Raw genomic sequence first — 51418 nt, 5'->3', positions numbered from 1 at the left:
GTTCGAGCCCAGGTTTTCATGTGCGCCGCGCATCCCGCCATTGCTTTCGCACACAGGCGTGCCGGTGGCGCGTCCCCGCCGGGAACGGTTCCCGGGCGGGAGCGGGGGAGGAATCGGAGGGGCGGTGGCCGTGCGTCCGCGGCTCGTGTGGAGGCCCCCGAACCCGTCCCGTGGGAGGTCCGGGCGGATCGGTTCGCGCGGACTGCCGGCGCGGCCGGCCTCTGCTGCCCGGCGGCTCAGTCGCTCGCCGGGTGGCCCAGCAGCATCGCCGGTGCGCCCGCCATGCGGGTGAGGAAGACCGTCGCGGCGTTCGGGCCGCGGGGTTTGACGCGGCGGCGCAGCTCCTCCGGGGTGATCGGCGAGCCGCGCTTCTTGACGGTGAGGGTGCCGACCTCGCGTTCGCGCAGCAGGGCCTTGAGCCGTTTGAGGTGGAAGGGCAGCGCGTCGGTGATCTCGTAGGCGGTCGCGTACGGGGTGGAGGTGAGCGTGTCGGCGGTGACGTAGGCGATGGACGGGTCGATGAGGCGGCCGTCCACCGCCGCCGCGACCTCCGCGACCAGGTGGGCGCGGATCACCGCGCCGTCCGGCTCGTAGAGGTAGCGGCCCACCGGGCCGGCCGCCGGGTCGGGCAGGCCGCGGCCGGGGAGCGTGGCGCCGGAGGGGAGCAGCGTGGCGCGGCGGGCGCCGGGCTCCCCGGCGAACCACAGCACCGCCTCCTTCACCTCGCCGCCGTCGGAGATCCACTCCGCCTCGGCGTCCTCCGGCACGGCCTCGTGCGGGATGCCGGGCGCGACCTTCAGCGCCGCGTACGGGGCCCGGCGGGCGGCCTCCACCGCCCAGGACAGCGGGGGCGAGTACGCCTCGGGGTCGAAGATCCGGCCCCGCCCGCCGCGCCGCGCGGGGTCCACGAAGACCGCGTCGCACGGGCCGGTGTCCACCTCCGTCACCTCGGCGCAGCGCACCTCGATCCGGTCGGACAGGCCCAGCGCGTCGGCGTTGGCGCGGGCGACCGCGCAGGTCAGCGGGGAGCGGTCGACGGCGAGGACGGAGATCCCGGCGCGCGCCAGGGCGATGGCGTCCCCGCCGATGCCGCCGCACAGGTCCGCCACCCGCCGCACCCCGAGGGCGGTGAAGCGGCGCGCGCGGTGGGCGGCGACGGAGGCGCGGGTGGCCTGCTCGACCCCGGCCGGGGTGAAGAACATCCGGGCGGCGTCCCCGGCCCCGAACTTCGCCACCGCGCGCCGGCGCAGCGCCGCCTGGCCGAGCGCGGCGGAGACCAGTCCGGCGGGGTGGTCGCGGCGCAGCCGGGTGGCGGTGGCCAGGTCCCGCGCCGGATCGTGGTCACGGAGTTCACGGAGGAGCGCGCGGCCCTCGTCGGTCAGCAGGGCGGCGAAGGCGGCGAGATCGTCAGCGGGGCCGGGGCCCGAGGCCGGGCCGGAGCCGACGTCCGGTGCGGGGCCCGGGCCCGGTCCGGGGGTGGAGGGGTCGTGCACCAGGCCATTGTGAGCCATCCGGGGGGCGGGCACCGGCGAACGGGTGGCCGGGCTTGCGGCGCTCCCGGGTGCTGGCAGCATCCGATGGTATGGGCTTTGTGCGTAAATCATATAAATCATGGGGAAGTGACCCGTCTCCCAAGGTCCAGGTCCGGCGCGCCCGTCCGCGCACCCCCCGGGCGGCCGGTGCGGCGCACCGGCACCGGGAGGCGCGGCGCACCGGCCCGGCGCCCCCCGGGCCCCCGGGCCGCGAGGTGCGCGCGGCGCGCGCGGACGGCGCGGAGGGTACGGCCCCCGGGGAGCGCTCCGGCGCCCCGCCTGCCGCCCGCCCCGCCCGTTCCGGCCGGCCGGACGCCCGCTCCGCCGGCCCCCGTACCCCGGCCGGCCGCCGGCGCGCCCTCGTCCGCCGGGTGACCGGCCGGGCCGCCGCCGTCCTCGTGCTCACCGGGCTCCTCGCCACCGCCTGCGGCCGGCCGGGTGAGGAGCGGCGCGAGGCCCCGTCGGGATCGCGCGAGGGTTCCCGCCCCGACGCCCGTAACGCCCTCCCCGAGGTGCCCTCCGGGGAGCTGCTCTCGGCCCCCGCCCGCGCGCTCGCGGCCCGCGCGGCGCAGCTCGAACAGAACCGGCTGGTCCAGGCCGCCGCCGCCCGCAAGTGGGGGCTGCGCTCCGTCCCGCTCGCCCCGCCGCCGCCCCCGCGGGACGCGCCCGGCCTGGAGACCGAGCCGGGCCTCGGACGCGGACCGCAGAAGCCGGGGGACGGCCTGCCGCCGGTGATCAGCCGGGTCCCCACCGACGACCGCGTGATCTTCCTGACCATCGACGACGGCGGCGAGAAGGACCCCGCCCTGCTCCGGATGATCGAGGAGCTGTCCGTCCCCGTCAGCGCGTTCCTCACGCACACCTCCACCGGCGGCGAGTACGGCTACTTCCGCAGGATGCGGGAGCTCGGCGCCGGCGTGCAGAACCACACCCTCACCCACCCCTACCTCCCCGGCCGCTCCTACGCGGAGCAGCGCCGCGAGATCTGCGGGCAGCAGGACAACCTGGAGCGGGGGACCGGCACGCGGCCCACCATGTTCCGCCCCCCGTTCGGCGGCTACGACCGCACCACGCTGCGCGCCGCCGCCGACTGCGGGATCACGGTGGTGCCGCTGTGGAACGAGGAGGTCTTCCCCGACCGCCTGGAGTACCGCCGGGGAACCCTGGACGGGCGCTTCCACCCCGGGGACATCGTCCTGACCCACTTCCGGGGCCGCTCCGAGTGGCGCGGCGACATGCGGGACGTCCTGCGCCGCCTGCTCGACCAGGCCACGGAGGAGGGGTTCGCGGTCGCGCTGCTGGAGGATTACATCGGCGCTGACGGTGACGGTGATGGTGACGGTGGCGCGGGCGGCGGGGGCCCGGCCGGGTCCGGGGGCGGCACCGGAGCCGGTTCCGGAGCGCGCCTCTCCGCCTCCTCCGGGGCGCGGGCCGGGGCCGCCGCCGGCGTGGCCGGCAAGTGACGGCCGGCGCAGGACGGCAGGCACGACGGCACACGCGACGGCACGCACGACGGCACACAGGAGGTACCGCGGGCGCGGCTCACCGATGAGTTCGCGCGCCCCGCGTCGTCCATATCCCTGAAGGATCTCTGAGGGATCCGTGACAGCGCCGAATCCGTGGAGTGCCGCCGCGCGGCACCGATTCGGCGAGACCACCGAACGACTGTGCCCGCGCCGTACCCGGAGCGGGCGGACGAGAGGGGTCGGCCGTGGCCGCCAACCGCATGGTCTTCGTCAATCTGCCCGTGAAGGACGTCGGGCGCTCCCGCGCGTTCTTCGAAGCGCTCGGCTTCACCTTCGACGAGCGGTTCTCCGACGGGAAAGCCCTCTGCGTGGTGCTCGACGAGGGCAGGAGCTACGCCATGCTCCTCGACGAGCCCTTCTTCCAGGGGTTCACCAAGAAGGAGATCCCGGACACCGGCCGGACCTCCGAGGTGATCACCGCGCTCGGCGCCTGCGACCGCGCGGAGGTGGACCGGCTGGTGGACGCGGCGCTGGCCGCGGGCGGCTCGCCGACGGGCGACCCGATGGAGGAGACCGGGATGTACGCGCGCTCCTTCCACGACCTGGACGGGCACATCTGGGAGATCGTCCACATGGACATGTCCGCGGCGGGCTGACCGGCTCCCCGCCGTCCGGCCCCGGCCCCGGCTCCGCCACCCGGCGGCGCCGGGGCCGTTCCGTGTGCGCCCGGGGCCGGGCGCCGGGGCGGCGTCACCCGGGGCCGGCCTCCAGGGCCTTTCGGTCCGGTGCCGGAGGCGGTCCCCTTGCCGGGGGCGCGGGGCGGTCCCGGGGCGCGGACGGTTGTCCGCGCGCCCCCGCCGGACGCGCCTGCTCCACGGCTCGCCGTCGGCGCATTGGCACTCAGCTTGACCGAGTGCTAACCCCGTCATAGGCTCAGGTCTGGCACTCGGCACCGTCGAGTGCCAAACACAGCGACGGGCAGGTCCGGCACCCGCGACGACGGATTTACCCGGTCGCCACCTCAGACAGTAGACCCCGTGAGATCTCCGAAGGGGGAGGTCGGATCGTGACGACCGCCAGCTCCAAGGTTGCCATCAAGCCGCTCGAGGACCGCATTGTGGTCCAGCCGCTCGACGCCGAACAGACCACGGCTTCCGGCCTGGTCATCCCGGACACCGCCAAGGAGAAGCCCCAGGAGGGCGTCGTCCTGGCCGTGGGCCCGGGCCGCTTCGAGGACGGCAACCGTCTTCCGCTCGACGTTTCCGTCGGCGACGTCGTGCTCTACAGCAAGTACGGCGGCACCGAGGTGAAGTACAGCGGCGAGGAGTACCTCGTCCTCTCGGCTCGCGACGTGCTCGCGATCGTCGAGAAGTAATTCACCCAGAAGTCTGATCTGCGCCCCGGCAAACCCGTGTCGTCTCGCACCACCGGGAGCGTCGGGGCGCAGTTCGTTTGAGAGGACACAGGCAACCATGGCGAAGATCCTTAAGTTCGACGAGGACGCCCGGCGCGCCCTCGAGCGCGGCGTCAACAAGCTCGCCGACACGGTGAAGGTGACGATCGGCCCCAAGGGCCGCAACGTCGTCATCGACAAGAAGTTCGGCGCGCCGACCATCACCAACGACGGTGTGACCATCGCCCGCGAGGTCGAGGTCGAGGACCCCTACGAGAACCTGGGCGCCCAGCTCGTCAAGGAGGTCGCCACCAAGACCAACGACATCGCGGGTGACGGCACCACCACCGCCACGGTGCTGGCGCAGGCGCTGGTCCGCGAGGGTCTGCGCAACGTCGCCGCGGGCGCCTCCCCGGCCGCCCTGAAGAAGGGCATCGACGCCGCGGTCAAGGCGGTCTCCGAGGAGCTGCTGGCCACCGCCAGCCCGATCGACTCCAAGAGCGACATCGCCGCGGTCGCCGGTCTGTCCGCCCAGGACAAGCAGGTCGGCGAGCTCATCGCCGAGGCGATGGACAAGGTCGGCAAGGACGGTGTCATCACCGTCGAGGAGTCCAACACCTTCGGCCTGGAGCTGGACTTCACCGAGGGCATGGCCTTCGACAAGGGCTACCTGTCCCCGTACATGGTGACGGACCAGGAGCGGATGGAGGCCGTCCTCGACGACCCGTACATCCTCATCCACCAGGGCAAGATCAGCTCCATCCAGGACCTGCTGCCGCTGCTGGAGAAGATCATCCAGGCCGGCTCCTCCAAGCCGCTGCTGATCGTCGCCGAGGACGTCGAGGGCGAGGCGCTCTCCACCCTCGTCGTCAACAAGATCCGTGGCACCTTCAACGCCGTGGCCGTCAAGGCCCCCGGCTTCGGTGACCGCCGCAAGGCGATGCTCGGCGACATGGCGACCCTCACCGGCGCCACCGTCATCGCCGAGGAGGTCGGCCTCAAGATCGACCAGGCCGGTCTGGACGTGCTGGGCTCCGCCCGCCGCGTGACCGTCACCAAGGACGACACCACCATCGTCGACGGTGCCGGCAAGTCCGAGGACGTGCAGGGCCGGGTCGCGCAGATCAAGGCCGAGATCGAGACCACCGACTCCGACTGGGACCGCGAGAAGCTCCAGGAGCGCCTCGCCAAGCTGGCCGGCGGCGTGTGCGTGATCCGCGTCGGCGCCGCGACCGAGGTCGAGCTGAAGGAGCGCAAGCACCGTCTGGAGGACGCCATCTCCGCGACCCGCGCCGCGGTCGAGGAGGGCATCGTCTCCGGTGGCGGCTCCGCGCTGGTCCACGCCGCCAAGGTGCTGAACGACTCGCTCGGCAAGACGGACGACGAGGCCACCGGTGTGGCCGTGGTCCGCCGCGCCGCCGTCGAGCCGCTGCGCTGGATCGCGGAGAACGCCGGCCTGGAGGGCTACGTCATCACCTCCAAGGTCGCCGAGCTGGACAAGGGCCAGGGCTTCAACGCCGCTACCGGCGAGTACGGCGACCTGGTGAAGGCCGGCGTCATCGACCCGGTCAAGGTCACCCGCTCCGCCCTGGAGAACGCCGCCTCCATCGCCTCGCTGCTGCTCACGACCGAGTCCCTGGTCGTCGAGAAGCCCGCCGAGGAGGAGGAGCAGGCCGGCGGCCACGGCCACGGTCACTCCCACTGAGCGTTCACCCGCACGCCCGGAGCGGCAGCGGCCCCGGCACGGGCCCCGGCCCGGCCTGACCGACCGCTCCGGGCGGCGGACGGCCGGGCGGGACCCCTCCACGGGCGGCTCCGCCCCGGCCCGCGCCACCAGCCGGCGCCCCGTACCGCGCAGCAGCGCGGCGGGGGCGCCGGCGGCGTCGTTTCCGGGGCGGGTGCGCAGGGCCGGAGCTGGGGCCGCGGCCGGGAGGCGGGATCGCGGGGCCGTGCCGGGCCGTCGGCCCGTCGCCCCGTCGTGCCGGTGGCATGGGGGCCGGGCCGGGCCGGGGGCGCGCCGCGCGGCGCGCGGCCGGGAAGTGGAACAGGCGGGCCGAGGTGGCGGATCATCGGTCCGGACCGGCAGGCCCCGAGCGGAGCAGCGGGCCCGGTGCTCCCGGCCGTCCTCGTGACACGACCGTCCTCGTGAAAGGCCCCCGCCCTGAACCCCTCGTCCGCCGCGGCGCTCGCCGTCGTCCTGCTCGGCGCGGTCCTCGTCGCCGCGGTGGTGCGTCCCTGGGGATGGCCGGAGGCCGCCGTCGCCGTCCCGGCCGCCGGACTGGCCGTCGCCACCGGGGTGATCTCGCCGGAGCACGCGGTGGCGGAGGTCACCCGGCTCGCGCCCGTGATCGGCTTCCTCGCCGCCGTGCTGGTACTCGCCCAGTTGTGCGACGACGAGGGTCTGTTCCGGGCCTGCGGGGCGTGGATGGCCCGGAGCGCGGCGGGCCGGCCGCGCCGGCTGCTGGTCCAGGTGTTCGTGGCCGCCTCGCTGATCACCGCCGTGCTGAGCCTGGACGCCACCGTGGTGCTGCTCACCCCCGTCGTGTTCGCCACGGCGGCCCGGCTCGGCGCCCTGGCCCGGCCGCACATCTACGCCTGCGCGCACCTGGCGAACTCGGCCTCGCTGCTGCTGCCGGTCTCCAACCTGACCAACCTGCTCGCGTTCACCACCAGCGGGCTGAGCTTCACCCGGTTCGCCGCCCTGATGGCACTGCCGTGGGTGGTCACCATCGGTCTGGAGTACCTGGTGCTGCGGCGGTTCTTCGCCGCCGACCTGGACGCCGGGGCGCAGGCCCCGCCGGCCGCCGAGCCGGCCCCGGTCCCGGTGTTCGCCCTGGCCGTCCTGGGCTGCACCCTCGCGGGGTTCGCGGTGGCCTCCGCGGTGGGGGTCAGCCCGGCGTGGGTGGCCGCGGCGGGCGCGGCCGTCCTGGCCGCCCGCGCCCTGCCCCGGCGGCACACCACCCCGGCCGGGATCGTCCGCGCGGCCTCGCTGCCCTTCTGCGCGTTCGTCCTGGCGCTGGGCGTCGTGGTCCGCGCGGTGGTGGACCACGGTCTCGCCGGCGGGCTCGGGCGCCTGATCCCCCAGGGCACCGGCCTGTTCGCCCTGCTGGCCCTCGCGGCGCTGGCCGCCGTGGTGGCCAACGCGATCAACAACCTGCCCGCGGTGCTCGTCCTGCTGCCGCTGGCGGCGCCCGCCGGACCCGGCGCCGTCCTCGCCGTGCTGCTGGGCGTCAACATCGGGCCCAACCTCGCCTACACCGGTTCCCTGGCCACCCTGTTGTGGCGGCGGGTCGTGCGCCGCCACGACGCCGAGGTGGAGCTGGGCACCTTCACCCGGCTCGGCCTGCGCTCGGTGCCCCTCACCCTGCTGGGCTCGGTCCTGGCGCTGTGGCTCTCGCTCCGGCTGACCGGCGGCTGACCCGGCGGCGCTGCCCTGTGCCGTGACCCACGCGCCGTGACCCACGCGCCGTGACCCGTGTCGCGACGCCGGGCCGGGAGGTCAGGCCGCGGCGCCGGGCCGTGGCCTCCGTCCGCGCCCGCCGCGCGGTGCGGCGACCGGCGCTCCGCACCGCCCGCCCGCACCTGGCGTAACGTCACTGCACCGCCCGGCGAACGCCTCCCGCGCCGGCCCCCACCCCCGGAGCCGGCGCGCCCGTCACCGTGACGGCCCGAACTTGCGGCCCGCCCGGGTGGAGATCCCGCCCAGCATGTTGCGCGGGGCGAGCTTCGCCAGGCCGGTGAGCGTCTTGTACCGCGGATCGGGCACGCTCAGCGTCTTGCCCCGCTCCAGATCCCTCATCGCCGCCTCCACCACCCGGTCGGCGTCCAGCCACAGCCAGTCGGGGATGTTGCCCGTCCTGATACCGGCCCGCTCGTGGAACTCGGTACGGACGAAGCCGGGGCAGAGCGCCATCAGCCGCACCCCCGAGCCGCTCAGTTCGTGCGCCGCGCCCTGGGTGAACTGCACCACCCACGACTTGCTCGCCCCGTAGGTACCGCGCGGGACGAACGCGGCCACGGACGCGACGTTGATCACCCCGCCCCGGCCCCGGTCCCGCATCCCCGTCACGGCCCGGTGGGTCAGCCGCAGCACCGCCTCGCAGTGCACCTTGAGCATCCGCAGCTCGTCCTCCACCGGGACGTCGAGGAAGGCGCCCTTGTTGCCGAAACCCGCGTTGTTGACCAGCAGATCCACCGGGTGGGTGCGCTCCTCCAGCCGGGCGGCGACCGCCTCGATCCCCTTGTCGGAGGCGAGGTCGGCACGCATCACCTCCACCTCGACGCCGTGCCGGTCGTGCAGCTCCGTGGCCTGTTCGCGGAGGCGCTTCTCGTCCCGGGCCACCAGCACCAGGTTGTGCCCGTCGGCCGCGAGGCGATGCGCGAAGGCCCCACCGATCCCCGCCGTGGCTCCCGTAATCAACGCAGTCGTCATGAGCGCACGGTATCCGGCGCCGCCGGAGGCCGCCGTGCCCGTCCTCCCCGTCCGGTCAGGGCCCCCGGGGCCCCGGCCGGACGGGGAGAGCTGGGAGGAAGCGCGGCTGACGGGACGCCACCCCGCGGGCCGCCGCTCCCGCCGGTTCCCCGCGGCCGTTCCCGGCCCGGTTCACCGCGGCCGCTCACGGCCGCTCACCACCGCCGCCCGCCGCTCAAGCGCCGCTCAACCGCGGTTCAGCGCACCGTTCAGCTCACCGCTCAGCCCACCGCTGTCCGCCGCAGGGCCAGCTCGCGGGACTCCGGGTGCAGGGCGTCCCCCGCCGTCAGGATCCGCGGCAGCAGCGCCGGTTCGGTGGTCACCGCGCGGAACAGGAAGGCGACCGTCACCTCGTGCCCGGGCCGGTGCTCGACGGCGACCGGGTCGCCGGCCCGTACCGTCCCCGGCCGGACGACCCGGAGATACGCGCCCGGCAGGGCGGCCCGGGTGAAGCGGCGGACCCACCCCCGGCCGTCGGGGTCGGGCAGCACCCCCGCCCCGCCGAGGTGCCCCGCGAAGGTGCGGCAGGGAATGCGCGCGCCGCAGACCTCCAGCACCAGCTCGGCGCCGATCCGCCAGCGCTCCCCGATCAGCGCGTCGTTCACGGCGATCCCGGCGGTGGTGAGGTTCTCGCCGAACGAGCCGCCCGGCAGCGGGGCGCCCAGCTCGGCCTCCCAGTGGTCCAGGTCCTCGCGGGCGTACGCGTACACGGCCTGGTGCTCGCCGCCGTGGTGGCGCAGCTCGCAGATGGCGTCCCCGGCCAGCCCGCTGCCGCCGGCCCCCCTGGGCCCCGGCGCCGCGACGGCCACCGGGCCCTCGACCGGGGCCTTGGCGATACCGGTCAGCCCCTGCGGCTGGTCGGTGTGGGCGGTGGGGCGCGGGCGGCCGAGGTTCACGGAGAGTATGGAGGCGGTCGCACCGGTGGGTCCGGGTCCGGCCGGTGCGGGGACGGGGGCGGGGTGCGCGGAGTGTCCAGTCATGGCAGCAGACGGTAGAAGCCGCCGCCACCCGGCGCGAGCCCTTTCCACCGGGTCCGGCCCCGGGGCTCCCCGCCGGGGCGCCGTCCCCGTGGACGCCGCCCACCCGGACCCTGCCCGTCCGGATGCCGCCGGCCCGGAGCCGTCACCTCGTTCGACTTCGACCGGGTCCCGCGCAGGCGTGCCCGGCCCGCCCCGGCCCGGCCCGCCCCGGCCCGCCCCGGACCGGCCCACCCGCGCCAGGCCCACTCGTGCCCGGCCCACCCGCGCCAGGCCCACCCGCGCCAGGCCCACCCGCGCCAGGCCCACCCGCGCCAGGCCCACCCGTGCCCGGCCCACTCGTGCCCGGTCCCGCCCGGACCGGTCCGCCCGGCCCCCGTTCCGGTCAGCCGCCGGGCGCGCGCCCCGCGATCAGGCGGTTGCGCGCCCGTCCCATCAGCTCCTCGCGCTCGTCCTCGGTGAGGCCGCCCCATACTCCGTAGGGCTCGCGCACGGTGAGTGCGTGCGTCGCGCACTCCGAGCGCACCGGGCAGCGCATGCAGACCTCCTTGGCCGAGTTCTCCCGCGCGCTCCGGGCCGCCCCGCGCTCGCCCTCCGGATGGAAGAAGAGTGAGCTGTCGACCCCGCGGCAGGCTGCCAGCAGCTGCCAGTCCCACAGATCGGCATTGGGTCCGGGAAGGCGGGAGAAATCTGCCATGGCTCATCTCCTCGGGGTGTGCCGGTATGGCTGGGTGGCTGGGAAGCCCGGTGGCCACGGCCGGGAGGGTCCGCGACCGCGCGTGGGTGAGTGCCCGGAAAGGCGCGATCGATGTGTAACCACCTGAAAATATTACTCATGGAAAATCTGGCCACACTCGCCAACAAAGCGGTACGAATGCCACCAAATAGGGCATAGTCCACCGGGGGCCCCTGGTCAGAGCCAGGGGGATGGCCCCGTAACTCTTTCGGGTGACCATCGTTGAACGTGCGGAGGCGGTGGACGCCGCGAGGAACCGGACGGCGGTCCGGCCGCGGCCGCCGCCCAGGTGACGACCAAGGTTACGTACCAGCCTGGAGGCTCAAGGTGACGCGCATCAGCTGCGGAGGACGTCCATGACTTCCGTCCTCGTCTGTGACGACTCCCCGCTCGCCCGAGAGGCGCTCCGCCGCGCGGTCGCGACCGTGCCCGGCGTCGAGCGTGTGACGACGGCCGCCAACGGCGAGGAGGTCCTCCGCCGCTGGGGGGCCGACCGCTCCGACCTGATCCTGATGGACGTGCGCATGCCCGGGCTCGGCGGGGTGGAGACGGTGCGCCGGCTCCTCTCGGCCGACCCCGGCGCCCGGATCATCATGCTCACCGTGGCCGAGGACCTCGACGGCGTCGCCCTCGCCGTCGCCGCCGGCGCCCGCGGCTATCTCCACAAGGACGCCTCCCGCGCCGAACTGCGGGCCACCGTCACCCAGGCGCTCGCCGACCCGACCTGGCGGCTCGCCCCCCGCCGGCTGCGCTCCGCCGAGATGGGCGCCGCGCCCACCCTCACCGCCCGGGAGATCCAGGTGCTGGAGGGGATGAGCCACGGCCGCTCCAACGCCGAGATCGGCCGGGAGCTGTTCCTCTCCGAGGACACCGTGAAGACCCACGCCCGCCGGCTGTTCAAGAAGCTGGGAGCCTCCGACCGCGCCCACGCCGTCGCGCTCGGATTCCGCTGGGGCCTGGTCCGCTAGCGGTGCGCCACGGCGGGGGAACGACGGTCCTCGCCCGTCCCGGACGGGCGAGGCGGCGCACCTCCGGGGTGCGCGCGGGGCGGCCCGGTCCCCGTTTCGCGCGGGCTGCCGCATCCTTGGGGGTATGGACTTCCTCGGGGACGGTTCGGCCGGGCGGAGGGCGCGCGAGATGACAGCCGGCGCGCCCGCGCATAACGGATCGGTGCACAAGTGCGGATGCGGTGCCGCGCACGGAGCGGGGCCAAGGCACCATGGACTGATGCGTGACACCGAGAAGCCGTGTCCTCCCGTGTCCGGGGGCACGGGAGGGATCGGCGCACTCGTCCGGCGCGCGGTGGACGGTGACGAGCGGGCCACCGACGATCTGCTCGCCCATGTCCATCCCTTGGCGCTGCGCTACTGCCGGACCCGCCTCTCGCGGCTTCCCGGCAACGCCCGGCACTTCGTGGACGACCTGGCACAGGAGGTCTGCCTGGCGGTGCTCTGCGCGCTGCCCCGCTACCGCGACACCGGACGGCCGTTCGAGGCGTTCGTCTTCGCGATCGCCGCGCACAAGGTGGCCGATCTCCAGCGCTCGGCCATGCGCGGGCCCGGCTCCACGGCGGTGCCCTCCGACCAGATGCCGGAGCAGCCGGACGACTCCCTCGGCCCGGAGGAGCGCGCCCTGCTCAGCAGCGACGCCGAGTGGGCGAAGAAGCTGCTCGCCAATCTGCCGCACACCCAGCGCGAACTGGTGCTGCTGCGGGTCGCCGTCGGGCTGACGGCGGAGGAGACCGGTCACCTCCTGGGCATGTCCCCGGGCGCGGTCCGCGTCGCGCAGCACCGCGCGCTGAGCCGGCTGCGGGCGCTGGCCGAGCAGTAACCGGGCCGCGGCCCTCCTCGCGTGCACCGGCGCCGGTTCCGTCCGGGCTCCTCTCCGCCGGCCCCACCCCCGGCGCTCCGCACGCCGCCGCTTCGCCCGCGAACGGGACGGCCCCCGGGCGCGTACCCCCTCCGTACGGTGCGGTCCGTACGGTCCGGGCACCACCGGGCCGGCACCCCGGCACCCCGGGAGCCGGAGCGCCGGGGACGGGCCGTGGAGCGGTCTCCCGCCCCGGTCCGCCGGCCGCTTCCGGCGGACCGTTCCGAGCGGGGGACGGCGATCTTCCGGAGGCCGTTAGCATGGGGAGTCCGCGTGGGCAAGAGCACTGGGGAAGGTGTCATGAACGACGACGTCGAGGGTATGCCCGAGAAGTTCGCGATGCTCGGTCTGACATACGACGATGTGCTGCTGCTGCCGGGCGCGTCCGAGGTGCTGCCGAACGCGGTGGACACCTCCTCCCGCGTCTCGCGCAACGTCACCGTGAACATCCCGCTGATGTCCGCCGCCATGGACAAGGTGACCGAGGCCCGGATGGCGATCGCCATGGCCCGGCAGGGCGGGGTCGGCGTGCTCCACCGCAATCTCTCCGTGGAGGACCAGGCCAACCAGGTCGATCTGGTGAAGCGTTCGGAGTCCGGCATGGTGACGGACCCGATCACCGTCCGCCCGGACGCCACCCTGGGCGAGGCCGACGAGCTCTGCGGCCGGTTCCGGATCAGCGGGGTGCCGGTCACGGACGGGGCGGGCAAGCTGCTCGGCATCGTCACCAACCGCGACATGGCCTTCGAGGTGGACCGTACCCGCCGGGTGCGGGAGGTCATGACGCCGATGCCGCTGGTCACCGGGCAGGTCGGGATCTCCCGCGCGGACGCCATGGAGCTGCTCCGCCGGCACAAGATCGAGAAGCTGCCGCTGGTGGACGGGGCCGGCATCCTCAAGGGCCTCATCACCGTCAAGGACTTCGTCAAGGCCGAGCAGTACCCCAACGCCGCGAAGGACGCCGAGGGCCGGCTGATCGTCGGCGCCGCGGTGGGCGTCGGCGACGCGGCGTACGACCGGGCGCAGGCGCTGGTCGAGGCCGGTGCCGACTTCCTCGTCGTGGACAGCGCCCACGGCCACAGCCGCGGCATCCTCGACATGATCGCCAAGGTCAAGTCCAACATCGACGTGGACGTCATCGGCGGCAACGTCGCCACCCGGGACGGCGCCCAGGCGATGATCGACGCGGGTGTGGACGGCGTGAAGGTGGGCGTCGGCCCCGGCTCCATCTGCACCACCCGGGTCGTGGCCGGCATCGGCGTCCCGCAGGTCACCGCGATCTTCGAGGCGGCGCGCGCCTGCGGCCCGGCCGGCATCCCGCTGATCGGTGACGGCGGCCTCCAGTACAGCGGCGACATCGCCAAGGCGATCGCGGCGGGCGCGGACTCCGTGATGCTCGGCTCCCTCCTCGCCGGCTGCGAGGAGTCCCCCGGCGAGATGGTCTTCATCAACGGGAAGCAGTTCAAGTCCTACCGCGGCATGGGCTCGCTGGGCGCCATGCAGTCCCGCGGCGGCGGCCGGTCGTTCTCCAAGGACCGCTACTTCCAGGACAACGTGCTCTCCGAGGACAAGCTCGTCCCCGAGGGCATCGAGGGCCAGGTGCCCTACCGCGGCCCGCTCGGCTCGGTCGCGCACCAGCTCGTCGGCGGGCTGCGCGCCTCCATGGGCTACGTCGGCGCGGCGGACGTGCCCGAGCTCAAGGAGAAGGGCCGCTTCGTGCGGATCACCGCCGCCGGCCTGAAGGAGAGCCACCCGCACGACGTGCAGATGGTGAGCGAGGCGCCCAACTACAGCCGCTGACCGCGTCCGCCGCCGACGGGCCGCCGCCGCGTGGCCGCCGGCGGCCGGTCGGCGATACTGGGACGGCAGACCGCACAGGGAAAGGCCAATTGTGACTGAGATCGAGATCGGGCGCGGCAAGCGCGGCCGGAGGGCGTACGCGTTCGACGACATCGCCGTGGTGCCGAGCCGCCGCACGCGTGACCCGAAGGAGGTCTCGATCGCCTGGCAGATCGACGCCTACCGCTTCGAGCTGCCGTTCCTCACCGCGCCGATGGACTCCGTGGTCTCCCCGGCGACCGCCATCCGCATCGGCGAGCTGGGCGGGCTCGGGGTGCTCAACCTCGAGGGCCTGTGGACGCGTTACGAGGACCCCGAGCCGCTGCTCGCGGAGATCGCCGAGCTGGACGAGCGCACCGCGACCCGCCGCATGCAGGAGATCTACGCCACCCCGATCCGCGAGGAGCTGATCGGGCAGCGGATCAAGGAGGTGCGCGACTCGGGTGTCATCACGGCCGCCGCGCTCTCCCCGCAGCGCACCGCGCAGTTCTCCAAGGCCGTCGTGGACGCCGGGGTGGACATCTTCGTCATCCGCGGTACCACCGTCTCCGCCGAGCACGTGTCGGGCGCGGCCGAACCGCTCAACCTCAAGCAGTTCATCTACGAGCTGGACGTGCCGGTGATCGTCGGCGGCTGTGCCACGTACACCGCCGCGCTGCACCTGATGCGGACGGGCGCGGCCGGTGTGCTCGTCGGCTTCGGCGGCGGAGCCGCGCACACCACCCGGAACACCCTGGGCATCCAGGTGCCGATGGCCACCGCGGTGGCCGACGTGGCCGCGGCCCGGCGGGACTACCTGGACGAGTCCGGCGGCCGGTACGTGCACGTCATCGCGGACGGCGGCGTGGGCTGGAGCGGTGACCTGCCGAAGGCCGTGGCCTGCGGCGCGGACTCCGTGATGATCGGCTCCCCGCTGGCGCGGGCGACCGACGCACCCGGCCGCGGCCACCACTGGGGCATGGAGGCCGTCCACGAGGACGTGCCGCGCGGCAAGCGCATGAACCTCGGCACCGTCGGCACCACCGAGGAGATCCTGCTCGGCCCCTCGCACACCCCCGACGGCTCGATGAACTTCTTCGGCGCGCTGCGCCGGGCGATGGCCACCACCGGCTACTCGGACCTCAAGGAGTTCCAGCGGGTCGAGGTCACGGTCGCGCCGTCCCGGCACGACGGCTGACACCCGGCGGCGGCCGGCGGTCACAGCTCCGCCACCGCGTACGCGGTGGCGGAGCACCGGGCCGGGGCCCGTACATCTGAACCTCTGAGATGTCCGGGCCCTCGGCCTTTCGTGTGCGGGTGTGCGGGTGTGCGGCCGCCGGGCCCGCAGCCATGGCGCGTGGCCGGCGGAGTGGGGCGCCGTGCGGCCGGTGGTCCGTCAGCCGGCCGTCTTGCGGGTGAGGCTGAAGGCGGCGGCGCCGGAGAGCGCGTAGAAGAGGTAGTCCACGACCTCCAGGTTCTCCTTCAGGCCCCGGTTGATGTCACCGAAATGGTCGGTGAGGACCGTGAGGAAGCCGGGGGCGGAGGGGAGGTCGGCGAAGGCCATCGCGATGCCGAACACCTGGCCGAGGTAGACGCCGAGCAGGCCGAGTACGGCTCCGGCGAACGGCAGCACGGGGTTGCGCCCGCCGAGCTTGCCGAGGGCGAGACCGATGAGCGCGCCGACGCCGACGGCGAGATAGCCGATCTGGACCTCGGCCTCCTTGAGGATCAGCCCGTAGACCAGGGCGCCGACGACCATGAGGACCACGGCCGCGCCGAGCGCGAGCCCCGCGTTCCCGCTCCGGCCGCCGGACGGCGCGGGCGGCGGGGGCGCCGGGAAGCCGCCGGGGGCACCGTCCGGTCCGGGGTACGGACCGGCGTGCGGCCCAGGAGCGGGCGCGGACCCGGGCGCGGGGCCGAAACCTGCCTGCGGCGCGGGCACCGGGCCCTGGGGCTGCCCGCCGTACGGCTGCCCTGCCTGGGCGGCGGTGGGCTGCCCCGACTGCGGGGCTGCGGGCTGCGGGTACTGCTGGGGCTGCTGTGGTCTGTGCTGCTGCCAGGGCTGCTCGCTCATGGGTCCCCCGAGGGTGAGGGCACGCGCCCGGAAGCGGTCGCGTGCGGGTGGCTGATGCCCGGCGCGGTGGCCGGAATGTGCCCCTGAAGCCAACCGGCCGGCGGCCGGACCGGCAAGGCCCTTCCACGGTCCGTGACATGGCTGGTACGCGCCCGCTACCCGGAGGCTACGGTTCCGGCGCGGTGGCGGGGGAGGCGCCCGGCCCCGGGCCCGCCGCGCCCGGGACGCGGCCCGGGCGTTCCGGCGGAGGCGGGCATCATGGCGCCGGGCCGGGGGAAGCGTGCCGGGAGTGGCGGGGCGGATGCGGCGCCGGGCCGGGTGCTGCGGCCGGCCGCCGCGGCGGATCAGAGGCGGTGGGCGGTGCCCGCCGGGCCGGCGCCGCGGGTGTCCAGCAGCAACCGGGCCTTGGCGGTGAGCCCGTGCAGGTCGTAGCCGCGGTGGTGCTGGAGCAGCACCGTCAGGTCGGCCTCGGCCACGGCCTCGTGGAGCAGGTCGGCGCGGGGCACCGGACGTCCGAGGACGCTCCAGCGCGGCACGAACGGGTCGTGGAAGCTGACCCGGGCGCCGAGTTCGAGCAGCCGGGTGGCGATCTCCGGGGCGGGGGAGCCGGTGCGGTCGCCCACATCCGGCTTGTAGGTGACGCCGAGCAGCAGCACCTGCGCGCCCCGGGCGGACTTGCCGTGCTCGTTGAGCAGGACGGCGCAGCGCTGCACCACGTAGCGCGGCATCCGGTCGTTGACCTCCTTGGCCAGCTCGACCAGGCGCAGTGGGTGGCCCAGGCCCCGCCGTCCGCGCCCCGGCAGATGGTTCGGGTCGAGGGGCACGGCGTGGCCGCCGACACCGGGGCCGGGGCGGAACGGCTGGAAACCGAAGGGTTTGGTCTCCGCGCAGCGCAGCACGTCCCAGAGGTCGACGCCGAGGTCGTGGCAGAGGACGGCCATCTCGTTGGCGAGCGCGATGTTGACATGGCGGTAGTTGGTCTCCAGCAGCTTCACCGTCTCCGCCTCGCGGGTGGAGCGGGCGCGCACGACGCGGTCCGTGACGCGCCCGTAGAACGCCGCGGCGGCCTCGGCGCAGGCAGGCGTGAGGCCGCCGACGACCTTGGGGGTGGTGGCGCAGCCGTGGACCCGGTTGCCCGGGTCGAGCCGGTTCGGCGCGTACGCCAGGTGGAAGTCGCGGCCGGCGCGCAGCCCGGAACCCTCCTCCAGCAGCGGGCGGAGGAATTCCTCCGTGGTGCCGGGGTAGGCGGCCGACTCCAGCAGCACAGTGGTCCGGGGCCGCAGCCGGGCGGCCAGCGTGCGCGCCGCCTCCCCGACGGCCGTCAGGTCGAGCGCGGCGTCCTCGCCGAGCGGGGTGGGGGCGCAGATGACGACGGTGCGGGCGCGGCCTAGGCCGTCCGGCTCGGTGGTGGCGTGGAATCCGGCGGAGAGCATCCGCCGCAGCGCCGCGGCGGTGAGGGAGCCGTCCTCGGGCGGCCGGCCGGCGCGGAGCCCGTCCACCCGGCCGGGGTCCGGGTCGTAGCCGAGGGTGGGGACACCCGCCGCGGTGGCGGCCCGGGCGAGCGGCAGACCGAGCGGGCCGAGACCGATGACGGCGAGGTCTGCGGGCATGGCGGGGGGCGGTCCTTCCCGGGCGCGGTGCGGTCGAGCCGTGTAAGGCTGAAGAAGGCGAGTAAGGCGAACTAAGGCTAAGCAGACATATCGCTGATAGTGAGTATTGCCCGGACATGGCGGCCGGGGTGTTGCCGTCACCAGGGCTCACAGGGGTTGCGCGCCCGCCCACCGGTGAGAATCGCAGGGCGGGGAACGCGTGAGCGACCACGACGGGAGGCATCGGTGAGGACGGCGACACTCGGACCGGTCGAGCGCGGTGAGGCGCTCGCCCGGATGGCGGAACGCGAACTGGACATTCTGGTGGTCGGCGGCGGAGTGGTCGGCGCGGGCACCGCGCTGGACGCGGTCACCCGCGGGCTGTCCACCGGGCTGGTGGAGGGCCGCGACTGGGCCTCCGGCACCTCCAGCCGGTCCAGCAAGCTGATCCACGGCGGGCTGCGCTACCTGGAGATGCTCGACTTCGCCCTGGTGCGGGAGGCGCTCAAGGAACGCGGCCTGCTGCTGGAGCGGCTCGCCCCGCACCTGGTCAAGCCGGTGCCGTTCCTCTACCCGCTGAAGCGCAAGGGCTTCGAGCGCTGGTACGCCGGAGCGGGCGTGGCCATGTACGACGCCATGTCGGTCTCCTCCGGCCACGGCCGCGGCCTGCCGGTGCACCGCCACCTCAGCCGCCGCCGCGCCCTGCGGGTTGCCCCCTGCCTGCGGAAGGACGCCCTGGTCGGGGCGCTCCAGTACTACGACGCCCAGGTGGACGACGCACGCTTCGTGACCGCGCTGGTGCGCACCGCCGCCGCGTACGGTGCCGATGTCGCCAACCGCGCCCGCGTCGTGGGCTTCCTCCGCGAGGGGGAGCGCGTCGTCGGCGCCCGGGTGCGGGACGTCGAGGCCGGCGGGGAGTACGAGATCCGCGCCCGCCAGGTCGTCAACGCGACCGGGGTCTGGACGGACGACACGCAGGGGCTGATCGCCGAGCGCGGCCAGTTCAAGGTCCGCGCCTCCAAGGGCATCCACCTGGTGGTGCCCAAGGACCGCATCCACTCCACCACCGGGCTGATCCTGCGCACCGAGAAGTCCGTCCTGTTCGTCATCCCCTGGGGCCGGCACTGGATCGTCGGCACCACGGACACCGACTGGGACCTGGACAAGGCGCACCCGGCGGCCTCCAGCGCGGACATCGACTACCTGCTGGAGCACGTCAACTCGGTGCTCGCGGTGCCGCTCACCCGGGACGACGTGGAGGGCGTCTACGCCGGGCTGCGGCCGCTGCTGGCCGGGGAGTCGGACGCCACCAGCAAGCTCTCCCGGGAGCACACCGTGGCGCACCCGGTGCCGGGCCTGGTGGTCGTCGCGGGCGGCAAGTACACCACCTACCGGGTGATGGCCAAGGACGCGGTGGACGAGGCGGTGCACGGGCTGGACCAGCGCGTCGCGGACTGCGTCACCGAGGATGTCCGCCTCGCCGGCGCCGAGGGCTACCGGGCGATGTGGAACGCCCGCAACCGGCTCGCCGCCCGCACCGGTCTGCACGTGGTCCGCGTGGAGCACCTGCTGAACCGATACGGTGCGCTGGCCGAGGAGGTCTTCGAGCTCGTCGCCGAGCAGCCGTCGCTGGCGGAGCCGCTCGCCCACGCCGAGGACTACCTGCGCGCCGAGATCGTCTACGCGGCCTCCCACGAGGGCGCCCGCCACCTCGACGACGTGCTGACCCGGCGGACCCGCATCTCCATCGAGACCTTCGACCGCGGCGCGGGCAGCGCCCAGGAGTGCGCCGAGCTGATGGCGCCCGTCCTCGGCTGGGACGAGGAGCAGATCGGCCGGGAGGTCGAGCACTACCGGAAGCGGGTGGAGGCCGAGCGCGAGTCGCAGCTCCAGCCCGACGACCAGACGGCGGACGCGGCCCGGCTGGGCGCGCCGGACATCGTGCCGCTGCCCTGAGGCCGGCGGCCCGGCCCGGCCACCCGGCCACCCGGCCACTTCGGTCCGGGGGACGGTCCCGGGCCGGGCGGCGGGCCCGGGGCCCCGGGGGCGCGCGGTGGCCGCCGGGCGGACGGGCGGCGGATCGCGGCGGGACGGAGTGGCCCCGGACCCGGACCGGCCCCCGAGCGGCCCCGGACCGGCCCCGACCGGCCCCTGACCTGGACCAGACCCGGCACGCCCGGCCCCGCCACGCGCGCCTGGGTGAAGCCACGCGCGGTCGGTGACGCGCGTCCGGCGGGCTGCTGACGTGGCACGGCCGGGGGCCGGGGAGGGCCCGGGGCGGTGCCGTCCGGCGGTGGGTGGCCCGTCCGGCGCCCGCCGTCAGCCCCGCCGTCACCCCCGCTGTCAGTCCCGCCGTCACCCCCGCCGTCAGTCCCGGCGGCAGAATTCCGCGGTCAGCAGCCGCCGTTCGGCCGCCGCGTCGCCCACCTCGTCGGTGTTCACCCGGTACCCCAGGACCCGCCCGCCGCCGGCGGTGGCGGTGATCCGGACGTACGAGCCGCTGATGCTGCCGTTGTGGCCCCACACCGTCACCCCGCACGGCAGCCGTTCCGGGAACAGCCCGTAGCCGTAGCGGCCCCGGGTGCCGGAGGTGTCCCGCATCAGCCGCAGTTCGGCGTCCGGCAGCAGCTCCCCGCCGAGCAGGGCGCGGAGGAAGCGGCTGAGGTCGCCGAAGGTGGAGATCATCTCCCCGGCGGCCCCCGCGGTGGAGGGGTTCAGCTCCGTCACGTCCATCGGCCGGTCCGGGGAGCCGCCCGCGGCGGCCGAGTAGCCGCGGCCGTGCGGGCGGGGCAGCCCGCTGCGGGTGCCGGGGAAGGAGGTGCCGGTCAGCCGCAGCGGCCGGATGACGCGCTCCTCGACGGCGCGCGCGTACGGGCGGCCGGTGACCCGCTCCACCACCAGGCCCAGCAGGATGTAGTCGGTGTTGGAGTAGAAGTAGCCGCGGCCCGGCGGGAAGTACGGCCGGTGGCGCAGCGCCGTGCGGACCAGTTCCCGCGGTGAGCGGGTCGCGTAGCGGTGTTCGGGGAAACCGCGGCCGAAGGACTCCTCCGCCAGCCGCGGGTCGCGTACGTAGTCGTAGAGGCCGCTGGTGTGGGTGAGGAGCTGGCGGAGGGTCACCCGCGTCCCGTCGTTGCCGCGCCCGCGGACCAGGCCCGGGAGGTGGCGCTCCACCGGGTCGCTCAGGCGCAGCGCGCCCTCGGCGTGGAGTTGGAGGACCACGGTGGCGACGAACGTCTTGGTGACGCTGCCCGCCCGGAAGCGGTCGGCCCGCCCGATGGGGCGCGTCTCGCGCCGGTCGGCCACGCCCGACGCGGCGAACCACACCCGGCCGCCGTCCCGGGCGTAGGCCGCGGCGCCCGGCGCCCGCGCCGCGTCGGCCAGCCCGGCGACGGCCTCGGCCACCGGGCCGGCGCCGGGGTCCGGGCCGCCGGGCCGTCCGGGGGCCGGTTCTCCGCTCCGGCCCGGGGCCGCCTCCGCCGGTGGCTCGGGGGCCGTCCGTCCGGCGTCCTCCGCCCGGCCCGGGTCCGTGCGGTCCGGGCCCGTGCGGTCCGGGTCCTCCGCGGACCGTTCGGGCCGCGCGTCCGCGCCGTACCGGGCGGTGGGGGCGGCGCAGCCCACCACCGCCGCCACGCACAACAGCACACAGAGCGCGGCGCGCGGCCACGGGCGCCACGGGCGGGGCGCCGCGCCCGGCCGCGCCCACCGCCCGATGCGCCGTGCGGCCCACCGCGCCTCCGGCCACCCCAGGCCCCGCCCCGCGCCCGGCCCGACGCGCGGTGACACCCACCGCATGACGCGGCACCACGGGCTCCACCCCGCACCCGGCCCGGGCCACCGCCGTATCCGCAGCGCGGCGCGCCGTCCCGGCCGTACCCGCCACGCGGCGCGCTGTCCCAGCCGTACCGGCCGCGGGCCGCGCGCCGCCCGTCCCGCGTCGCCGCTCCGCCGCCCGTTCCCTGCCCGCCCCGGCGGGCGCCCTCCGCGAACCGGCACTCGCTCGTCCTCCCGATCCCGCCGCGTGAGGCCCCATGATGGCGCCCGCCTGCGGCGTCGTCAGCCCGGGCCCCCGGCCCGCCGCGTGAGGCCGCATGGGGGAGAATGGGAACTCTGCCGGGGCGGGCCCGCATACGCGCGCATCGCGGGGAGACACGCGGGGAAACCGTCAACTCGGCGCCCACGTTCGGTCGTCGCAGCGCTGAGGGGATACATGCCGAAGTCGGAGGACACACAGGGGACCACGGGGCGCGTCCTCGCCGGGCGCTACCGCCTGGGCGAGGTGCTCGGACGGGGCGGGATGGGCACCGTCTGGCGCGCGGTGGACGAGACGCTGGGCCGCCAGGTCGCCGTCAAGGAACTGCGCTTCCCGTCGTCCGTCGACGACGACGAGAAGCGGCGGCTGATCACGCGGACGCTGCGCGAGGCGAAGGCCATCGCCCGGGTCCGCGCGTCCGGCGGCGTCACCGTCTACGACGTGGTCGACGAGGACGACCGGCCGTGGATCGTCATGGAGCTGATCGAGGGCTCCTCGCTCTCGGAGGTCATACGCGACGAGGGCCGGCTCACCCCGCGCCGCACCGCCGAGGTCGGGCTGGCCGTGCTGGACGTGCTGCGCGCCGCGCACCGCGAGGGCATCCTCCACCGCGACGTGAAGCCGTCCAACGTGCTGATCTCCGAGGACGGCAGCCGGATCGTGCTGACCGACTTCGGTATCGCGCAGGTCGAGGGCGACCCCTCGGTCACCTCCACCGGCATGCTCGTCGGCGCCCCCTCCTACATCTCCCCCGAGCGGGCCCGGGGCCACAAGCCCGGCCCGGCCTCGGACCTGTGGTCCCTGGGCGGGCTGCTCTACGCCTGCGTGGAGGGCGTGCCCCCGTACGACAAGGGCAACGGTCTGGCCACCCTGACGGCCGTGATGACCGAGCCGGTCCCGCACCCGGAGCACGCCGGCCCGCTGACGGAGGTCATCCTCGGGCTGCTGGAGAAGGAACCGGAGCAGCGGCTCGACGAGGCCGGCGCGCGAGCGCTGCTGACGGAGGTGCTCGCCGCCCCGGAGCCGCCCGCGCCCGCCCGGACCCGGGCGATGCCGCTGCCGGCGGATGGCGCCTCCGACGGGGCCGGCGACGGCGCGTCGGACGGTTCCGCGGACGCCGGGAAGGGCTCGGGGAAGGGCTCCGGGAAGAACGCCGGGAAGGGCTCCGGCCGGAAGGCCGGCGCGGCCGGTGGAGCGGCCGCGGCCGGGAGCGGTGATTCCGGGACGGCCGGTGAGCCGGCGGGCCCGAACGGCGCCGCCGGCGCGGGCGCGGGTGACGGCGCGGGGAGCGCGGGCGGGAAGGCCGCCGCCGCGTCCGCACCGGCCGTGGCCTCTCCGTCGGCGGGCGCCGGCCCGGAGGGCGGCGCGGGCTCGCGCGTCCTCACCTCCGTGACGCGGATGCCCAAGCAGGTGCTGGCGGCCGTCGCGGGCGTCGTCGTCCTCGCCGTGCTCGGCCTCGTGCTCGCCCTCAACTTCGGGGGCGACGACTCCGGCGCGGCAGGCGGCGAGAAGAAGCCCTCGGCCGGCGGCGGTGCCGACGAGAACGCGAACGGCTCCGGGAAGGGTGAGAAGGAAGAGGACGGCACCGGCGGGAAGTCCCCCGAGCCCACCGCGGACCCCACCGGCGACCGGGGTGGCGAGGACGACGACTCCTCGGGCAAGGGCAGCGGGGACGACGGGGACTCCGGCGGCGAGGACGAGGACTCCTCCGGCAAGGGCAGTGGCGACGGAATCCCCGCGGGCTACCGCACCGTGAAGAGTGACGGGTTCCGCTTCTCGATGGCCATGCCCGAGGGCTGGAAGCAGACGGGCACGGCCGGGGCCAACTCCGGCGGGATATACAGCGAGTCCGGCGGAGTGCCCCGGATACAGGTCGACTTCAGCTCCTCGCCGAAGGACGACGCCGCCGCCACCTGGCGCGCCCAGGAGCAGGCCTCGCGCGGCTCGTTCCCGGGCTACGAGTCCCGGGGGATCAAGAGCGTCGACTACCGCGACTATCCGACCGCCGCCGACTGGGAGTTCGAGTACACCCGCTCCGGCGAGCGGGTGCGGGTGGTCAACCGCGGCTTCAAGGTGGACGACCGGCGCGCGTACTCCATCATGGTCTACTGCCCGGCGAAGGACTGGGACGGCAAGGAGTGCTCGACGCTCCGCGAGACCGCGTACGCGACCTTCCGGCCGGCCGGCTGATCCGGGGCCTGCGGGGGCCGGGCGGCTGCCGGGCGAAACGTTCGGTCACGGCGCCGTCCGGTCGCGGCGCTCCGGCCCGGTGCGCCGGGTGACGTGACCCCGTGCCGGCCGCCTCGTCCGCCACGTCGGCCGGGCCCCCCGCACTCCGGCCCGAGGGGGCCCGGCCGACGGCGCGCCCGGCAGCGCGCACGGCGTCCGCCGCCCGACGGGTGAACGGCGCCCGCCGCCCGCGGGCACCCCGGCCGATCAACCCCGGTCCGCCGGCACCCCGTCGGCGGACCGCCCGCTGACGGGCTCCGCCCGCCGGCTTCCGCCCCCTCTCCCGGCCGCGTGCGCCGTCGCGGGGAGGGCGCACGGCAGGCGCACGCCGGGAGAGTGTGCCCGCCCCCGGGCCCGGGTCGTGTCCCCGGATGCCCCCGGATGCCCCCGCCGTGACCCGCACCGGTAACGGTTCCGCCGTCAACTCTCCACCGCCCCGCCGGGGCACGTATCGTGAGACGGTGCGGACGCTGCGCAGCCGCACACCGGGGTGGGTAGGCGAACTGGCGGGCAGGAGCTCACTGTTCGGGCGAGGGCGTTCCGGGAGGACACGGAGCGCGTGCGTGGGGAGGCGTCGTGGAGGACTACGCGGGACGGGTGCTGGCCGACCGCTACCGCCTGCCCTCGTCCCCCGGAGACGCGTCCGACATCGTGCGGACCCGCGCCTTCGACACCTACAGCGGCCAGGAAGTGCTGATCCGCCACATACCGCTGCCGGAGACCGTCGAGGCCGAGGTGGTCGGCGAGGACGGCCGGTACGGGCCCGGGGCGCGGGGCGGGGGTGAGCGGGCCGCGGCCGATCCGGCGGTCCGGCGCGCTCTCGCGGCGGCGCGGGCCGCCGCCGCGGTGCCCGACCACCCGCGCTACGACCAGGTGTTCGACGTCTTCGCGGAGGACGGCGGGCTGTGGATCGTCAGCGAACTCGTCCGCGGCCGGCCGCTGGCCGCGCTGCTCGCCGAGGACACGCTCTCCCCGCACCGCGCGGCGGAGGTTGCGGCCGACGTCCTCACCGCGCTCTGCGCGCTGCACGCCCAGGGCTGGACCCACCGCAACGTCACCGCCCGCACGGTCGTGCTCTGCGAGGACGGCCGCGCGATGCTCACCGGCCTCGCCGCCGGGGCGGCGGAGGAGGCGCTCTGCGGCTACGACCCGACACCGCCCCCGGCGGACGGCCCCCCGGGACCGGGTGGCCCCGGGAGGCCCGGCAGTGGCCCCGGCACCCCGGGCGGACCGGGCGGTTCCGGCGGACGGATCGGCGGGGGCGGCCCCGGGGGCGGACCGGCCGCGCCTCCGCGCGGGCCGCAGGGCCCCGGGGGTGACGGCGGATATGCGTACCGGCCCGGCGGCGCCGGAGCGGCGGGGCCCCGGGGAGGCCCGGGCGGCCACCCCGGGCAGGGACCGGGCGGAACGGCACGGCCGGGCCTGGCTGCCGGTGGCCGGGGGCCCGCGTACGCCTCCGGCGCCCCCGTCCTGCCGGGCGGGAGCGGCGCTCCGGGGGAGCCCGGTGCCCCCGGCCCGTCCGGGGCCGCCGCCGGGAGCGACCCGGACCCGCACCGCGCGTTCCGCCGCCCGCCCGGGCAGCCCGGCCCGGGGGAGCGGCCCGCCGCCCCGGAGGGCGTCCTCGCCGCGTACGGCACGCGCCCGCCCGGCGACGCGCCAGGGCTCGCGGGACACGCTCCCGGCCCGGACGGCGGTGCCCCGCCGTCCGGCGGTGCCGGTGCCGCGGGTGTGTCCGCGCCCGGTGGGGCGCCGGAGCCGGGCCCGGGCGGCATGCCCGGTACCACCGCCGGTACGGGACCCGGCACGACCGGCGACGGGCCCGGCGCGGGTGCCGAGGCCGGGGGACCCGACGACCGGCAGCCGCGCTCCCGCGCCATCGCGGCCTACTCGGCCGGTGCCCGGGCCGCCACCCGCGCCCAGGTCCGGCCGCTGTCCGCACGGCCGGCCCGGCTTCCCGCCCTGCCGGCGCCCGGAGGCCCCGCCCCGGCGCTGCCCGAGGCGCCCGGCGGCGGCGCCCGCGTGCTGCCCCGCTCCCACGGCAACGGCGACGGAGACGGCGGCGAGCACCACGGCGAGCACCACGGCGAGCACCACGGCGAGCACCACGGCGAGCACCACGGCGAGCACCGCGACGGCGGCGGTGACGGAGACGGCGGCGGAGGCCGCACCGGCGACGGGGGTCCGGCGGCGCCCGGTTCCGCCGCCCCGGGCCCGGCCCTCCCCCGCTCCGGGGGCCCCGGCCCGGGTCCCGCCGTTCCCGGTGGCCCGTCCCCCGCGCCCTCGTCCCCGGGTCCGGCCCGTCCCGGTTCCCCCGGTGGCCCGCTCGGCCCCGCCGTGCCCGCCCCGGCCGGGGCGGGTTCCGTGCCGCCGGCGCGCGGCGGACCGCCCCACGCGCCCGTGCCCGCGGAGGCCGGCTGGCACGGTTCCACCGGCCGGCCGGGCCGCCCGGGCCTGCCGCCCGCCTCACCGCGCGGCGAACGGCGCCCCGCCGACCGCCACGGCGCCCCCGGTCATCTCCCCGAGGGACGGCGCCCGGAGGGGGCGCGTCCGGACCAGCGGTCCGCCGGCTCGGACCAGGCCCCGCCGCCCCCCGGCTCCGCCGACCGCGCCCCGCTGCCCGCCGCCCGTCGTCCCGGCGACCGCGCCCTGCCGCCGGGACCGGACCGCACGGACCGGCGTGAGGACCGCCCCGGCGGTCCCGGTGCCCCCGCGCCCCGGGGCGGGCCCGGTTCCGCCCCGGACCCCGGCCGTCCGCGCGGCGCCACCGCGCCCGCCGGGCACTCCGGTACGGCGGCGCCCCCGCAGGGACCCTCTCCGGGCCCGTTCGCGCGGGACCCGCACCCCGGCGCGGCGGTACCACCGCAGGGGCCGCACCACACCGGCCCGGCCCCGTACGGGCCGGCCGGGGCGCGTCCCGGCCCGCCGGACACCCACCGCCCCGCCGCCGGGCCCCCGTCCGGCGGCTGGGACGCGCCCCTGGGCGGCGCCGTGCCCTCCGGGGGGCAGCGGGGCCCGGCGACGCCGCTGGCCGCCGAGCGGGCCCGGCAGGCGCGGATGGTCGTCGTCGGCGCGGTCACCGAGCGCTGGGCGCCGGAGCAGGCCATGCCCGTCCACGGCACCTGGCAGCTCGCGCCGCCCGTCGGGCCGGCCACCGACCTCTGGGCCGTCGGCGCGCTGCTCTTCCGCGCCGTGCAGGGGCACGCCCCCTACCCGGAGGAGAGCGCCGCCGAGCTGGTACAGCTCGTCTGTTCCGAGGCGCCCGCCTTCGCGGAGGAGTGCGGCGCGCTGCGCCCCGTCGTCGAGTCGCTGCTGCGCCAGGACCCGACCGAGCGGCCCGACGCCGAGGAACTGCGCGGCTGGCTGCGGTCGTTGATCCGTACCGCGCCGGAGCCGGAGCTGGGTGCGTCCACGGTCACGCTGCCGTCGCTCGGCGTCGTCGCCGACGCCGCCCCCGGGCGGCTGCCGGTGGTGCGCCGCCGGGGTGAGCTGGTGCGCAGGCGGCGGGGCGGCCGGGACGTGGTGCACGGCCGGCACAAGCGGGCCAAGGAACCCCGGCGGCGCCCGCGGCGGCTGGGCGTGGTGCTGCTGGTGGTGATCCTGCTCGCGATGGCCGGGGCCATCGCCTACGCGGCGCTGTTCCTGGAGCGCGACGGGGGGAGCGCGGACGGCGGCCCGGGCCGCGCCGGTTCCGCCGGCGTGCCGAGCGCCCCCTCCGGCCCGACCCCCGACGGACAAGGGGAGGAGTCCGGCGGGGACGGCGCGGAGAAGGACGGCGGGAAGGGCGACCAGGGCCGGCAGGACGACAAGGACGGCGACAAGGATCAGCAGGAGGACCCCGCGGAGCGGGACGCGCCCGGCGGCTCCGGAGCACTCGCCAAGGGCTTCGAACTCCGCACCGACCCCGAGGGGTTCACCATCGCCGTGCACCGTGGCTGGGAGCGGCGCGGCGTCAACTCGCTGGGCCAGGTCCGCTACGGCAAAGGCGACTTCGAGCTGACCGTGGTCCCGGGCCGGGACTCCACCGCGGAGTTCGGCAGCGACCCGATGGCCTACCAGCAGGACGCCGAGCGGGAACTGGCGCCGTTCCGCGAGTCCGCCTGGTCCTCCGCCTCCGGGCTGCGGCGGATAGACGTCGGGCAGACCTCGATGGCGGAGGGCACCTTCAACTGGACGGACAGCTCCGACCGTCGTGTTCACACCCGCAACTTGGTGATGATCCTCGACGGCCGTTACCACGTCGTGCTCGTCTCCGGTCCGGACGCCGACCGGCAGGAGGTGGCCCACTTCTTCGAGCAGGCGACGGCCACCTACCGGACCGGCGGCTGAGTCCGCCGCCCTTCCGCGCACCGGCGTGAGACCCGCGGCGAGTGACGCCGCAGACTGGCCGAAAGACGTTCCCGGCCGGGAAGTTTAAACGGAACGGGAGGCTCTGCCCCCTCCGTTCGGCGGATGAACTGGGGCACCATGGCGGCATGGGGAGCTTCGGGGCTCAGAGCCCGCGCATCGCCGGCCGGTACCGGCTGGAGTCCCGGATCGGCCGGGGCGGCATGGGCACGGTGTGGCGCGCCACCGACGAACTGCTCATGCGGCAGGTCGCCGTCAAGGAGATCCACGTCGGCGAGGGGCTCCCGGAGAGCGACGCGCGCTCGCAGCGGGAGCGGACCCTCCGCGAGGCCCGTTCCGTCGCGCAACTCCGCCACCCGGGCGTGGTCGTCGTCCACGACGTGGTGGAGGAGGACGAACGGCCGTGGATCGTCATGGAGCTGATCATCGGCCGGTCGCTGGCGGACCGGCTCGCCGCCGAGGGCCCCGTGGAACCGCGCGAGGCCGCGCGGATCGGGCTGGCGCTGCTCGGCGCGTTGCGCGAGGCCCACCGGCACGGGGTGCTCCACCGCGACCTCAAGCCTGCCAACGTCCTGCTGGAGGACGCCGGCGGGCGGGTGGTGCTCACGGACTTCGGCGTGGCCCGGATGGACGGCGGCACGACGATCACCGAGAGCGGCACCTTCGTCGGCTCCCCCGAGTACACCGCGCCGGAGCGGATGACGGGCACCGGCGCCGGGCCGGAGTCCGACCTGTGGTCGCTGGGTGTGCTGCTCTGCGCCGCGCTCAGCGGCGGCCACACCCCGTTCCACCAGGACTCCCTCGGCGGGGTACTGCACGCCGTGATCGCCGGTGAGATCCGGCCGCCGCAGGCCGCCCGGCCGCTCCTCCCCGCCGTCCTCGGGCTGCTGGAGCGCGATCCGCGGTACCGGATGGACGCGGCCGGGGCCGAGGAACTGCTGACGGAGTACCTGCGCACCGGCCGGATGCCCGCGGCGGCGCGCCGCGCGCCGGGCCCCGGGCCGTGGGGGGCGGGGCGCCCCGCCCCCCGGGCCGGCCGGATGTGGCCCGGCCGCCCCGCCCCGGGACGGGCCGGGGCGCGACGCGCGGCAGCGGGCGGCGGGCTCCCGGGCCCGTCCGGGCCGGCCGGACCGGCGGGACCGCCGGCGCAGGCCGGGCCGTCCGGGCCGTCCGGGTCATCTGCCTCGTCTGCCTCGTCTGCGTCGTCTGCGTCGTCTGCGTCGGCCGGGTCGTCCGGCCCTGCTGCGTCGCCCGGTCCCTCCGGGGCGGCCGGGCCGGACGCTTCGCCGTCCTCGGTCCCGTCACCGCCCGCGTCCGGATCGCCGTCCCCGGGGCCGCCGGGAGCCGGGCCCGTGGGCGCGGGGCGCCCGGGGGAGGGTGTGGAGTCCTCCCCGTTCTACGGCGGTCCGTGGCTGCCCCCGCGCGGCGCCCGCCACCGGGGCCGGACGGCGCTGGCCGCGGCGCTGATGGTGGCGGCGGCCGGCGGTACGGGCGTGGCCGCCGTGGCGCTGCTGGTCAACGGCGACGCCTCGCTGGACGACCGGCCCACGGCCACCTCGCGGCCCGACGAGAGCCCGGACGGCGGCACCGGGGGGCCTGACCGGGAGGGCGGGGACGGTGGCGACGGCGAGGGCGGTGACGGCGGGCGGCGCTCGTCCCCCGGCACCACGGCCACCACCTCGTACCCGGCGACCCCGGGGCCGTCGTGGCGTCCGCTCCCGCCCGGCCCCGGCGGCTCGTCCTCCTCCGGTTCGCCCTCGCCGGCACGGAGCCCGTCCCCGCCGGAATCCGCCTCCGCGACGGTCTCCGTGCCGTCGTCGGGGAACCGGGCGGCAGGGGCGGCCGGGGCCGCACCGGAGGGCGGCGCGTGGATCGGCCCCCGGCCCGGCGCCCCGCCCGGCGCCCCGGATCCGGCCGCCGGCGCGGCCCGTCCGGCCACCCGCGCGGCCCGTCCGGCCGCCCCCGCGGCGTCCACCGGCGAGACCGGCGCCGTACGCGCGGCGCCCGCCCCCGCAGTCCGGGCGGCCCCTGCCGCGTACACCGCCCCGGCCGCCCCGGCCGGCCGTGCCGCCGCGGGCCCCGGCGACCCGCCGGAACGGCTGCGGGCGGACGGGGAGACCGCCGCCGGGCGCGAGCGCGAACACCCGCGGGCGCCCTGGTAGACCCGGGTCCAGCCGGGTGGACCCGGCCCCGCCCCGCCCACCGCCTCCGGGCCGTGCCCGCCCGTCGCCCCGGGACGGCCGGCGAATGTCACGGTGTTGCACCGGCCCCTCGCACCCGGCTGGAAATCGACGGAGGGGCACGGGTCATGATGGCCTCATGACGAAGCACGGGGGACGGGCCGACGAGCCCACCAGCTATCTGATCCGGCCGCCGGACGCACCCGCCACCGGCCACGCGCCACCCGCCCCGGACGGCCGCGACGGCGCCGCCCGGCCTGGCGGAGAAGGTGCCGGCGCGGAGAGCGGCGCGGCCCGGCACCCCGTGACCGCCGACGGGACGCCGACCGGCCGCGGGGTGGCGCCGGACGGCTTCGGCCCGCTCACCGGCGGTGCCCCCGGTGGCGGTGCGGGGGAAGCCGCCGGAGGGCCGTCCGGGCCCGCCCTCGCCCCGGGGTTCGCCTCAGCCCCGGCCCACGCTTCACCCCCCGCGCCCCCGTCCGGGGAGGTGCCCGGGGAGGCGCCCGGGCCGGGCCGGGTGGTCGGCGGCCGTTACCGCCTCCTGTCCCGTCTCGGCCACGGCGGCATGGGCACCGTCTGGAAGGCCCGGGACGAGGTCGTGGAGCGCGAGGTGGCCGTCAAGGAGCCGCGCGTCCCGGACCAGTTGAGCCAGGCGGAGACGGAGACCGTGTACCGGCGGATGCGGCGCGAGGCGCGCGCCGCCGCCGCGATCGACCACCCCTCCGTGGTGACCGTGCACGACGTGGTCGTCGAGGAGGGCCGCCCGTGGATCGTCATGGAGCTGGTCCGCGGCCAGTCCCTCGGCGACCGGCTCGCGGAGGGCACCCTCGACCCCCGCGAGGCCGCCCGGATCGGCCTCGACGTCCTCGGCGCCCTGACGGCCGCGCACGAGGCGGGTGTGCTGCACCGGGACGTCAAACCGGACAACGTCCTGCTCGGCCGGTACGACCGGGTGGTGCTCACCGACTTCGGCATCGCGCAGGTGGAGGGCGAGCAACGGCTCACCGAGACGGGCGCGTTCGTCGGCTCCCCCGAGTTCATCGCGCCCGAGCGGGTGCTCGGCCGGCTCCCGGGGCCGGAGTCCGACCTGTGGTCGCTGGGCGTGCTGCTGTACGCGGCGGTCGAGGGCATGTCGCCGTACCGGCGCTCCAACACGCCCGCCACCCTGCAAGCCGTGCTCTCCGCCGAACCGGCCCCGCCCGCCCGGGGCGCCGGGGCGCTCGGCGGCCTCGTGATGCAGCTGCTGCGCAAGGACCCGGCGGGGCGCCCCACGCCAGCCGAGATCCGGACGGTCCTGATGGACGTGGCCCGGCCGCCGCGCCCGGCGCCCGCGCCCGCCGCGCCGGCGGGACCGGTCCCGAGCGGCCCGGCCGCCGCCCTCCGCGGCCGCAAGGGGCGGCTCGGCCTGGTGGGCGGGGTGCTGGCCGCCACGCTGGTCACGGTGTTGCTGGTGAACCCGTTCGGCGGGGACGACGGCCCGCCGGAGGGCTGGAAGCTCCGGGAGGAGGGCGAGATCGTCAAGGCCTCCCTGATCCTGCCCGGCGACTACCGGCGCACCGAGGCCGAGGAGGGCTACGTCACCTTCGCCGATCCCAGCGGCGTCTACCGGGTGGAGCTGTGGCGGGACGAGGACCCGGCCCCCGGTGAGCGCACGATCGGGCCGCCGGACCCGCCCAACCCGGAGACGGCGGCGGAGGCGGCCGAGGAGCTGGTCGCGTACTACGAGGACGGGGGCGAGAACTCCGTGGAGGAGGCGCGCAGCACCACGCGCGAGGCGCTCCAGCAGGGCCGGGAGGCCGCCCAGGTGTTCACCACCTACCGCGCCTACGCCGCCGGGGACGACGACGTCACCCGCCACTACCGCGAGCATCTGTACGTCAGCGAGGAGCGGGTCCGCTGGCGGCTGCGCGTCTCGATGCCCGCCGAGGGGCACGCCCGCCCGGAGGGGGAGGCGCTGTTCCGGGAGGTCGTGCGGCACCTGCGGATACAGCAGCTCTGAGGGCGGGGCCGCCGGGTTTCCGGTGGCCGTCCGCCGGGATCCCCGAGGAACACAGCACCCTCACCGTCCCTCCTTGAGAACCACCTGACCAGCGGCCTTGTGCCAGTGAACGGTGGCATCGTCACGCCGCCGGGTCCGGGATGCGTGAAATCGGTGTTACCGCCGGGTACACAAACGGGTCGACTGGTCTTACCCTCGGCGCATGACGGAGACGCAGGCGACCTCGCAGCACAGCGCAGCGCCCCACCCCGCCGAGGACGCCCCGGCCCCCGGAACGCCCACCGCGACCCCCGCCGCGGACGCGTCCGCGCCGGCCGCACCGGCGGGCCCGGCCGGGCCCGCGGCCCCGGACGGATCCCCGGACGCGGCATCGTCCGGAGCCACGGACGCGGCCCCGGACGGCGGCAACCCGGTCCTCACCGCGCCCCCGGGCGCGCGGACCCCGGCCGACGTGGTCACCCCGGAGCTGGTCGCCCGGCTCACCGAGGGCGTCGCCGGCTCCGGCCGCACCGCGAGCCACACCCCGTTCACCGGCGAGCGGCTGGCCGAACTCCCCGAGACCACGCCGCTGGAGGTGGCCACCGCCTTCGAGCGGGCCCGGGACGCCCAGCGCGCCTGGGCCCGGGTCCCGGTACGCGCCCGGGCCGCCGTGCTGCTCCGCTTCCACGACCTGCTGCTCGCCCGCCAGGACGAGGTGCTGGACCTGATCCAGCTGGAGACCGGCAAGACCCGCCTCCACGCCCACGAGGAGGTGCAGGTCGTCGCCATGGCGGCGCGCCACTACGGCCGCCGCGCCGGGGCCTACCTCAAGCCGCGGCGGCACACCGGCGCCCTCCCGGTGCTCACCCGGGTCGAGGAGCGGCGCCACCCGCGCGGGGTCGTCGGCCAGATCGCGCCGTGGAACTACCCGCTGGAGCTCTCCGCCGGCGACGCGCTGCCCGCCTTCGCGGCCGGCAACGCCGTGGTGATGAAGCCCGACACCGAGACGGCGCTCACCGCGCTGTGGACCCGGCGGCTGCTGATCGAGGCGGGGCTGCCGGAGGGGGTCTGGCAGGTGGTCATCGGGGACGGGCCGGTCGTCGGGCCGGCCGTCGTCCAGGAGGCCGACTACGTCTCCTTCACCGGCTCCACCCGCACCGGCCGCCTCGTCGCCCAGGGTGCCGCCACCCGCCTCATCGGCTGCTCCCTCGAACTGGGCGGCAAGAACGCCATGCTGGTGCTGGACGACGCCGACCTGGACAAGGCCGCCGAGGGCGCCGTCCGTGCCTGCTTCTCCTCCAGCGGCCAGCTCTGCATCTCCGTCGAACGGCTGCTGGTCCACGAGTCCGTGGCCGAGGACTTCCTGGCCCGCTTCGCCGCCCGCACCCGGGCCATGAGGCTCGGCGCCGTCCTCGGCTACGGCGCCGACATGGGCTCCCTCTCCTCCGCCCGCCAGCTGGAGGCCGTCCGCCGGCACGTCGAGGACGCGGTGGCGCGGGGCGCCGAGGTGATCGCCGGGGGCCGGGCCCGCCCGGACATCGGCCCCTGGTTCCACGAGCCGACCATCCTCGACGGGGTGGACGGCACCATGGCCGTCTGTGCCGAGGAGACCTTCGGGCCGGTCGTCTCGGTGTACCGCTTCCGCGACGACGACGAGGCCGTCGAGCGGGCCAACGCCACGCCGTACGGGCTGAACTCCAGCGTCTGGACGCGGAACGGACGCCGCGGCCGGGCCCTGGCCGGGCGGCTGCGCACCGGCACGGCCAACGTCAACGAGGCGTACGCCGCCGGGTACGGCAGCGTGCAGGCGCCGATGGGCGGCATGGGCGACTCCGGTCTCGGCCGCCGGCACGGCGCCGAGGGCATCCTCAAGTACACCGAGCCGCAGACCGTGGCGCAGCAGCGGCTGCTGCCGCTCGCCCCGTCCCTCGGCCTCAGCGACGAGAAGTACGCCTCCGTCCTCTCCCTGGGCCTGCGCGCCATGAAGGCGCTCCGGCTCCGCTGACCTCTCGATCGGGGCCGGTCGCGCGGACGCCCCGCCTCCCGCGCCCGGCCCCGCCACCTCACCGCACACCCCACCGCCCGACCCTGACCACCCCACCGCCCCGGACGGCACCGCGCGAGCGGGCCGGGGCGGCCCCGGCCGTGCCCTCCCCAGGCCCGGCCGGCCCGGACGACCAGCATGGGAGAGCCGCCACCGTGGCCGACACCGACGAGACAGCCACCGACGGAACAGCCGCCGCGAGCGGGACCGGCAGGGCCACCGGGACCGCCGGGACCGGCCGGACCGGCCGCGACAGCCACGCCACCGGCGGTGACGTGATCGCCGATGACGACGGCGGCCACCAAGGCGGCCACCAAGGCGGCCACCAAGGCGGCCACGACGGCGACGGCGGCCACGACTATGACTACGACGTGATCGTCGTCGGCTCCGGCTTCGGCGGTTCCGTCTCCGCCCTGCGCCTGACCGAGAAGGGGTACCGGGTCGGCGTCCTCGAAGCGGGCCGCCGCTTCACCCGGGAGACCCTGCCGAAGACCTCCTGGGACGTGAAGCGGTTCCTCTGGGCCCCGGCCCTGGGCCTCTACGGCCTCCAGCGGATCCATCTGCTCAACAACGTGATGATCCTGGCCGGCGCGGGTGTCGGCGGCGGTTCGCTCAACTACGCGAACACCCTCTACGTGCCGCCGCGCCCCTTCTTCGAGGACCCGCAGTGGGGCCACATCACCGACTGGCAGGCGGAGCTGACGCCCTACTACGAGCAGGCGCGGCGGATGCTCGGCGTACGGCTCAACCCCACCATGACCCCCTCCGACGTCCATCTGAAGGCCGCCGCCGAGCGGATGGGCGTGGGGGACACCTTCCATCTCGCCCCCGTCGGGGTCTTCTTCGGCGACGGCGCGGACGCCGTGGCGGACGGGGAGGCCCGCGGGGAGCGGGTCGCGCCGGGGACCGAGGTGCCCGACCCCTACTTCGGCGGCGCCGGTCCCGCCCGCCGGGCCTGCGCCGAGTGCGGCGAGTGCATGACGGGCTGCCGCCGCGGGGCCAAGAACACCCTCACCGAGAACTACCTGTACCTCGCCGAGCGGGGCGGTGCCGTCGTCCACCCCATGACGACGGTCACCGCCGTCACCGAGGACGGTGCCGGCGGTTACGCCGTCTCCACCGTCCCCACCGCCGGGCGCCGCCGCCGGCGCCGCGCGCAGGGCACGGTGCTCCGCGCCCGGCAGGTGGTGCTCGCCGCCGGCACCTACGGCACCCAGACCCTGCTCCACACCATGCGCGACGAGGGCCGGCTGGAGCGGATCTCACCGCGGCTGGGGACCCTCACCCGCACCAACTCCGAGGCCCTGGTCGGCGCCATGACCACCCCCTCCTGGTACCGCGAGAAGTACGGCGTGGAGCCCGACTTCACCCGGGGCGTGGCGATCACGTCCTCCGTCCACCCGGACGCCGACACCCACATCGAGCCGGTGCGGTACGGCAAGGGATCCAACGCGATGAGCCTGCTGACCACCCTCCAGGTGCCGCACGGCTCCCGGCTGCCCCGGGTGCTCGCGCACACCCTGCACTGCCTGCGCCACCCCGTGCTGCTGCTCCGCTCGCTCTCCGCCCGCCGCTGGTCCGAGCGGACGATCATCGGGCTGGTCATGCAGTCCCTCGACAACTCGCTGACCACGTACCGCCGGCCGAAGGGGCCGGGGAAGGGGCTGCTCACCGCGCGGCAGGGGCACGGCGCGCCCAATCCGGTGTTCCTCCCGGAGGGCGCCGAGGCGGCGCGCCACATCGCGGAGGACATCGGCGGTCACCCGGGCACCAACATCGGCGAGGTGATCGGCGCCCCGCTCACCGCCCACTTCCTCGGCGGCTGCCCGATCGGCGAGGACGCCGGGCAGGGCGTCATCGACCCGTACCACCGGCTCCACGGGCACCCGGGCATCCATGTCGTGGACGGTTCGGCGGTCTCCGCGAACCTGGGCGTCAACCCGTCGCTGACGATCACGGCGCAGGCGGAGCGGGCCATGTCGCTCTGGCCCAACCGGGGGGAGGCCGACCCCCGCCCCGCGCAGGGCGAGGCGTACCGGCGGCTGCCCGCGGTGGCGCCGCGCTCCCCGGCCGTCCCGGCGGGCGCCTTCGCCGAGCTGCGGCTCCCGGTGGTGCTGCCCGTGCCGCCGGTGCCCCCGAAGGCCCGCTGAGACGGGACCGGGCGCGGCCGGGGCGGGGGCCCCGGCGCGGGCTCACGGCGGTACGCCGCCCCCGGTCCCGGGACGGGCGGCGGAGGGGACGGCCGGGTTTCCGGAGCCGTCCGCTCCCGGCCGCGGGCCGGTGGGGGCCTGGTCCCGGCCGCCCAGGCCCAGCCGGTCGAGATGCGCGCCGACCCGGCGGTCCTCCGACGCCAGGAACGCGGCGAACCGGTCGCCCGTCAGGAAGGCGTCCGACCAGTTGTTCTCCCGCAGGGCGCGCCGCCACTGCGGGGTCGCCCGCAGCCGGTCCAGCATCCGCACCAGGGCGGCCCGGTCCCGCCGGGAGATCCCCGGCGGGGCCAGGACACCGCGCCAGTTGACGACCTCCAGGGGGTAACCGGCCTCGCGCAGGGTGGGCGCGTCCACCCCGCTGACCCGCCGGGGCCCGGTCACGGCGAGCACCCGGAGCCGGCCGGCGGCGACGGCGTGCCGGTACTCGCTGATCCCGGTCAGGGCGAAGTCCACCCGGCGGTCGAGCACGGGGGCCAGCAGCCTGCCGCCGCCGTCGAAGCGGTCGAACGCGACATCGGCGGGCGCCAGTCCGACGGTCTCGGCGATCAGCATCAGCGCCAGGTGGTCGGGGCCCCCGCGTCCCGACCCCACCCCGGCGACCAGGCCCCCGGAGCTGCCGGAGTCCCCGGACTTCCCGGACTTCCCGGAGTCCCCGGAGTCCCCGGAGTCCCCGGACTTCCCGGAACCGGCGGACGGCGTGGCCGCCTCCGGGCCCTGCCGCCAGGCCCGGACCAGTTCGCCGAAGGTCCGGTACGGGGAGTCGGCCCGCACCACCACCGTCTCGGGCTCGTCGATCAGCCGGGCCAGCGGCGTGGCCTCGGCGACGCCGTACGGGGCGCCCTCCGAGAGGACCCGGCCGACCAGGCCCAGGCCCATCATCAGCAGCAGCCGCTCGTTGCCGGTCTCGTGGACGAGCCGGGTCAGCGCCACGGTGCCGGACGAGCCGGCGAGGTTGAAGACCTCCGCCTCGGGGGAGAGGCCGGTCTCGCGCAGCAGCACCGCGAGGGTGCGGGCCGTGATGTCGTACCCGCCGCCGGCCGGGCCGGGCACCATGACGCGGAGCGGCGCCCGCGGGACGGGCCCCGGGGCGCAGCTCGCGACGGGCGTCAGGCAGACCGCGGCCAGCGCGGCGGCGACCTGCCGCCGCGCCGGGCGCGATCCGCCGTCCGCGGTCATCCGTCCTGGTGCCTCTCGCCGCCCGGGGTGCCGTCGCCGCCCATGGAAGCACCCGGAGGACCGCTCCGACCAGGTCCGGAACCGCCCGGGTGGCCTGCCGGGACCTTCTCCCCGGCGCCGGTGGATCCTCCGTCCGGGCCGAGGGGCCGCGGCTCCCCGGCGTCCCCACCGTCGCCGGACGGCCCGGCGGGGCGCTCCGCGGGGCCGGCCGGCCCGGCACCGGGCTCGCCCTCGCCGGCCGGCCCGTCACCGGGACCGTCCGCGCCGGGCGCCGCGCCCGTGCCCCCGGAGGGACCCTCGCCCCCGCCGCCGGCCCGCTCCCGGGCCGCCGCGCGGCGGCGGCGCCAGGGGCCGAGCACCGAGCCCAGCAGCGACAGCGCCGCCACGGCCAGCAGCGTGGCGGAGATCGGCTTGGTGAGGAAGGTCGAGTAGTCGCCCGAGGAGATCTGAAGGGCCTGCCGCATGGAGCGTTCCATGAGGCCGCCCAGGATCAGCCCGAGGATCAGCGGCGCCGCGGGGAAGCCGTTGCTCCGCATCAGGAAGCCGAGCACGCCGAACCCGACCAGCAGCCAGAGGTCGAAGACGTTGAAGCTGTGCCCGTACACACCGACCACGCAGAAGACCACGATCAGCGGCAGCAGCAGTGCCTGCGGGGTCTTGAGCACCTTGGCGAAGAGCGGGATCAGCGGGAGGTTGAGGATCAGCAGGACGAGGTTGCCGATGTACATGCTGGCGACCACGCCCCAGAAGATCTCCGGCCGCTCCTCCAGCATCAGCGGACCCGGCTGCACACCCAGCACCAGCAGGGCGCCGAGCAGCACCGCGGTGGTGCCGGAACCCGGCACGCCGAGCGTCATCAGCGGGACGAAGGAACCGACGGCCGCCGAGTTGTTGGCGGACTCCGGCGCGGCGACACCCTTGATGTTGCCCTTGCCGAAGGTGTTGCCGTCCTTGGCGATCCGCTTCTCGAAGGAGTACGACAGGAACGACGCCACGGTGGCGCCCGCCCCGGGCAGCACCCCGACGAAGAAGCCCAGCACGGAGCCCCGGGCGGTGGGGCCGCTCATCGTGCGGACCTCGCGCCGGTTCAGCCGCAGCGAGCTGAGCTGCCCGCCGGTGGTGCCCCGGCCACGCCGCAGGATCATCACGAAGACCTCGGCGAGCGCGAACACGCCGAGCGCCACGATGAGGAACTGCACGCCCTCGTACAGCTCCGGCCGCCCGAAGGTGAAGCGGAGGGTGGACGTCTGGGAGTCGATGCCGACCAGGGCGATCATCACACCCACGGTGGCGGAGATGAGCCCCTTGGTGAGGTTCTGCCCGGAGAGGGAGACGACGGCCGTGAGCCCGAGCACCATCAGCCCGAAGTACTCGGCCGGGCCGAAGCTGACGGTCAGCGCGGAGAGCGAGGGTGCGATCAGCATCAGCCCGATGACGCCCACGGTGCCGCCGGTGAACGAGGCGAAGGCGGCGATCGCGAGCGCTTTGCCCGCCGCCCCCTTGCGGGCCATCGGATAGCCGTCGAACGAGGTGGCCACCGTGCCCGCCACGCCTGGCGCGTTGAGCAGGATGGAGGAGGTGGAGCCGCCGAAGATGGCCCCGTAGTAGACGCCGGCCAGCAGGATGATGGCCGAGGCGGGGTCGAGGGTGAAGGCGATCGGGATCATCAGGGAGATCGCGCTGATCGGGCCGAGGCCCGGCAGCATCCCGATGACGGTGCCGAGGAGGCAGCCGAGGAAGACGAAGAGCAGGTTCTCGGGGGAGAGCGCGACCCCGAACCCGTAGAGCAACTGGTCGAAGGTGTCCATGGGGGATCCCGGGGGTCAGAAGGGCAGGGGCCCGGTCGGCAGGGCGACGTCGAGGCCCTGGGACATGCCGAGGTACAGGCCCAGGGCCAGCCCCGCGCCGACCAGGACGTTGACCCAGTGCCGCCGGCTGCCGAGGTACCAGGCCGTCCCGGCCACGTACAGCGCGGTGGACAGGACGAAGCCGAGGGGGACGAAGAGCGCGACGTAGAGGCACATCGCGCCGAGCAGGGCCAGCAGTTCCAGCCGGTCGTCGGCGAGCCGGCCCATCGTCGTGGGCCGCTCCGGCGCGGCGGACGCGGCACCGCCGGCGGCGGACGCGCCCGCCGCGGCACCGGCCGCACCGGCCGCACCGGCGCCATCGCCGGCGGACGCGGCCTGCGCGGAAGAGTCCTGGGCCGCCGGCCCCGGCGGGGTCTTCGCCGCCGCGAGGGCCGGTGCCGGGCTTTCCGCCTCCGGCTCCTCCTCCCCGGCCGACTGGAAGAACAGCGCCACGGCCAGGGCGAGGAGCAGGAGGCCGAGAACGCGGGGGAGCGTCCCGGGCTGGACCGGCACCTCGACCGCCTGGAAGTCCGGGATGCCGAAGGCCATCAGGGTGTAGCCCAGGGCCAGCACCCCGAGCGCCGCGGCCACGGCGCGCTGGGGATAACGGAAGTGACGCATCGTCGAACCCGCCGTCACTTCTTCTTGAGGCCGACGCTGGAGAGGATCTCGCCGAGTTCCTTCTCCTGGTCGTTGAGGAACTCGCCGAACTCGCCGCTGTTCATCCAGGCGTCCGTCCAGCCGAACCGGTCGCGCTCCTTCTTCCAGCTGTCCTGCTTCACCATCTCGGCGAAGGCCTTCTCGTAGTACGCCACCTGCTCGTCCGTCAGGCCCGCGGGTCCCATGACCCCGCGCCAGACGTCGAACTCGTAGTCCACACCGCTCTCCACGAGGGTGGGCGCGTCCGGCAGCGTCTTCACCCGCTCCCCGGAGGAGACGGCCAGCACCCGGACGTCCCCGGACTTGGACAGGCCCTGCGCCTCGGAGGCGCCCGCCACCGCCACGTCGACATGGCCGCCGAGCAGCCCGGTGATCGCCTCGCCGCCGCCGTCGAAGGGCACGTACTTCACCTTCGAGGGGTCGGCACCCGCCGCCTGCACGGCGCCCGCCAGACCGACGTGGTCCAGGCTGCCCGGACCGGAACCGCCGGCCACGCTCACCTTCTTCGGGTCGGCCTTCAGCCGGTCGGCGAGGTCACCGAAGTCCTTGATCGGGGAGTTGTTCTTGACCACGTAGGCGAGCGGCTCGCTCATCAGCCGGGCGATCGGCGTGAAGTCGCGGTGCGAGTGGTCGGACTCGCCGGCCATCGGGACGAGCAGGATGGGCGGGCTGGTGACGAAGAGCTTGTGCGGGTCCTTCGCGTGGTTGGCGACGTACGCCCAGCCGATGGCGCCACCGGCGCCGGGCTTGTTCACCACCCGCATCGGCCGGTCCACGAGGTCGTCCTCCTCCAGGATCCGGGCGGTGGAGCGGGCCAGGGTGTCCCAGCCGCCGCCGGTGTTCGCCGGGGCGACGTACTCGATCGGCTTGGACGGCTTCCAGGGGCCGCCGGCCGCCGTGCCGGAGCCGCCGCACGCGGTGAGCAGCAGGGCCGCCGCGGTTCCGGCGGCCGCGGCGAACAGCCGGGGACGGGTGCGGGACATGGTTCCTCCAGGGCACTTCGTCAGGGGTTTCCGGAGCTTCACCCCCCGGGCCCGCGGGGGACCCGCGCGGGCCCGTGCGCAGGGGGTCCACGAGGGCTCCGTGAGGGCTCCGCGCACGGTGCGGCGCGGAACTTCGCGAGGCAACGCGAGGCAACGCGAGGCAACGCGGGGGAACGCGGGGGAAGCAGTCCACAGGGAAACAGCGCCGCCGGGGATCGGGAAGGTCGGCCGGGGGTTGTGCGTCTATTGGATCTAAGAAAAGTTCTGGCCATAGTGTTCACGCCAGGAAGCGGCGTTCCGGCCGCACAATGGCCGGACCGCCGGGAGCGCCGGGGATACCCGGGCCCCGGCCGGTGGCGACGCGGAACGAGGAGGTCGGACGGTGCGCCGCACAGTTCCGGGGCCTCGCTCCGTCCTCACCCGCCTGGCGCTCACCCGCCTGTCGCTCACGGGTCAGTTCCTCGCACTCCAGCTCGGCCTGATCGTGGTGGTCCTCGGGGTGGTGGCGGTCGTCTCGGTGGCCCAGACCGAGGCGGAGTTCCGCCGGACCGAGGGCCGCCGGCTGCTCCACGTCGCGGAGGCGGCGGCCTCCCTCGACGCGGTACGCGCCGGACTGGCCGGGGAACCGGGACCGGGGGACATCCTGCCGCCGACCGCGGAGAGCGTGCGCAGCGTCTCCGGCGCCTCCTATGTGACGATCACCGGCACCGACCGGCGGATCCGTACCGCCGCCGATCCGCGCCGGATCGGTGAACTCCTGCCGCTGGGCGGCAGCGGGGTCCTGCTCGGCCGGTCGTGGATCGGCACCGCGGCCCCGGGCGGCCACCCCTCGGTGGTGGCGCACGCGCCGGTGTTCGGCGAGGACGGCCGGCTGCTCGGCATCGTCGTCGCCGGGCGGGAGTACGGGAGGATGGTGGACCGTCTCGCGGCCGCGACCCCGAACCTGCTGGTGTACCTCGGGTTCGCCAGCGTGCTGGGGACGGCGGGCTCGGTGCTGCTGGCCCGCCGCATCAAGCGGCAGACGCTGGGCCTGGAACCGGAGGAGATCACCGCGCTGGCGGAGCACCGGGAGGCGATGCTGCACGGCATCAGGGAGGGCGTGATCGGCCTGGATCCCGCCGGCCGGGTCACCCTCGTCAACGACGCCGCCGTGGAACTGCTGGAGCTGCCGCCCGACGCCACCGGCCGGACCCTCGACTCCTGCGGGGTGGAGCCCCGGCTGCACGACGTGCTCACCGGCCGGGTGCGCGGACGCGACCAGGTGGTCGTCACCGGTGACCGGATGGTGTCGCTCAACCGCATGCCCCTGATCACCCGCGGCCGGACGGCCGGCTCGGTCACCACGATGCGGGATCTGACCGAACTCGTCACCCTCCAGCGCGAACTCGACACCACCCGCAGCGCGACCGACACCCTGCGGGCCCAGGCGCACGAGTTCTCCAACCAGCTCCATGTGATCGCCGGCCTCATCGACCTGGAGGAGTACCCGGAGGCCGCCCGCTACGTGCGGAGGGTCAGCGGCGCGCGGTCCCTGCGCACGGCCGAGGTGGTCTCCCGGGTGGCGGACCCCTCCCTCGCCGCCCTGCTGATCGCGAAGACCAGCCTCGCCGTCGAACAGGGCACCGCTCTGCGGCTCACCCCCGCCAGCCGCGTCGGACCGCTCGGCGAGTTCCTCTCCTCCGACCTGGTGACCGTCGTCGGCAACCTGGTGGACAATGCGCTGGACGCGGTCCGTGGCGGCGGCGACGACCGGTGGGTGGAGGTCGACCTCACGGAGGACGACACCGAGGTCCGCGTCCAGGTGCGGGACTCCGGCCCCGGGGTCGCCCCCGAACTCGCCGAGGAGGTCTTCCGGCACGGCTTCACCACCAAGGCCGCCGCCTCGAAGGACACCTCGCGAGGGCTGGGCCTGGCGATCACCCGCCTGGTGTGCACCCGGCGGGGAGGGAGCGTCGGCGCCGACGGCGCGGTGTTCACGGCCCGGCTGCCGCGGAACGAGAACGAGCCGCCGCGGCACGAGAACGAACGGAACCACGGGAACCAGGCATGATCCGCGTACTCGTCGTCGACGACGACTTCATGGTCGCCCGGCTGCACGGGAAACAGGTCGAGAAGCTTCCCGGCTTCACCGTCGTCGGCGAGGCCCGCAGCGGCGCGGAGGCCCTGGCGGCCGTCCGGGAACTCCGCCCCGATCTGGTGCTGCTGGACATCTATCTGCCCGACATCAGCGGTCTGGACGTGCTGCGCGAACTGCGCCGCGGCGGTGGCCCCGGCTCCGAGGTGGACGTGCTCGTGGTGACCGCGGCCCGGGACGCCGACACCGTACGCGGGGCGCTGCGGGGCGGGGCGGTGCACTACGTCGTCAAGCCGTTCGAGACCGCCGTCCTCCACGAGCGGCTGCTGGACTACGCGCGGCGCCACGAGGAGCTGACGGCGTTCAACGCCCCGGGCCAGGAGGAGGTCGACCGGGTGTTCACCGCGGGCCCGGCCGCCCCGGCCGCCCCGGTCCCCCTGGCAAGGGACCCTGCCCCGCCGGCACCGGGCCCCGGGACGGCCCCGGGCGCGGTGGGCTCGGGCGCTGCCCCGGGCACGGCGGCGCCCGGTACGGCGGCCCAGAGCGCGGCGGCCCCGGGCGCCGCGGTCCCGCCGGCACCGTCCGGGCCGGTGGCCGGGGTACCCGCCGAGGTGGCCCGCCCCCCGATCCGCGGCGTACGGCTGCCCAAGGGGGTGACCGAACAGACGGCGGAACTCGTCCGGGACGCTCTCGCGGACTCCGGGGACGGCCTCTCCGCCGCCGAGTGCGCGGTGGCCACCGGCCTGTCCCGCGTCAGCGCCCGGCGCTACCTGGAGTTCTTCGCCTCCTCCGGACACGCGGTGGTCCGCCTCCGCTACGGCACGACGGGCCGCCCCGAACGCCGCTACCACTGGCGCTGAGCGCGCGGGCGCGTGAGCCCGTCCGGGAGTCCGGGAGTCCGGGAACCCGTGAGTCCGGGAGCCCGGGAGTCCGTGAGTCCGGGACCGTGAGGCGGTGAGGCGGTGGGCCCAGGAGTCCATGGAACCCACGCGTCCGTGTGCCCCGTGAGCGGCGGCACCGGACGCGGCGGGTGCGCGGGCCGCGCCATCCGCCCGCCGCGGCCGTGCGCGGGCCACGGCGTTCCCCGGAGCCCTCGCAGGCCCCGAGACCCGGCAGCCCCCGCGAACGCCGAGCGGGGGCCGCACCCGTCACCGGGCGCGGCCCCCGCCGCCGTTCAGGGGAGCGCGGACCAGGGGCCCGCGGTGGGTGCCTTACGCGACGGCGCCCAGGTCACCGGCGCGACGGCGGCGGACGACCAGGATCGTCCCGGCACCGGCGGCCATGGCCACCCCGCCGATGACCGCGATCATCGGCAGCGCGGAGGAGGAACCCGTCTCGGCCAGGCTGCCCTGGACCTGCGGGACGTCGTCACGGCTGGGCTTCTCGGTGGGCGTCGTCGAGACCGGCGTCTTGCCACCGGTCTGCGGGCCCGGGCCGTTGCCCGGCTTGGTGCCCGGGGCGACGATCTCCAGATCGAAGCTGTTCTCACCCACGCCGAAGCACTTGCCGTCCTCGTCCAGGTAGATGCCGGCGCCGATGGTGAGGCCCGCGCCGACCGGCGCGCCGGCCTTCACGTTCAGCCGCATCTCGAAGGTGCTGGAGTGCTCACCGGCCAGGTCGCCCCACCCGATCCAGCCGACGGAGTGGCCGGAGCCGTCGTCGACCGGCACCCAGACGCGCTCGTCCTCGTCGAAGACCTCCAGGACGACCAGCTTCGCGTCGAAGGCGTACTCCGCGTTCTCGTCGGCGGGGCCGACACCGGCGAAGTAGTCCACCTCGGAGAGCTCGGAGGAGGACGGGTTGGTGAAGGTCAGCTCGAACGTGTGCCAGCCGGAGCCCGCCACGATCTTGCCGGGCAGGCCGGACTGCTCGACCGTGAGCTTGGAGTCCTCGCAGAACTCGAACTCGCCTTCGTCCTCGTCACCGGGCGGGGGCTGCTCGTCGTCCTTGCCGTCGCCGGGTTCGGTCGCCCCGCCGTCCTCGCCGTCCTCGCCGCCGGGGTTCTCCCCGGCGCCGTCCTCGTCACCCGGGGTGGTGGCGCCGGTGTCCTCGCCGCCGTCACCGTTCTCCGTGCCGTCGGCGGGCGGGGTGGTGTCCCCGGTCTCCGTCCCGGAGTCGCCGGTGTTCCCGGTGTCCCCGGAGTCGCCGTCGCCCGGCGCCGCCGGCGTCCCGGTGGTCTCGTCGGTGCCCGGGGCCGTGCTCTCCACGGTGACCGTGGGCTGGTCCCCCTCGGCGGCGTACGCGGCGGGCGCCGCCATCAGTGCCGCCGGGGCTATGACAGCCGTCACGGCAGCGGTCGCCAGGACTCGGCGCATTCTCATACAGACCTCTTCGGTCGGCGGTACCGCGGACGCGCGGCACCGAAGGAAAGAAAGGAAGCAGGGAAACGAAAAGCAAGGAGTGAAGCAGGAGCTGCTGAAAGTGAGGTGGAGTGCCCTGCCGTCGCGGTGGGGGAGCGCGTTGTGGCTGAGCAGTCGACAAGAGTGACCGGTGGAGATCGGTAAAGGTTGTAAGGAAGTCCGGTGATGATCGAGTGACCTGGATCACTCGGCCGGTTCCCCGCAGGGTGAAACCGCAGGCGGGGGGCGGGCCGCGGGGGCCGCACGGAGCCGCCGGAGCGAAGAGGTGCGGCCGGCCCGGGCGTCCCCGGAGCCGGCCGCTTTCGATGGTGACCGGACTGCTGTCCCCTGCTGTCCGGTCACACACTGAAGCGCGGTCCCACGGCGTGCGCCGCTTGTGCCCAAGCCGCTCCGCACGCCACACGCTCCAGCGGGATCCGCCCCGGGCCGTACCGGGCACCCGGGTGCACCTGGGCGGACGTCTCACGGACCGGCCGGGCGCCCCCGGCCACCGTGACACCGGGACCAACGACGGCCGCGCGGAAGGGTCACGGCCGTTCCGGACTGTGTTCCGCCGGTTCCGCCGGTTCCGCCGGCGTGCTCCCGCCGCGTCCCCGCCGGTCCGCTCCCCGCTCCCCGTCCGCCGCCCCGCTCGCCCGGTCGGGGGAAAACTCTTTCGAATCCCCGGGGAAATTCCGATGAGTTTCGGGCGCCCGCGCCGTCCAATGGGAGAGGACGGCGGACCGGGACCGCGGGGCCCCCGCCCCGGCGCGCGGCGGGGCAACGCGGCCCGGAACCGCTGACGACGGCGGTCGCGCGGCCGGAACCGGAGACGCGACCGAGGACGCGACCGAAGACGGAACCGATGAGGGAAGACGGGGACGGACGACGATGAAACAGAGCGGTACCGGCCTGGCGATCGAGACGTCAGGGCTGGTCAAGGTGTTCGGCGAGACGCGCGCCGTGGACGGCGTCGATCTCGCCGTGCCCGCGGGCACGGTCTACGGGGTGCTCGGCCCCAACGGCGCGGGCAAGACCACCACGGTCCGGATGCTCGCCACACTGCTGCGCCCGGACGGCGGCGAGGCCCGCGTCTTCGGCCACGACGTGCTGCGGGAGGCGGACACCGTCCGCGGCCGGGTGAGCCTCACCGGCCAGTACGCCTCGGTGGACGAGGACCTCACCGGCCTGGAGAACCTGCTCCTGCTCGGCCGGCTGCTCGGCCACGGCAAGCGGGCCGCGCGCGAGCGCGCCGGGGAACTGCTGGAGGCCTTCGGGCTGACCGCGGCCGCCACCCGCCAGGTGAAGAACTACTCCGGCGGCATGCGGCGCCGTCTCGACATCGCCGCCTCCATCCTCAACACCCCGGACCTGCTCTTCCTCGACGAGCCGACCACCGGCCTGGACCCGCGCAGCCGCAACCAGGTCTGGGACATCGTGCGCGCCGTCGTCGCCCAGGGCACGACGGTGCTGCTCACCACCCAGTACCTCGACGAGGCGGACCAGCTCGCCGCCCGTATCGCCGTGATCGACCACGGCAAGGTCATCGCCGAGGGCACCAAGGGCGAGCTGAAGGCGTCGGTGGGCGCCGGCGCGGTCCATCTGCGGCTGCGGGACGCCGCCCAGCGGCCGGCGGCGGAGAAGGTCCTCACCCGCGCGATGAACGCGCGGATCCAGCCCGACCACGACCCGCTCGCCCTGACCGCCCGCGTGGACGCCACGGACGGCAACGGCCACAGCGCCGCCGAACAGGCCGCGCGCGCCCTCGCGGAACTGGCCCGTTCCGGGGTCGTCGTGGACACGTTCTCGCTGGGGCAACCCAGCCTGGACGAGGTCTTCCTCGCCCTCACCGACCGCACCGCCGACGGTGCCGGCCCGGCCACCGCCACCCCCGGACCGGCCGCCACCCCGGCCATCCCCGGCGGCGACGCGCCGGACGGCCAGGACGGCACAGACGTCCAGGAGGGCAAGGACGGCCAGGACGGCCAGGACCACACGAAGGAAGGCATCCCCGCATGACCACCGCGACCACCACCACGGCGGAACCGCGCGCCGAGGAACTCGCCCCCGTCGCCACCGACACGCTGGCCGCGCTGCTGGTCGCCGGGGAGCGCCCGCCCCGCCCCAGCGCGTGGGCGGCCTCGGCCGCCTTCGGCTGGCGCGCCGTGCTGAAGATCAAGCACGTGCCGGAGCAGCTCTTCGACGTGACGGCCTTCCCGATCATGATGGTGCTGATGTACACGTACCTCTTCGGGGGAGCGCTGGCCGGATCCACCGGGGAGTACCTGCAGTTCCTGCTGCCGGGCATCCTGGTGATGAACGTCGTGATGATCACGATGTACACGGGCGTGGCCGTCAACACCGATATCCAGAAGGGCGTCTTCGACCGCTTCCGCACCCTGCCGATCTGGCGCCCGGCCCCGATGGTCGGCTATCTCCTCGGCGACATGCTGCGTTACGTGCTGGCCTCGATCGTGATGGTCACCCTCGGGCTGATCATGGGATTCCGGCCGGCGGGGGGTGCCGTCGGCGTGCTGGCCGGGGTGGTGCTGCTGGTGGCCTTCTCCTTCGCCTTCTCCTGGATCTGGACCATGTTCGGGCTGATGCTGCGGAGCGAGAAGTCCGTGATGGGCGTCAGCATGATGGTGATCTTCCCGCTGACCTTCCTCAGCAACATCTTCGTCGACCCGCGGACGATGCCGGGCTGGCTCCAGGCGTTCGTCAACAACAGCCCCGTCACCCACCTCTCCTCCGGCGTGCGGGGCCTGATGGCGGGGGACTGGCCGGCGGCGGAGATCGCCTGGTCGCTGGGGTGGGCCGGGGCCCTCGTCCTGGTCTTCGGCACGGCCACCATGCGGCTCTACAACCGCAAGTGACGCGCGGACGCACGCGGTGCGGCCCCGTACGGCGCGGACCCGGTGCCGCGCCCTCCGGGCCGCACCGCGCCGCGCCGCACGGGACCGCGCGCTCGCCGGGGTGCCCGTCAGACGCGCCCCCGGCACAGTTCGAGCAGCGTCATCGCCAGCGCGGTGCCCGGCTTGCCGAGCGTCTCGCGGTAGTGGTGGAGGATCTCCATCTCCCGGGAGAGGTTCACCCGGCGCCCGCCGGAGGTGATCCGGGCCTCCTGGATGGCGGCCGAGACGGCCATCCGCTCCCGCACCAGTTCGATGATCCGTGTGTCGAGCTCGTCGATCCGGCCGCGGGCGCCGGTGACGAGCGCCGCGGCCTGGTCCGTACGAGCCCCGGTGTCCGGGGTCTGCTGGGCCGGGACCCGGGCCCCGGCCGGGACGGCGCCCGGTCCGGCGGCTCCGTCCGCGGCCGGAGCCGGGGAGGCGCCGTCCGTGGCGCCGCCCCTGGCGGGATCCGCGCCGATGCCCGCGCCGGTGTCCGGGGCGGTGTCCGGGCCGGGGTTCGCGCCGGTGTCCGGGCCGGCCTCGGTGTCCCTGCTGGTGTCCGTGTTCATGTCCGTCTCTCCTCGGAGCCGTGGCCCCCGGAGCCGCCGCCCGGGGGCGGAACGCCGAAGCGCCCCGGGCCTTGACCGGCCCGGGGCGCCTGGGAAGTCGCGCGTATCAGTCGCTCACGCGGCACGACCATGGCAGCCGGACGGGCCGGTGCCATAGGTAAAGCCGAAGCTGAGCTGCTGGAACATGAGGCCAGTATCGCGCGGCCCCGGCGCGCGGTGCCAGGGCGGGCCGGATGCTGAGACGGCCGGGGGCGGGGGCCTGACCGGTGGCGGCCCAGCCCCGCGCCGGACGGAGGGCCCGCCCGGCGCCGGTAGAATCGGGACCCAGCCCGCCCCAACCGTCCACGCCGGAAGGCCGCCGCAGTGCCCTCAGCGACCCCTGCTTCCGCCCCCGACGCCGACCACTCCCAGGACACCGTCACCCCCCAGGACACCGTCCTCGTCGTCGACTTCGGCGCGCAGTACGCCCAGCTCATCGCCCGCCGCGTCCGGGAAGCCCGGGTCTACAGCGAGATCGTCCCGCACACCACACCGGTCTCCGAGATCCTCGCCCGCAACCCCAAGGCGCTCATCCTCTCCGGCGGCCCGTCCTCCGTCTACGCGGAGGACGCCCCGGGCGTCGACCCCGCCCTGTTCGAGACGGGCGTCCCCGTCCTCGGCATCTGCTACGGCTTCCAGGCGATGGCCCGGGCGCTCGGCGGCACGGTCGCCCGCACCGGCACCCGCGAGTACGGCGGCACGCGGCTGACCGTCTCCCGCCCCGCCTCCACCCTCTTCGAGGGCACCCCGGCCGAGCAGTCCGTGTGGATGTCGCACGGTGACTCGGTGGCCGAGGCGCCCGAGGGCTTCACCGTCACCGCCACCACCCCCGGCACCCCCGTCGCCGCGTTCGAGGACGACGGGCGGAAGCTCTACGGCGTGCAGCACCATCCCGAGGTGATGCACTCCACGCACGGCCAGCTGGTCCTGGAGCACTTCCTCTACCGGGGCGCCGGGCTGCGGCCGGACTGGACGATGGCGAGCGTCGTCGAGGAGTCCGTCGCCGCGATCCGTGAGCGCGTCGGCTCGCGGCGTGCCATCTGCGGGCTGTCCGGCGGTGTGGACTCGGCGGTCGCCGCCGCGCTCGTCCAGAAGGCCATCGGGGACCAGCTGACCTGCGTCTACGTCGACCACGGCCTGATGCGCAAGGGCGAGTCGGAGCAGGTCGAGAAGGACTTCGTGGCGGCCACGGGCGTCAAGCTCACGGTGGTCGACGCCGAGGAGCGCTTCCTCGGGGCGCTGGCCGGGGTCTCCGACCCCGAGCAGAAGCGGAAGATCATCGGCCGCGAGTTCATCCGCGTCTTCGAGCAGGCCGCGTCCGAGATCGTCGCCGAGGCCGGGGAGCACGGCGAGTCCGTGGACTTCCTGGTGCAGGGCACCCTCTACCCGGACGTCGTGGAGTCCGGCGGCGGCACCGGCACCGCCAACATCAAGTCCCACCACAACGTCGGCGGTCTCCCCGAGGACCTTCAGTTCCAGCTCGTCGAGCCGCTGCGGCGGCTGTTCAAGGACGAGGTCCGGATGGTCGGCCAGGAACTCGGGCTCCCCGAGGAGATCGTCCACCGGCAGCCGTTCCCCGGCCCGGGCCTCGGTATCCGCATCATCGGAGAGGTCACCAAGGAGCGGCTGGACCTGCTGCGCGAGGCCGACGCCATCGCCCGGGAGGAGCTGACCGCGGCCGGCCTGGACCGGGAGATCTGGCAGTGCCCCGTGGTGCTGCTGGCCGACGTCCGCTCCGTCGGCGTCCAGGGCGACGGCCGGACGTACGGGCACCCGGTGGTGCTCCGCCCGGTCTCCTCCGAGGACGCCATGACGGCCGACTGGTCACGGCTCCCGTACGACGTCCTGGCCCGCATCTCGACCCGCATCACCAACGAGGTGGAGGACGTCAACCGGG

34 protein-coding genes (1 of these 34 running past the window's edge) are annotated in these 51418 nt (G+C 75.7%); 21 read left to right on the top strand and 13 right to left on the bottom strand.

Annotated elements, in window-relative coordinates:
• Positions 1-236 precede the first annotated feature (236 nt).
• Entirely contained in the window at positions 237-1511 is a 1275-nt protein-coding gene (locus HCK00_RS09440) for a class I SAM-dependent methyltransferase (protein ID WP_168101330.1), read from the bottom strand.
• Between the two features lie 392 nt (positions 1512-1903).
• Here HCK00_RS09440 and HCK00_RS09435 point away from each other — a divergent pair, with 392 nt between their 5' ends.
• The 5 genes from HCK00_RS09435 to HCK00_RS09415 all read left to right on the top strand — a co-directional run bounded on the left by HCK00_RS09435 (position 1904) and on the right by HCK00_RS09415 (position 7809).
• Complete coding sequence (locus HCK00_RS09435; protein WP_311765228.1) at positions 1904-2995, top strand: polysaccharide deacetylase family protein; 1092 nt, start codon at positions 1904-1906, stop codon at positions 2993-2995.
• A 263-nt stretch (positions 2996-3258) separates the two neighbouring features.
• A complete protein-coding gene (locus tag HCK00_RS09430) occupies positions 3259-3654 on the top strand; it encodes a VOC family protein (RefSeq protein WP_168101379.1) in 396 nt (131 codons plus the stop codon).
• A gap of 410 nt (positions 3655-4064) precedes the next feature.
• Positions 4065-4373 carry a co-chaperone GroES gene (gene groES, locus HCK00_RS09425; protein WP_019710502.1) on the top strand — a complete coding sequence of 103 codons (309 nt, stop codon included), beginning with the start codon at positions 4065-4067 and terminating at the stop codon, positions 4371-4373.
• Positions 4374-4470: 97 nt separating this feature from the next.
• Positions 4471-6096 carry a chaperonin GroEL gene (groL, locus tag HCK00_RS09420; RefSeq protein ID WP_168101329.1) on the top strand — a complete coding sequence of 542 codons (1626 nt, stop codon included), beginning with the start codon at positions 4471-4473 and terminating at the stop codon, positions 6094-6096.
• Positions 6097-6552: 456 nt separating this feature from the next.
• Entirely contained in the window at positions 6553-7809 is a 1257-nt protein-coding gene (locus HCK00_RS09415) for an SLC13 family permease (protein WP_168101378.1), read from the top strand.
• Positions 7810-8046: 237 nt separating this feature from the next.
• Here HCK00_RS09415 and HCK00_RS09410 read toward each other — a convergent pair whose 3' ends face one another.
• The 3 genes from HCK00_RS09410 to HCK00_RS09400 all read right to left on the bottom strand — a co-directional run bounded on the left by HCK00_RS09410 (position 8047) and on the right by HCK00_RS09400 (position 10536).
• The gene (locus HCK00_RS09410; protein ID WP_168101328.1) at positions 8047-8823 is read right to left on the bottom strand and encodes an SDR family NAD(P)-dependent oxidoreductase; all 777 of its coding nucleotides are present in this window, start codon (positions 8821-8823) and stop codon (positions 8047-8049) included.
• A gap of 260 nt (positions 8824-9083) precedes the next feature.
• On the bottom strand, positions 9084-9758 hold the full coding sequence (locus HCK00_RS09405) for an MOSC domain-containing protein (protein WP_311765235.1): 675 nt from the start codon (positions 9756-9758) through the stop codon (positions 9084-9086).
• A 466-nt stretch (positions 9759-10224) separates the two neighbouring features.
• On the bottom strand, positions 10225-10536 hold the full coding sequence (locus HCK00_RS09400; RefSeq protein WP_168101326.1) for a WhiB family transcriptional regulator: 312 nt from the start codon (positions 10534-10536) through the stop codon (positions 10225-10227).
• A 395-nt stretch (positions 10537-10931) separates the two neighbouring features.
• Between HCK00_RS09400 and HCK00_RS09395 the strand changes: the two genes are divergently transcribed.
• The 4 genes from HCK00_RS09395 to HCK00_RS09380 all read left to right on the top strand — a co-directional run bounded on the left by HCK00_RS09395 (position 10932) and on the right by HCK00_RS09380 (position 15460).
• Positions 10932-11543: a response regulator transcription factor gene (locus tag HCK00_RS09395; RefSeq protein WP_003948568.1), complete on the top strand. Its 612-nt coding sequence runs from the start codon at positions 10932-10934 to the stop codon at positions 11541-11543.
• A gap of 259 nt (positions 11544-11802) precedes the next feature.
• Positions 11803-12405 carry a sigma-70 family RNA polymerase sigma factor gene (locus HCK00_RS09390; RefSeq protein ID WP_168101325.1) on the top strand — a complete coding sequence of 201 codons (603 nt, stop codon included), beginning with the start codon at positions 11803-11805 and terminating at the stop codon, positions 12403-12405.
• A gap of 339 nt (positions 12406-12744) precedes the next feature.
• Positions 12745-14244, top strand: a complete 1500-nt coding sequence (gene guaB, locus HCK00_RS09385) for an IMP dehydrogenase (protein WP_168101324.1) — start codon at positions 12745-12747, stop codon at positions 14242-14244.
• Between the two features lie 91 nt (positions 14245-14335).
• Positions 14336-15460, top strand: coding sequence for a GuaB3 family IMP dehydrogenase-related protein (locus HCK00_RS09380; RefSeq protein ID WP_168101323.1), 1125 nt, complete (start codon positions 14336-14338; stop codon positions 15458-15460).
• Positions 15461-15658: 198 nt separating this feature from the next.
• Here the strand turns inward: HCK00_RS09380 and HCK00_RS09375 are convergent, their stop codons facing one another.
• Together HCK00_RS09375 and HCK00_RS09370 are read right to left on the bottom strand one after the other, a co-directional pair.
• A complete protein-coding gene (locus tag HCK00_RS09375; protein WP_168101322.1) occupies positions 15659-16336 on the bottom strand; it encodes a hypothetical protein in 678 nt (225 codons plus the stop codon).
• Between the two features lie 344 nt (positions 16337-16680).
• Positions 16681-17946, bottom strand: a complete 1266-nt coding sequence (locus HCK00_RS09370) for a nucleotide sugar dehydrogenase (RefSeq protein WP_168101321.1) — start codon at positions 17944-17946, stop codon at positions 16681-16683.
• Positions 17947-18171: 225 nt separating this feature from the next.
• On the opposite strand from HCK00_RS09370, the gene HCK00_RS09365 reads away from it, so the two are divergent.
• The gene (locus HCK00_RS09365) at positions 18172-19881 is read left to right on the top strand and encodes a glycerol-3-phosphate dehydrogenase/oxidase (RefSeq protein WP_168101320.1); all 1710 of its coding nucleotides are present in this window, start codon (positions 18172-18174) and stop codon (positions 19879-19881) included.
• A 411-nt stretch (positions 19882-20292) separates the two neighbouring features.
• On the opposite strand, the gene HCK00_RS09360 is transcribed toward HCK00_RS09365, so the two are convergent.
• Positions 20293-21555 carry a serine hydrolase domain-containing protein gene (locus HCK00_RS09360; protein WP_311765226.1) on the bottom strand — a complete coding sequence of 421 codons (1263 nt, stop codon included), beginning with the start codon at positions 21553-21555 and terminating at the stop codon, positions 20293-20295.
• 577 nt (positions 21556-22132) lie between these two features.
• Here HCK00_RS09360 and HCK00_RS09355 point away from each other — a divergent pair.
• The 6 genes from HCK00_RS09355 (at position 22133) to HCK00_RS09330 (ending at position 36880) form a co-directional block, all read left to right on the top strand.
• Complete coding sequence (locus tag HCK00_RS09355) at positions 22133-24145, top strand: serine/threonine-protein kinase (RefSeq protein ID WP_206320084.1); 2013 nt, start codon at positions 22133-22135, stop codon at positions 24143-24145.
• Between the two features lie 615 nt (positions 24146-24760).
• Positions 24761-28510 (top strand): serine/threonine kinase C-terminal domain-containing protein, encoded by a 3750-nt coding sequence (locus HCK00_RS09350; protein WP_168101317.1) that lies wholly within the window; start codon positions 24761-24763, stop codon positions 28508-28510.
• A gap of 146 nt (positions 28511-28656) precedes the next feature.
• On the top strand, positions 28657-30690 hold the full coding sequence (locus tag HCK00_RS09345) for a serine/threonine-protein kinase (protein ID WP_240965388.1): 2034 nt from the start codon (positions 28657-28659) through the stop codon (positions 30688-30690).
• A 157-nt stretch (positions 30691-30847) separates the two neighbouring features.
• A complete protein-coding gene (locus HCK00_RS09340; RefSeq protein ID WP_168101316.1) occupies positions 30848-32707 on the top strand; it encodes a serine/threonine-protein kinase in 1860 nt (619 codons plus the stop codon).
• A gap of 202 nt (positions 32708-32909) precedes the next feature.
• Complete coding sequence (locus HCK00_RS09335) at positions 32910-34691, top strand: succinic semialdehyde dehydrogenase (protein WP_168101315.1); 1782 nt, start codon at positions 32910-32912, stop codon at positions 34689-34691.
• Between the two features lie 410 nt (positions 34692-35101).
• Entirely contained in the window at positions 35102-36880 is a 1779-nt protein-coding gene (locus tag HCK00_RS09330; protein WP_311765234.1) for a GMC oxidoreductase, read from the top strand.
• Positions 36881-36922: 42 nt separating this feature from the next.
• Here the strand turns inward: HCK00_RS09330 and HCK00_RS27510 are convergent, their stop codons facing one another.
• Genes HCK00_RS27510 through HCK00_RS09310 form a run of 4 tightly spaced genes read right to left on the bottom strand, consistent with a single transcriptional unit; the run spans position 36923 to position 41606 of the window.
• On the bottom strand, positions 36923-38116 hold the full coding sequence (locus HCK00_RS27510) for a Bug family tripartite tricarboxylate transporter substrate binding protein (RefSeq protein WP_240965387.1): 1194 nt from the start codon (positions 38114-38116) through the stop codon (positions 36923-36925).
• The gene (locus HCK00_RS09320; RefSeq protein ID WP_168101314.1) at positions 38113-39924 is read right to left on the bottom strand and encodes a tripartite tricarboxylate transporter permease; all 1812 of its coding nucleotides are present in this window, start codon (positions 39922-39924) and stop codon (positions 38113-38115) included. The genes HCK00_RS27510 and HCK00_RS09320 overlap by 4 nt, the downstream gene beginning before the upstream one ends.
• Before the next feature lie 15 nt (positions 39925-39939).
• Positions 39940-40584: a tripartite tricarboxylate transporter TctB family protein gene (locus tag HCK00_RS09315; RefSeq protein ID WP_168101313.1), complete on the bottom strand. Its 645-nt coding sequence runs from the start codon at positions 40582-40584 to the stop codon at positions 39940-39942.
• Positions 40585-40598: 14 nt separating this feature from the next.
• On the bottom strand, positions 40599-41606 hold the full coding sequence (locus HCK00_RS09310) for a Bug family tripartite tricarboxylate transporter substrate binding protein (RefSeq protein WP_168101312.1): 1008 nt from the start codon (positions 41604-41606) through the stop codon (positions 40599-40601).
• Between the two features lie 382 nt (positions 41607-41988).
• Between HCK00_RS09310 and HCK00_RS09305 the strand changes: the two genes are divergently transcribed.
• Both HCK00_RS09305 and HCK00_RS09300 read left to right on the top strand, forming a co-directional pair.
• On the top strand, positions 41989-43656 hold the full coding sequence (locus HCK00_RS09305) for a sensor histidine kinase (protein WP_311765225.1): 1668 nt from the start codon (positions 41989-41991) through the stop codon (positions 43654-43656).
• A complete protein-coding gene (locus tag HCK00_RS09300) occupies positions 43653-44540 on the top strand; it encodes a response regulator (protein WP_168101311.1) in 888 nt (295 codons plus the stop codon). Before HCK00_RS09305 ends, HCK00_RS09300 begins: the two co-directional genes overlap by 4 nt.
• A gap of 351 nt (positions 44541-44891) precedes the next feature.
• On the opposite strand, the gene HCK00_RS27505 is transcribed toward HCK00_RS09300, so the two are convergent.
• Entirely contained in the window at positions 44892-46001 is a 1110-nt protein-coding gene (locus HCK00_RS27505) for an LAETG motif-containing sortase-dependent surface protein (RefSeq protein ID WP_240965386.1), read from the bottom strand.
• 909 nt (positions 46002-46910) lie between these two features.
• Here HCK00_RS27505 and HCK00_RS09290 point away from each other — a divergent pair.
• A complete protein-coding gene (locus HCK00_RS09290; RefSeq protein WP_168101310.1) occupies positions 46911-48038 on the top strand; it encodes an ATP-binding cassette domain-containing protein in 1128 nt (375 codons plus the stop codon).
• Complete coding sequence (locus HCK00_RS09285) at positions 48035-48895, top strand: ABC transporter permease (protein ID WP_168101309.1); 861 nt, start codon at positions 48035-48037, stop codon at positions 48893-48895. The genes HCK00_RS09290 and HCK00_RS09285 overlap by 4 nt, the downstream gene beginning before the upstream one ends.
• Before the next feature lie 107 nt (positions 48896-49002).
• On the opposite strand, the gene HCK00_RS09280 is transcribed toward HCK00_RS09285, so the two are convergent.
• Positions 49003-49392 (bottom strand): chorismate mutase, encoded by a 390-nt coding sequence (locus HCK00_RS09280; RefSeq protein WP_168101373.1) that lies wholly within the window; start codon positions 49390-49392, stop codon positions 49003-49005.
• Positions 49393-49845: 453 nt separating this feature from the next.
• Here HCK00_RS09280 and guaA point away from each other — a divergent pair, with 453 nt between their 5' ends.
• Positions 49846-51418: the 5' portion of a glutamine-hydrolyzing GMP synthase gene (gene guaA / locus HCK00_RS09275; protein ID WP_168101308.1), read on the top strand. Its footprint extends 50 nt past the window's final position; the window shows 1573 of its 1623 coding nt (coding positions 1-1573); it begins with the start codon at positions 49846-49848; the stop codon falls past the right edge of the window.

Origin of the sequence: Streptomyces zingiberis (assembly GCF_012034935.1) — a bacterium.
Classification (GTDB): domain Bacteria; phylum Actinomycetota; class Actinomycetes; order Streptomycetales; family Streptomycetaceae; genus Streptomyces; species Streptomyces zingiberis.
This window is presented reverse-complemented; position numbering and strand designations above follow the sequence as displayed.

Excerpts from the sequence above, each read along its gene's own strand:
- HCK00_RS09300 (WP_168101311.1), top strand. The coding sequence starts at position 43,653 with ATGATCCGCGTACTCGTCGTCGACGACGACTTCATGGTCGCCCGGCTG.
- HCK00_RS09335 (WP_168101315.1), top strand. The coding sequence starts at position 32,910 with ATGACGGAGACGCAGGCGACCTCGCAGCACAGCGCAGCGCCCCACCCC.
- HCK00_RS27505 (WP_240965386.1), bottom strand. The coding sequence starts at position 46,001 with ATGAGAATGCGCCGAGTCCTGGCGACCGCTGCCGTGACGGCTGTCATA.
- HCK00_RS09285 (WP_168101309.1), top strand. The coding sequence starts at position 48,035 with ATGACCACCGCGACCACCACCACGGCGGAACCGCGCGCCGAGGAACTC.
- HCK00_RS09370 (WP_168101321.1), bottom strand. The coding sequence starts at position 17,946 with ATGCCCGCAGACCTCGCCGTCATCGGTCTCGGCCCGCTCGGTCTGCCG.
- HCK00_RS09345 (WP_240965388.1), top strand. The coding sequence starts at position 28,657 with ATGGGGAGCTTCGGGGCTCAGAGCCCGCGCATCGCCGGCCGGTACCGG.
- HCK00_RS09440 (WP_168101330.1), bottom strand. The coding sequence starts at position 1,511 with ATGGCTCACAATGGCCTGGTGCACGACCCCTCCACCCCCGGACCGGGC.
- HCK00_RS09290 (WP_168101310.1), top strand. The coding sequence starts at position 46,911 with ATGAAACAGAGCGGTACCGGCCTGGCGATCGAGACGTCAGGGCTGGTC.
- HCK00_RS09430 (WP_168101379.1), top strand. The coding sequence starts at position 3,259 with ATGGTCTTCGTCAATCTGCCCGTGAAGGACGTCGGGCGCTCCCGCGCG.
- HCK00_RS09395 (WP_003948568.1), top strand. The coding sequence starts at position 10,932 with ATGACTTCCGTCCTCGTCTGTGACGACTCCCCGCTCGCCCGAGAGGCG.
- guaB (WP_168101324.1), top strand. The coding sequence starts at position 12,745 with ATGAACGACGACGTCGAGGGTATGCCCGAGAAGTTCGCGATGCTCGGT.
- HCK00_RS09375 (WP_168101322.1), bottom strand. The coding sequence starts at position 16,336 with ATGAGCGAGCAGCCCTGGCAGCAGCACAGACCACAGCAGCCCCAGCAG.
- HCK00_RS09390 (WP_168101325.1), top strand. The coding sequence starts at position 11,803 with ATGCGTGACACCGAGAAGCCGTGTCCTCCCGTGTCCGGGGGCACGGGA.
- HCK00_RS09340 (WP_168101316.1), top strand. The coding sequence starts at position 30,848 with ATGACGAAGCACGGGGGACGGGCCGACGAGCCCACCAGCTATCTGATC.
- HCK00_RS09310 (WP_168101312.1), bottom strand. The coding sequence starts at position 41,606 with ATGTCCCGCACCCGTCCCCGGCTGTTCGCCGCGGCCGCCGGAACCGCG.
- HCK00_RS09400 (WP_168101326.1), bottom strand. The coding sequence starts at position 10,536 with ATGGCAGATTTCTCCCGCCTTCCCGGACCCAATGCCGATCTGTGGGAC.
- HCK00_RS27510 (WP_240965387.1), bottom strand. The coding sequence starts at position 38,116 with ATGACCGCGGACGGCGGATCGCGCCCGGCGCGGCGGCAGGTCGCCGCC.
- HCK00_RS09410 (WP_168101328.1), bottom strand. The coding sequence starts at position 8,823 with ATGACGACTGCGTTGATTACGGGAGCCACGGCGGGGATCGGTGGGGCC.
- groL (WP_168101329.1), top strand. The coding sequence starts at position 4,471 with ATGGCGAAGATCCTTAAGTTCGACGAGGACGCCCGGCGCGCCCTCGAG.
- HCK00_RS09320 (WP_168101314.1), bottom strand. The coding sequence starts at position 39,924 with ATGGACACCTTCGACCAGTTGCTCTACGGGTTCGGGGTCGCGCTCTCC.
- HCK00_RS09355 (WP_206320084.1), top strand. The coding sequence starts at position 22,133 with ATGCCGAAGTCGGAGGACACACAGGGGACCACGGGGCGCGTCCTCGCC.
- HCK00_RS09315 (WP_168101313.1), bottom strand. The coding sequence starts at position 40,584 with ATGCGTCACTTCCGTTATCCCCAGCGCGCCGTGGCCGCGGCGCTCGGG.